Source organism: Pseudomonas wayambapalatensis (genome assembly GCF_049942315.1).
GTDB classification, from domain to species: Bacteria; Pseudomonadota; Gammaproteobacteria; order Pseudomonadales; family Pseudomonadaceae; genus Aquipseudomonas; species Aquipseudomonas wayambapalatensis.
The window spans coordinates 1-53,748 of sequence record NZ_JBNFMU010000235.1 but is presented as its reverse complement, the minus strand read 5'-3'; the positions used below and the strand labels follow the sequence as shown (position 1 = coordinate 53,748).

Annotated in this window: 65 protein-coding genes, 1 tRNA gene and 1 pseudogene (1 of these 67 only partly in view); 13 read left to right on the top strand and 54 right to left on the bottom strand. The window is 62.0% G+C overall.

Annotated elements, in window-relative coordinates; translation table 11 throughout:
* The 5 genes from ACPZMI_RS24430 to ACPZMI_RS24410 all read left to right on the top strand — a co-directional run.
* A protein-coding gene (locus ACPZMI_RS24430) for a DUF2796 domain-containing protein (protein WP_426353218.1) crosses the window boundary here: on the top strand, positions 1-185 show its final stretch. It extends 415 nt beyond the left edge of the window; 185 of the gene's 600 nt are visible here — the last part of the coding sequence; its start codon lies beyond the left edge, outside the window; the stop codon is at positions 183-185.
* Positions 186-896 (top strand): ATP-binding cassette domain-containing protein, encoded by a 711-nt coding sequence (locus ACPZMI_RS24425; RefSeq protein ID WP_054893590.1) that lies wholly within the window; start codon positions 186-188, stop codon positions 894-896.
* The gene (locus ACPZMI_RS24420) at positions 896-2,161 is read left to right on the top strand and encodes an ABC transporter permease (RefSeq protein ID WP_186669169.1); all 1,266 of its coding nucleotides are present in this window, start codon (positions 896-898) and stop codon (positions 2,159-2,161) included. Before ACPZMI_RS24425 ends, ACPZMI_RS24420 begins: the two co-directional genes overlap by 1 nt.
* A gap of 9 nt (positions 2,162-2,170) precedes the next feature.
* Positions 2,171-2,737 (top strand): DUF3299 domain-containing protein, encoded by a 567-nt coding sequence (locus ACPZMI_RS24415; RefSeq protein ID WP_186720293.1) that lies wholly within the window; start codon positions 2,171-2,173, stop codon positions 2,735-2,737.
* A 110-nt stretch (positions 2,738-2,847) separates the two neighbouring features.
* On the top strand, positions 2,848-3,531 hold the full coding sequence (locus ACPZMI_RS24410; protein ID WP_186669167.1) for an OmpW/AlkL family protein: 684 nt from the start codon (positions 2,848-2,850) through the stop codon (positions 3,529-3,531).
* 183 nt (positions 3,532-3,714) lie between these two features.
* Here ACPZMI_RS24410 and ACPZMI_RS24405 read toward each other — a convergent pair whose 3' ends face one another.
* A complete protein-coding gene (locus ACPZMI_RS24405; protein ID WP_426353217.1) occupies positions 3,715-4,890 on the bottom strand; it encodes an MFS transporter in 1,176 nt (391 codons plus the stop codon).
* 100 nt (positions 4,891-4,990) lie between these two features.
* Here ACPZMI_RS24405 and ACPZMI_RS24400 point away from each other — a divergent pair, with 100 nt between their 5' ends.
* Positions 4,991-5,419, top strand: a complete 429-nt coding sequence (locus tag ACPZMI_RS24400) for a winged helix-turn-helix transcriptional regulator (RefSeq protein WP_186670296.1) — start codon at positions 4,991-4,993, stop codon at positions 5,417-5,419.
* A gap of 84 nt (positions 5,420-5,503) precedes the next feature.
* On the opposite strand, the gene ACPZMI_RS24395 is transcribed toward ACPZMI_RS24400, so the two are convergent.
* A complete protein-coding gene (locus tag ACPZMI_RS24395) occupies positions 5,504-6,436 on the bottom strand; it encodes an NAD-dependent epimerase/dehydratase family protein (RefSeq protein ID WP_063542505.1) in 933 nt (310 codons plus the stop codon).
* A complete protein-coding gene (locus ACPZMI_RS24390) occupies positions 6,429-7,313 on the bottom strand; it encodes a sugar nucleotide-binding protein (RefSeq protein WP_186670295.1) in 885 nt (294 codons plus the stop codon). Before ACPZMI_RS24390 ends, ACPZMI_RS24395 begins: the two co-directional genes overlap by 8 nt.
* A gap of 437 nt (positions 7,314-7,750) precedes the next feature.
* Here ACPZMI_RS24390 and ACPZMI_RS24385 point away from each other — a divergent pair, with 437 nt between their 5' ends.
* The 3 genes from ACPZMI_RS24385 to ACPZMI_RS24375 are packed head-to-tail and all read left to right on the top strand — an operon-like array spanning position 7,751 to position 10,462.
* A complete protein-coding gene (locus ACPZMI_RS24385; protein WP_186670294.1) occupies positions 7,751-8,794 on the top strand; it encodes a Fe(II)-2OG oxygenase family protein in 1,044 nt (347 codons plus the stop codon).
* Positions 8,795-8,813: 19 nt separating this feature from the next.
* Positions 8,814-9,608, top strand: a complete 795-nt coding sequence (locus ACPZMI_RS24380) for a TSUP family transporter (protein WP_186670293.1) — start codon at positions 8,814-8,816, stop codon at positions 9,606-9,608.
* A gap of 8 nt (positions 9,609-9,616) precedes the next feature.
* Positions 9,617-10,462: an alpha/beta hydrolase gene (locus ACPZMI_RS24375; protein ID WP_186670292.1), complete on the top strand. Its 846-nt coding sequence runs from the start codon at positions 9,617-9,619 to the stop codon at positions 10,460-10,462.
* 49 nt (positions 10,463-10,511) lie between these two features.
* Here ACPZMI_RS24375 and ACPZMI_RS24370 read toward each other — a convergent pair whose 3' ends face one another.
* Complete coding sequence (locus ACPZMI_RS24370) at positions 10,512-11,321, bottom strand: helix-turn-helix domain-containing protein (protein ID WP_426353216.1); 810 nt, start codon at positions 11,319-11,321, stop codon at positions 10,512-10,514.
* 178 nt (positions 11,322-11,499) lie between these two features.
* Here ACPZMI_RS24370 and ACPZMI_RS24365 point away from each other — a divergent pair, with 178 nt between their 5' ends.
* Both ACPZMI_RS24365 and ACPZMI_RS24360 read left to right on the top strand, forming a co-directional pair.
* Complete coding sequence (locus ACPZMI_RS24365; protein WP_186670288.1) at positions 11,500-12,942, top strand: alanine/glycine:cation symporter family protein; 1,443 nt, start codon at positions 11,500-11,502, stop codon at positions 12,940-12,942.
* A gap of 72 nt (positions 12,943-13,014) precedes the next feature.
* Positions 13,015-14,004 (top strand): asparaginase, encoded by a 990-nt coding sequence (locus ACPZMI_RS24360; RefSeq protein ID WP_426353215.1) that lies wholly within the window; start codon positions 13,015-13,017, stop codon positions 14,002-14,004.
* 119 nt (positions 14,005-14,123) lie between these two features.
* Here the strand turns inward: ACPZMI_RS24360 and ACPZMI_RS24355 are convergent.
* From ACPZMI_RS24355 to fdnG, 7 genes are all read right to left on the bottom strand, one after another.
* A tRNA-Sec gene (locus ACPZMI_RS24355) sits at positions 14,124-14,219 on the bottom strand.
* A 6-nt stretch (positions 14,220-14,225) separates the two neighbouring features.
* Positions 14,226-16,148, bottom strand: coding sequence for a selenocysteine-specific translation elongation factor (selB, locus tag ACPZMI_RS24350; RefSeq protein WP_426353226.1), 1,923 nt, complete (start codon positions 16,146-16,148; stop codon positions 14,226-14,228).
* Complete coding sequence (gene selA / locus ACPZMI_RS24345; RefSeq protein WP_426353214.1) at positions 16,145-17,572, bottom strand: L-seryl-tRNA(Sec) selenium transferase; 1,428 nt, start codon at positions 17,570-17,572, stop codon at positions 16,145-16,147. The genes selB and selA overlap by 4 nt, the downstream gene beginning before the upstream one ends.
* Positions 17,573-17,740: 168 nt before the next feature.
* Complete coding sequence (gene fdhE, locus ACPZMI_RS24340) at positions 17,741-18,667, bottom strand: formate dehydrogenase accessory protein FdhE (RefSeq protein WP_186720287.1); 927 nt, start codon at positions 18,665-18,667, stop codon at positions 17,741-17,743.
* 4 nt (positions 18,668-18,671) lie between these two features.
* Positions 18,672-19,328, bottom strand: coding sequence for a formate dehydrogenase subunit gamma (locus tag ACPZMI_RS24335; RefSeq protein ID WP_186670281.1), 657 nt, complete (start codon positions 19,326-19,328; stop codon positions 18,672-18,674).
* A complete protein-coding gene (gene fdxH / locus ACPZMI_RS24330; protein WP_054893573.1) occupies positions 19,325-20,275 on the bottom strand; it encodes a formate dehydrogenase subunit beta in 951 nt (316 codons plus the stop codon). The genes ACPZMI_RS24335 and fdxH overlap by 4 nt, the downstream gene beginning before the upstream one ends.
* Positions 20,275-23,343 (bottom strand): formate dehydrogenase-N subunit alpha, encoded by a 3,069-nt coding sequence (gene fdnG / locus ACPZMI_RS24325; RefSeq protein ID WP_426353213.1) that lies wholly within the window; start codon positions 23,341-23,343, stop codon positions 20,275-20,277. Before fdnG ends, fdxH begins: the two co-directional genes overlap by 1 nt.
* Positions 23,344-23,653: 310 nt before the next feature.
* Between fdnG and ACPZMI_RS24320 the strand changes: the two genes are divergently transcribed.
* A complete protein-coding gene (locus ACPZMI_RS24320; protein ID WP_426353212.1) occupies positions 23,654-24,151 on the top strand; it encodes a GlcG/HbpS family heme-binding protein in 498 nt (165 codons plus the stop codon).
* 68 nt (positions 24,152-24,219) lie between these two features.
* On the opposite strand, the gene ACPZMI_RS24315 is transcribed toward ACPZMI_RS24320, so the two are convergent.
* The 12 genes and pseudogenes from ACPZMI_RS24315 to ACPZMI_RS24260 form a co-directional block, all read right to left on the bottom strand.
* Positions 24,220-25,017 (bottom strand): EndoS/ChiA family endoglycosidase, encoded by a 798-nt coding sequence (locus ACPZMI_RS24315; protein ID WP_426353225.1) that lies wholly within the window; start codon positions 25,015-25,017, stop codon positions 24,220-24,222.
* 212 nt (positions 25,018-25,229) lie between these two features.
* Positions 25,230-25,379: pseudogene (locus ACPZMI_RS24310) on the bottom strand (D-aminoacylase); the annotation flags it as partial.
* Between the two features lie 255 nt (positions 25,380-25,634).
* A complete protein-coding gene (gene kdgK / locus ACPZMI_RS24305) occupies positions 25,635-26,570 on the bottom strand; it encodes a 2-dehydro-3-deoxygluconokinase (RefSeq protein WP_186709497.1) in 936 nt (311 codons plus the stop codon).
* Positions 26,571-26,632: 62 nt separating this feature from the next.
* Positions 26,633-27,850, bottom strand: coding sequence for an amino acid deaminase (locus ACPZMI_RS24300; protein WP_426353211.1), 1,218 nt, complete (start codon positions 27,848-27,850; stop codon positions 26,633-26,635).
* Between the two features lie 37 nt (positions 27,851-27,887).
* Complete coding sequence (locus tag ACPZMI_RS24295; protein ID WP_186709495.1) at positions 27,888-28,652, bottom strand: IclR family transcriptional regulator; 765 nt, start codon at positions 28,650-28,652, stop codon at positions 27,888-27,890.
* Between the two features lie 104 nt (positions 28,653-28,756).
* The gene (locus tag ACPZMI_RS24290) at positions 28,757-29,146 is read right to left on the bottom strand and encodes a RidA family protein (protein ID WP_426353210.1); all 390 of its coding nucleotides are present in this window, start codon (positions 29,144-29,146) and stop codon (positions 28,757-28,759) included.
* A 29-nt stretch (positions 29,147-29,175) separates the two neighbouring features.
* Positions 29,176-29,973, bottom strand: a complete 798-nt coding sequence (locus ACPZMI_RS24285) for an amino acid ABC transporter ATP-binding protein (RefSeq protein WP_186670268.1) — start codon at positions 29,971-29,973, stop codon at positions 29,176-29,178.
* Positions 29,970-30,632: an amino acid ABC transporter permease gene (locus tag ACPZMI_RS24280; protein WP_186670266.1), complete on the bottom strand. Its 663-nt coding sequence runs from the start codon at positions 30,630-30,632 to the stop codon at positions 29,970-29,972. Before ACPZMI_RS24280 ends, ACPZMI_RS24285 begins: the two co-directional genes overlap by 4 nt.
* Positions 30,633-30,642: 10 nt before the next feature.
* Positions 30,643-31,305 carry an amino acid ABC transporter permease gene (locus ACPZMI_RS24275; RefSeq protein WP_288377824.1) on the bottom strand — a complete coding sequence of 221 codons (663 nt, stop codon included), beginning with the start codon at positions 31,303-31,305 and terminating at the stop codon, positions 30,643-30,645.
* 52 nt (positions 31,306-31,357) lie between these two features.
* Complete coding sequence (locus tag ACPZMI_RS24270) at positions 31,358-32,206, bottom strand: transporter substrate-binding protein (RefSeq protein ID WP_186670262.1); 849 nt, start codon at positions 32,204-32,206, stop codon at positions 31,358-31,360.
* A 336-nt stretch (positions 32,207-32,542) separates the two neighbouring features.
* The gene (locus tag ACPZMI_RS24265) at positions 32,543-33,085 is read right to left on the bottom strand and encodes a single-stranded DNA-binding protein (RefSeq protein ID WP_186670260.1); all 543 of its coding nucleotides are present in this window, start codon (positions 33,083-33,085) and stop codon (positions 32,543-32,545) included.
* A gap of 9 nt (positions 33,086-33,094) precedes the next feature.
* Positions 33,095-34,489 carry an MFS transporter gene (locus tag ACPZMI_RS24260; protein ID WP_186709491.1) on the bottom strand — a complete coding sequence of 465 codons (1,395 nt, stop codon included), beginning with the start codon at positions 34,487-34,489 and terminating at the stop codon, positions 33,095-33,097.
* 129 nt (positions 34,490-34,618) lie between these two features.
* Between ACPZMI_RS24260 and uvrA the strand changes: the two genes are divergently transcribed.
* Complete coding sequence (gene uvrA / locus ACPZMI_RS24255; RefSeq protein WP_426353209.1) at positions 34,619-37,453, top strand: excinuclease ABC subunit UvrA; 2,835 nt, start codon at positions 34,619-34,621, stop codon at positions 37,451-37,453.
* A gap of 66 nt (positions 37,454-37,519) precedes the next feature.
* Here uvrA and bfr read toward each other — a convergent pair whose 3' ends face one another.
* The 31 genes from bfr to ACPZMI_RS24100 form a co-directional block, all read right to left on the bottom strand.
* A complete protein-coding gene (gene bfr, locus ACPZMI_RS24250) occupies positions 37,520-37,984 on the bottom strand; it encodes a bacterioferritin (protein ID WP_063542481.1) in 465 nt (154 codons plus the stop codon).
* A 165-nt stretch (positions 37,985-38,149) separates the two neighbouring features.
* Positions 38,150-39,589: a catalase gene (locus tag ACPZMI_RS24245; RefSeq protein WP_426353208.1), complete on the bottom strand. Its 1,440-nt coding sequence runs from the start codon at positions 39,587-39,589 to the stop codon at positions 38,150-38,152.
* 172 nt (positions 39,590-39,761) lie between these two features.
* Positions 39,762-40,148, bottom strand: a complete 387-nt coding sequence (gene rplQ / locus ACPZMI_RS24240; RefSeq protein ID WP_003255451.1) for a 50S ribosomal protein L17 — start codon at positions 40,146-40,148, stop codon at positions 39,762-39,764.
* Positions 40,149-40,190: 42 nt separating this feature from the next.
* Positions 40,191-41,192 (bottom strand): DNA-directed RNA polymerase subunit alpha, encoded by a 1,002-nt coding sequence (locus tag ACPZMI_RS24235; protein WP_003255452.1) that lies wholly within the window; start codon positions 41,190-41,192, stop codon positions 40,191-40,193.
* Between the two features lie 22 nt (positions 41,193-41,214).
* A complete protein-coding gene (rpsD, locus tag ACPZMI_RS24230; RefSeq protein ID WP_054893564.1) occupies positions 41,215-41,835 on the bottom strand; it encodes a 30S ribosomal protein S4 in 621 nt (206 codons plus the stop codon).
* A 15-nt stretch (positions 41,836-41,850) separates the two neighbouring features.
* A complete protein-coding gene (rpsK, locus tag ACPZMI_RS24225) occupies positions 41,851-42,240 on the bottom strand; it encodes a 30S ribosomal protein S11 (protein ID WP_003255454.1) in 390 nt (129 codons plus the stop codon).
* Positions 42,241-42,258: 18 nt separating this feature from the next.
* A complete protein-coding gene (gene rpsM, locus ACPZMI_RS24220) occupies positions 42,259-42,615 on the bottom strand; it encodes a 30S ribosomal protein S13 (protein ID WP_003255457.1) in 357 nt (118 codons plus the stop codon).
* Between the two features lie 131 nt (positions 42,616-42,746).
* The gene (rpmJ, locus tag ACPZMI_RS24215) at positions 42,747-42,863 is read right to left on the bottom strand and encodes a 50S ribosomal protein L36 (protein WP_011531897.1); all 117 of its coding nucleotides are present in this window, start codon (positions 42,861-42,863) and stop codon (positions 42,747-42,749) included.
* Positions 42,864-42,891: 28 nt separating this feature from the next.
* Positions 42,892-44,223 (bottom strand): preprotein translocase subunit SecY, encoded by a 1,332-nt coding sequence (gene secY / locus ACPZMI_RS24210; protein ID WP_003255459.1) that lies wholly within the window; start codon positions 44,221-44,223, stop codon positions 42,892-42,894.
* Positions 44,224-44,658, bottom strand: a complete 435-nt coding sequence (gene rplO / locus ACPZMI_RS24205) for a 50S ribosomal protein L15 (protein WP_054893563.1) — start codon at positions 44,656-44,658, stop codon at positions 44,224-44,226.
* Between the two features lie 3 nt (positions 44,659-44,661).
* Entirely contained in the window at positions 44,662-44,838 is a 177-nt protein-coding gene (gene rpmD, locus ACPZMI_RS24200) for a 50S ribosomal protein L30 (RefSeq protein WP_029614570.1), read from the bottom strand.
* Between the two features lie 2 nt (positions 44,839-44,840).
* Positions 44,841-45,341 (bottom strand): 30S ribosomal protein S5, encoded by a 501-nt coding sequence (rpsE, locus tag ACPZMI_RS24195; protein WP_003255465.1) that lies wholly within the window; start codon positions 45,339-45,341, stop codon positions 44,841-44,843.
* 3 nt (positions 45,342-45,344) lie between these two features.
* Positions 45,345-45,695: a 50S ribosomal protein L18 gene (rplR, locus tag ACPZMI_RS24190; protein ID WP_023629183.1), complete on the bottom strand. Its 351-nt coding sequence runs from the start codon at positions 45,693-45,695 to the stop codon at positions 45,345-45,347.
* A 10-nt stretch (positions 45,696-45,705) separates the two neighbouring features.
* Positions 45,706-46,239, bottom strand: coding sequence for a 50S ribosomal protein L6 (gene rplF, locus ACPZMI_RS24185; protein WP_027594874.1), 534 nt, complete (start codon positions 46,237-46,239; stop codon positions 45,706-45,708).
* A gap of 12 nt (positions 46,240-46,251) precedes the next feature.
* Entirely contained in the window at positions 46,252-46,644 is a 393-nt protein-coding gene (rpsH, locus tag ACPZMI_RS24180; protein WP_186670252.1) for a 30S ribosomal protein S8, read from the bottom strand.
* A gap of 210 nt (positions 46,645-46,854) precedes the next feature.
* Complete coding sequence (rpsN, locus tag ACPZMI_RS24175; protein ID WP_013970638.1) at positions 46,855-47,160, bottom strand: 30S ribosomal protein S14; 306 nt, start codon at positions 47,158-47,160, stop codon at positions 46,855-46,857.
* Positions 47,161-47,173: 13 nt separating this feature from the next.
* Positions 47,174-47,713 (bottom strand): 50S ribosomal protein L5, encoded by a 540-nt coding sequence (gene rplE / locus ACPZMI_RS24170; RefSeq protein WP_186670250.1) that lies wholly within the window; start codon positions 47,711-47,713, stop codon positions 47,174-47,176.
* A gap of 20 nt (positions 47,714-47,733) precedes the next feature.
* A complete protein-coding gene (gene rplX / locus ACPZMI_RS24165; RefSeq protein ID WP_003255476.1) occupies positions 47,734-48,048 on the bottom strand; it encodes a 50S ribosomal protein L24 in 315 nt (104 codons plus the stop codon).
* A gap of 11 nt (positions 48,049-48,059) precedes the next feature.
* Positions 48,060-48,428 carry a 50S ribosomal protein L14 gene (rplN, locus tag ACPZMI_RS24160; RefSeq protein ID WP_011063774.1) on the bottom strand — a complete coding sequence of 123 codons (369 nt, stop codon included), beginning with the start codon at positions 48,426-48,428 and terminating at the stop codon, positions 48,060-48,062.
* Between the two features lie 23 nt (positions 48,429-48,451).
* On the bottom strand, positions 48,452-48,718 hold the full coding sequence (gene rpsQ / locus ACPZMI_RS24155) for a 30S ribosomal protein S17 (RefSeq protein ID WP_023534981.1): 267 nt from the start codon (positions 48,716-48,718) through the stop codon (positions 48,452-48,454).
* A 2-nt stretch (positions 48,719-48,720) separates the two neighbouring features.
* The gene (rpmC, locus tag ACPZMI_RS24150) at positions 48,721-48,912 is read right to left on the bottom strand and encodes a 50S ribosomal protein L29 (protein WP_002555481.1); all 192 of its coding nucleotides are present in this window, start codon (positions 48,910-48,912) and stop codon (positions 48,721-48,723) included.
* Entirely contained in the window at positions 48,912-49,325 is a 414-nt protein-coding gene (gene rplP / locus ACPZMI_RS24145) for a 50S ribosomal protein L16 (RefSeq protein WP_009397508.1), read from the bottom strand. The genes rpmC and rplP overlap by 1 nt, the downstream gene beginning before the upstream one ends.
* A 12-nt stretch (positions 49,326-49,337) precedes the next feature.
* A complete protein-coding gene (gene rpsC / locus ACPZMI_RS24140) occupies positions 49,338-50,024 on the bottom strand; it encodes a 30S ribosomal protein S3 (RefSeq protein ID WP_003255481.1) in 687 nt (228 codons plus the stop codon).
* A 13-nt stretch (positions 50,025-50,037) separates the two neighbouring features.
* A complete protein-coding gene (gene rplV / locus ACPZMI_RS24135; RefSeq protein WP_003103908.1) occupies positions 50,038-50,370 on the bottom strand; it encodes a 50S ribosomal protein L22 in 333 nt (110 codons plus the stop codon).
* Positions 50,371-50,381: 11 nt separating this feature from the next.
* A complete protein-coding gene (gene rpsS / locus ACPZMI_RS24130) occupies positions 50,382-50,657 on the bottom strand; it encodes a 30S ribosomal protein S19 (protein WP_003255482.1) in 276 nt (91 codons plus the stop codon).
* Between the two features lie 16 nt (positions 50,658-50,673).
* Positions 50,674-51,498 carry a 50S ribosomal protein L2 gene (gene rplB, locus ACPZMI_RS24125; RefSeq protein WP_186670248.1) on the bottom strand — a complete coding sequence of 275 codons (825 nt, stop codon included), beginning with the start codon at positions 51,496-51,498 and terminating at the stop codon, positions 50,674-50,676.
* Between the two features lie 14 nt (positions 51,499-51,512).
* Positions 51,513-51,812: a 50S ribosomal protein L23 gene (gene rplW / locus ACPZMI_RS24120; RefSeq protein WP_003255484.1), complete on the bottom strand. Its 300-nt coding sequence runs from the start codon at positions 51,810-51,812 to the stop codon at positions 51,513-51,515.
* A complete protein-coding gene (gene rplD, locus ACPZMI_RS24115) occupies positions 51,809-52,411 on the bottom strand; it encodes a 50S ribosomal protein L4 (protein ID WP_008089819.1) in 603 nt (200 codons plus the stop codon). The genes rplW and rplD overlap by 4 nt, the downstream gene beginning before the upstream one ends.
* A 12-nt stretch (positions 52,412-52,423) precedes the next feature.
* Positions 52,424-53,059, bottom strand: coding sequence for a 50S ribosomal protein L3 (gene rplC / locus ACPZMI_RS24110; RefSeq protein ID WP_054893562.1), 636 nt, complete (start codon positions 53,057-53,059; stop codon positions 52,424-52,426).
* A gap of 81 nt (positions 53,060-53,140) precedes the next feature.
* A complete protein-coding gene (rpsJ, locus tag ACPZMI_RS24105) occupies positions 53,141-53,452 on the bottom strand; it encodes a 30S ribosomal protein S10 (protein ID WP_003186070.1) in 312 nt (103 codons plus the stop codon).
* A 141-nt stretch (positions 53,453-53,593) separates the two neighbouring features.
* Positions 53,594-53,748, bottom strand: a 155-nt coding sequence (locus ACPZMI_RS24100) for an EF-Tu C-terminal domain-related protein (protein ID WP_445648534.1), incomplete at its 5' end; no start/stop codon positions are given.

Sequence of the window (53,748 nt, the reverse complement as noted above, 5' to 3'; positions counted from 1 at the left end):
AGCACAGCGAGATCCACGCGCACTACCAACTGACCTGCGCAGCTCCGACCAAGCTGACCCAGATCGACCTGTCGCCGCTGTACAAGGCTTACCCGCAAACCCAGAAGATCAATGTGCAGTTGGTCGGCCCGAACGGCCAGAAGGGCTTCGAAAGCACCCCGGCCAAGGCCGTGGTTGCGTTCTGAATGAGCCAGCCGCTGATCGAACTGCATGACCTGGTCTTCGCCTGGCCAGGTCAGCAGCCGTTGCTGAACATCCCCCAGTTCCGCCTGGAGGCCGGTGAGGCACTGTTCCTCAAAGGTCCCAGCGGCAGCGGCAAGACAACCCTGCTCGGCCTGCTGGGCGGGGTCAACCTGCCCGACCAGGGCGAAGTGCGGCTGCTCGGGCAGAACCTGGCCGAGCTGGGCCAGGGCGCTCGTGACCGTTTCCGCGTCGACCATACCGGGTACATCTTCCAGCAGTTCAACCTGCTGCCGTTTCTCTCGGTGCAGGAAAACGTCGAATTGCCCTGCCGATTTTCGCGCAGCCGCGCCGAACGCGCGGCGCAGCGCCATGGCAGCATCCACCAGGCGGCGGCGCAATTGCTTGCCCACCTGGGCCTGGGCGACCCCGACCTGCTCGCCCGACGCGCCGACACCCTGTCGATCGGCCAGCAGCAACGCGTCGCCGCTGCGCGCGCGCTGATCGGCCAGCCGGAACTGGTGATCGCCGACGAGCCGACCTCAGCGCTCGACGCCGACACCCGCGAGGTGTTCATCCGCCTGCTGTTCGACGAATGCCGCGCTGCAGGTTCCAGCCTGCTGTTCGTCAGCCATGACCAGAGCCTGGCGCCCCTGTTCGACCGCGACCTGTCGCTGGCCGAGCTCAACCGCGCCGCCAAGCCTCGGGAGGCCTGATGTACCTGCTCCGTCTAGCCCTGGCCAGCCTGGCCAACCGCCGTTTCACCGCGTTTCTCACCGCCTTCGCCATCGCCCTGTCGGTGTGCCTGCTGCTGGCCGTGGAGCGCGTGCGTACCGAAGCCCGCGCCAGCTTCGCCAACACCATCAGTGGCACCGACCTGATCGTCGGGGCGCGCTCGGGGTCGGTCAACCTGCTGCTGTACTCGGTGTTCCGTATCGGCAACGCCACCAACAACATCCGCTGGGACAGCTTCGAGCACTACGCCAAGGACCCGCGGGTCAAGTGGGCGATCCCGATCTCCCTGGGCGACTCGCACCGTGGCTACCGGGTGATGGGCACCAACAGCGATTACTTCACCCACTACCAGTACGGGCGCCAGCAGCACCTGCAACTGAGCCAGGGCCGCCAGTTCGCCAACGACCCATTCGAAGTGGTACTGGGCGCCGAAGTGGCCGAAGCCCTGCACTACAAGCTCGGCGACACCCTGGTGCTGGCCCACGGCATCGCCACCATCAGCCTGGTCAAGCACGACGACAAACCCTTCACCGTGGTCGGCATCCTGCAGCGCACCGGCACGCCCGTGGACCGCACCCTGCACATCAGCCTGGCGGGGATGGAGGCCATCCACGTCGACTGGCAGAACGGCGTACCGGCTCGCGGCGCCGCACGCATCAGCGCCGACCAGGCGCGCACCATGGACCTGCGCCCCACGGCCATCACGGCCTTCATGCTGGGCCTGAACAGCAAGATCGCCACCTTCAGCGTGCAGCGCGAAATCAACGATTTTCGCAGTGAGCCGCTGCTGGCGATCCTGCCGGGCGTGGCACTGCAGGAGCTGTGGGGCATGATGGGCATCGCCGAGCAGGCGTTGTTCGTGGTGTCGCTGTTCGTGGTGCTGACCGGCTTGATCGGCATGCTCACGGCGATTCTCACCAGCCTCAACGAACGGCGACGCGAGATGGCCATCCTGCGTTCGGTGGGTGCGCGCCCCTGGCATATCGCCGGGCTGCTGGTGCTCGAAGCGCTGGCGTTGTCGGTCAGTGGTATCGTCGCCGGGCTGGGGTTGCTCTATGGAGGGATCGCCTTGGCCCAGGACGCGGTACAGTCCAACTACGGGCTGTTCCTGCCGCTGGCCTGGCCAAGCCCGCACGAATGGACCCTGCTGGCGATCATCCTCGGCGCGGCACTGCTGATGGGCAGTGTTCCAGCCTGGCGTGCCTACCGGCAGTCGCTGGCCGATGGCCTGTCGATCCACCTCTGAGAGTTTGTCATGTCGATCCCTGTGGGAGCGGGCTTGTCCGCGAAGAAAGCACTACAGATCCTCCTGCTGTTGCTGCTGGTGCTGATCATTCCGGCCTGGGCGGACGAGCCGCGCGAGCTGGACTGGCCGGCACTGATCCCCGAGGGCGCGCCCGTCATCCCCCCACAGCTCACCCCGCTGCATGACCTCTCGCAGATGGGCAACTCGCTGGGTGACGCCCTGGCCGCCGAGTCTGCTCCGGCAGCCCGCCAGCAGGCGCCCGACGCCCCGGTGGTGAAAGCGCTGGATGGCCAGCAGATCAAACTGCCCGGCTACATCGTGCCGCTGGAAGTGAGCGAAGAAGGCCGCACCACCGAGTTTCTCCTGGTGCCCTACTACGGCGCCTGCATCCACGTGCCGCCGCCGCCGTCCAACCAGATCGTGCACATCTTCAGCGAGATGGGCGTGCGCGTCGAAGACCTGTACCAGCCCTACTGGATCGAGGGACGCATGCAGGTCAAGAACACCAGTAGCGAGCTGGCCGACGCCGGATACCAGATGGAAGCCGAGAAAATCTACGCATATGAGCTGAAATGAGAACTGTGTCGCCCGTGTGAAGCCCGCTTCGTTGAGCTGAGTCAAACAATGTGTTTGGACGGCTCCTTACCATTGGACTACTCGATTACTCACGTCCTCTGGGAGCTTCCATGAACAAGACATTGCTCGGTGCCTCGCTCGTCGCGCTGGCGCTCGCAGCCCCCGTTGCCCACGCCCACCAGGCGGGCGACTTCATCCTCCGAGCTGGCGCCATCACCACCGCGCCGAACGAAAGCAGCAGCGATCTCAAGCTCGACGGCGCCAAGGTCTCCGGCACCAAGGCCACCCTCGACAGCGACACCCAACTGGGCCTGGCCTTCGCCTACATGCTCACCGACCACATCGGTATCGAGCTGCTGGCCGCCACGCCGTTCAAGCACACCGTGGGCGTCAAGGGCCTGGGTGGTGGACTCGACGGCAAGCTGGCCGACATCAAGCAACTGCCACCGACCCTGTCGCTGCAGTACTACCCGATGGAAGCCTCGTCGAAGTTCCAGCCCTACGCCGGTATCGGCATCAACTACACGCTGTTCTTCGATGAAGACCTCAGCAGCGCCCGCAAACAGCAGGGCTTCAGCAACATGAAGCTGCAGGACTCCATCGGCCTGGCTGGCCAGCTGGGCATGGACTACATGCTGACCGACAACCTGTTGGTCAACGCCGCAGTCTGGTACGTCGACATCGACACCAAAGCCACCATCGACGGCCCAAGCGCCTTGGGCGTGGGCAAGACCAAGGTCAGTGTCGATGTCGATCCATGGGTCTACATGGTAGGTATCGGCTACAAGTTCTGACACGCCGCTCCTGCACACCTGCAGGAGCAACTGTCCTGTTCAGAATCTAAAGGCCAGCCCAATCTCCCTGTGGGGGCGGCGGTTCGGCGCCCCGACTTGCCCGCGAACACGGGCGTAGCCCGTGCCAGGCTGCGCGGTGGCTTTTTCGCGGGCCAGCCCGCTCCTACACGAGCGCAGCAATCCTCAGCGATGCAGCCTCCACCAATACCCCCACGCCAACGCGCTGATCCCAGCCCCCAGCCCACACACCGCGCCCCACCCCCACGCCCCGTAGACCCAGCTCGCTGCCACCGCCCCTGCCCCGCTGCCAACCGAATAGCAGCACATGTACGCGCCAACCAGGCGACTGGCCATCTGTGCACGCCCGGCCAGCAGCAGGCTCTGGTTGGTCACATGCACCGCCTGCACGGCCAGGTCCAGCATCACCACACCGGCCACCAGGGCCAGCAACGACTGCTCGACGAACAGGCTCGGCAGCCACGACAGTGTCAGCAGCCCCAGCGCCAGCCCCGTGGTGCGCTGCCCCAGACCGCGATCGGCCAGGCGCCCGGCACGCGAGGCGGCAAGGGCGCCGGCGACACCGGCCAGGCCGAACAGGCCGATCTGGGTGTGGGTCAGTTGCAGCGCACTCAACGGCAGCACCATGCTGCTCCACAGCACGCTGAACGCCGCGAAGATCAGCAGCGCGAACACACCCCGCTGGCGCAGCAGTCGATCATCGCGCAGCAACACCACCATCGAACACAACAACGTCCGGTATCGTTGGCGCTGCCCCAGCGGCCGTGCAGCGGGCATACGCCAGCCGAGCAGCGCCACCATCAGCAGCACCAGCCCGGCAGCTGCGAAATAGACGCCTCGCCAGCCGGCCAGGTCAGCCACGACACCCGCCACCAGCCGCGCCAGCAAAATGCCCAGCACAATGCCGCTGGTGACCGCGCCCACCGCCTGCCCCTGCTGCGCCGGTGTCACCAGGGTGGCTGCCTGGGCGACCATCAACTGCACCACCACGGCCATCAGCCCGACCATCCCCATGGCCGCCAACAGCGCCGGCCAATGCTGGGCCAGGCCGACCGCAACCAGCGCCAGTGCCGACAGCAGCAACTGCGCGAGGATCAAGCGCTTGCGGTCGAGCAGATCACCCAGCGGCACGATCAGCAGCAATCCCAGCGCATAACCTGCCTGGATTGCGCCGACCACCCACCCGACCTGACCACTCGGCACGCCCAGGCTCTGGGCCATGGACTCCAGCAGCGGCTGGGCGCAGTACACCGTAGCCACCGCCAGTGCGCAGGCTGCGGCCAGCAGAAGGGTCAGGCCGCGCGTGAGTTGAAACGACGACGCTTCGTGGGCAGATGACATGCAGACTCCTGGAAATCTGGTTTTAAAATAAAACCACAGGCTGGATTTCTAGCAAATCTGGTTTTAGTCTGCAACCACAGTGACAGATCCGGAATGAGCGATGCTCGACGAAAACAACAGCCGATGCCCCGTGGCCCGAGCCCTCGAAGTGCTCGGCGACCGCTGGGCACTGATGATCCTGCGCGACGCGTTCGATGGGTTGCGCCGCTTCAGCGCGTTCCAGAAGAACCTGGGGCTGGCGAAGAACATCCTCGCCACGCGACTGAAGCTGCTGGTGGAAACAGGGCTCATGGAACTGCAGCCGGCGTCGGATGGCAGTGCGTACAAGGAATATGTGCTGACAGAGAAAGGCCGCTCGGTGTTTCCGATCGTGGTGGGCCTGCGTCAGTGGGGGGAGCGCTTTCAGTTCGAGGCGGGCGAGGCGCGTTCGGTGCTGCTGGACAATGCCAAGGGCGAACCTGTGGCGAAGCTGGAAGTGCGGGCGCGGGATGGGCGGTTGCTGAGGCCAGAGGATTGTCGGCGGGCTTGAAGGTGTTCTGGCCTGTCAGGGCCTGTTCGCGGGTACTCCACTGTCCTGGAGATCAGTGAAGTACCTGCAAGGTCAGCGTGTTTGTCAGTCTTTGCCCAACAAACGCGCCAGCCCCTCGGCGATCGGGGTCGCCTGGGGAAAATCAAAACGCGCCAACAGCCGGTGGTTGTCCGCCCGCGAGTGGCGGATATCCCCCGCGCGCGCCGGGCCATGGCTGATCGTCGGCAAGCTGCCAACCACCTGCTGCAATGCCGCAAGCAAGTGATTCAGCGAAGTCGCCTGGTTCAAGCCAATGTTCACAGCGCCCTCTTCCACCTGCGGCTGCTCCAGCGCCTGCACCATCACCTGCACCAGGTCGCCGACATAGAGGAAGTCGCGGGTCTGCTCGCCATCGCCGAACACGGTGATCGGCAAGCCCTTGGTCGCACGCTCGCAGAAGATGCTGATCACCCCCGAGTACGGCGAAGAGGGATCCTGGCGCGGTCCGAAGATATTGAAGAAGCGGAACACCACCGGCTCCAGCCCATGTTGGCGGCGGTAGAAGTCCAGGTACTGCTCGCCAGCCAGCTTGTCCACGGCGTAAGGCGTCAGTGGCGCCTTGGGCGTGTCCTCGGTGATCGACTGGCCTTCGCCATTGTTGCCGTAGACCGCCGCGCTCGAGGCGAACAGCACCCGGCGCACACCGTTGATGCGCATCGCCTCGCAGACATTGAGGGTGCCGATGAAGTTGCTCTGGTGGGTCTTGACCGGGTCGTCCACCGACGCCTGCACCGACGCAACCGCAGCGAGGTGGACCACCGCTGCGCAACCGGCGGCTGCACGGGTAACCAGTGCAGTGTCGGCAACATCACCTTCGATCAGTTGCAGGCGCGGATGGTCGATCTGCAGGTTGCTGCGCTTGCCGGTGGACAGATCATCGAGAATGCGCACCGCATAGCCTTTGTCGAGCAGCGCATCGCACAGGTGGGAGCCGATGAAACCAGCTCCGCCGGTAATGAGGATGGGGGCATCAGCCATGACGATAGAAACGGTCCAGTAAGGGCGGCAAGCCGGCGCGCCAGGCACGGGGCTTGATGCCGAAGGTGTGAAGGATCTTCTTGCAGGCCAGCACCGCATGCTGCGGCTCCTCGCTGGCATCCGGACGCGCGGCGTGGGCCTGTGCGGTGGGGGCCTGCACGGCCAGCTTGTGCCACTGCGCTGCCTCGGAAAGGATAGCTTGTCCCAGCGCCAAGGGTGTGGTCGCCTCGTTGCCGGCGTAATGGTAGGTGCCCCACAGCGGCGCGTCGCAGTCCAGCTGCTTGATCACCGAGAGGATCACCCTGGCAGCGTCGTCCACCGGCGTCGGGTTGCCGCGGCGGTCATCGGCCAGCAGCAGCTCCTGCGGTTGCTCGGCGCGAGTCAGGAAACGCCCGAGTGCGCCGTCAAGGCTTTCGTCCAGCACCCAGCCGAAACGCAGCAGCACATGTTGCGGGCAGGCCGCACGCACGCTCTGCTCGATACGCCACAGCGCCTGGCCACGCAGGCCCAGCGGCACCGGCTCGTCCTTCTCGCTGTAGGAAGTGGCGCGCGAACCGTCGAACACGCGGTAGCTGGAGGGCTGGACCAGAGTGATCTCGTGGTGCTGGCACAGTTCGGCCAGACGCTCCACGGCACGCTCCTGAAGGGCCAGGCGCTGTTCGCTGACCGACTCGGCCTGGAACCAGTCGAAGTAATAGGCCAGGTTGACCAGGGTGTCGGGGCGGTGATCGTCGAGCAACTGGGTGAGGCTGGCCGGATCCCAGCCCTCGTCCGGCGGGCGCGGAGCCAGGAACGCGATGTCTTCCTCGGCCCCAAGACGAATCAGCGCTTGCCCGAGGGCATTGCCACCACCCAACAGCATCAGGCGCATACGCATAGAGTCAGCAGGTCCGCTCAGATCGATTAAGGGAAAGGGGTCATTTTGCGGTTTCCGCCTGGGGAAGTCCAACCCTTGGGATTCGCTTGTCTTTGTGTGGGAAATTTCCAATAGGCATCGAAGATTTCTCTGTCGCTCACATAAAACCGGTCTTGCACCACGGCAGACGAAAACCCTGAACTAATAGCAGAAGCCGGGGCATGGCAGCCCCGTGTGCGCACCCGACAATCAGGAGAATCACCATGGCGTGCCTGCTTCGTTCTTCACAACGCTTCACAGCCGTGAAATTTTCTCGCCCCTCTTTTGCGCCTTCGGAAACTACCCGATACTGCGCGGCAGTTGGCCACTACAGACTGTATTCACCGCAGTCAGGCCAACGCACTCCAGCTGTCGGCCGGCACGGAACGCCAACACAACAATAACAAGGAAGGTTTCCCATGCAGGATTCCGAAGTCGCGTACCTGGAATTTACCCAGGACCAAGCCGATGCGCTGTTCGTCGCCAGTCAATCCCTCGCCCGACTTGGCGGCCCGGAAGTCTTCGGGGCGGCTGGCAAGGCACGGCAATCTGCCGAAACGCTGGCAGGATCGCTCGCCCCCCAGCAACAGGCAACACTGCGGCGCTTCGCCGACGGCACGCTGTCGGCACTGATGTACCGCGGCATGACCAGCCCGGACGACGACCCCATTCCCGAATACCTGCCTGAACTGCAGGGCCTGGAGCACGACCCCCGCTGCCTCTACCTGGCCTCGCGCAACCAGATCCTGCTGGAACTGGTGCGTTACCGGGCGTTCGCCTTCGATATCGACAACGAAGGCAAGCAGGTGCGTCTGGTCGGCAACTTCAAGGGCGGCGGCAGCCAGCCGCGCCCGGAGGAAACCCGCGACACCCGCGTGGAACTCAGCTCCCACGCCGGTCTGCGCCTGGGCCCACACACCGAAGCTCCGTACAACTGCTCGGTGATCGCTCGCGATGACCATTCGCCTGCGCCCTCTGCACTGATCCTCACCGCGCGCTGGAACCCGGCGAACGAGCCTACCCACGTCATCCCCATGCGCGAGGTCATCGAAGGCCTGGGCAGCCTGCATGCGCTGGCGCTGACCTCGGCATCGTTCGACTTCACCCGCAGCGACTGCTTCGTCGCCGGCAGCGGCGAACCGGAGCAGGCCACCGCGATGCTGCAGTTCGACGCCAATGGCGGCTTCGCCCTGCGCTATAACTCGTACCGGTTCTCGCTCAACGACCAGGCCAGCGACCTCGCCGCCCAGGCCTTCGACGCCTTCCAGCAACGGGTCGCCGAGACACGGCCACGGCCCTTCGTGCTGCAACCGGACACTGCTTTGGTGATCAACAACAACCGCGCCCTGCATGGTCGCGACATCGTCCAGGACAACCGTCGCCTGCTGGTGCGGCTGTTCGGCTACTCCCCCTTCGCCCAACCTCGGGTGATCACTCCGGATCCGCTGCTGGTGCGCGGCTGAATAAAAGGAACGTGCGGTAATGATGGAAATCGATGTCTCCCTGCTGCTGACCCTGGCGTCGGTGGCGCTGATGGCCGGCTTCTTCGACGCCATCGCGGGTGGCGGCGGGCTGATCACCCTGCCGGTACTGTTCGTCGCCGGCATCGACCCGTTGGCGGCCATCGCCACCAACAAGTTCCAGGCGGCCTCGGCGACGGTGTCGGCCACCGTCGCCTTCGCCCGCAAGGGCATGATCGACTGGCAACGCGGCCTGCCCATGGCCGCCATGGCCTTCACCGGAGGCGCCCTCGGGGCGCTGTCGGTGAGCCTGGTGCCCAAGACGTTCCTGCAGGCCTGTGTGCCGGTGCTGCTGATCCTGGTGGCGGCCTACTTCGCCTTCAGCCCCAAGCCCGACGAGCACGAGCGCAAGGCGAAGATCTCCAACGCGGTGTTCTGCCTGACCGCCGCACCGCTGATCGGCTTCTATGACGGCGTGTTCGGTCCCGGGGTGGGTTCGTTCTTCATGCTCGCCTGCGTGATCCTGCTCGGCCAGCACCTGCTGCGCGCGGTGTGCAACAGCAAGCTGCTCAACGCCGCGTGCAACCTGGGCGCCCTCTCGGTATTCTCGCTGAGCGGGGCGATCATCTGGCCCCTGGCCCTGGCGATGGCCTGTGCCGCGTTCATCGGTGCGCAACTGGGCGCACGCTGCGCGGTGCATTTCGGGCCCAGGCTGATCAAGCCGTTGCTGGTCTGCGTGTGCTGCATCATGGCCCTCAAGCTGCTGCTTGGCGCAGGCAACCCGCTCGGCGAATGGCTGCAACATCAGTTCCTCTAAGGAGCGCCATGGACTTCGCGAACACCTCCGAGCAACGCAGCACCTGGCAGTACGACGAACCCGCGCCGGGCACCGAAGGCTTCATCGACGAAGCCTTCGACGGTTATCAGCAACAGGCACGCCTGCTGCTGCCCGACAGCGAGCGGGCACCGCCGCTGTTCGTGGTCGGCGGTGCACGCTCGGACTTCACCCGCCTCAACCCGCTGCTCTATCGCCTGCAACGCCAGGGCATCGGTTCGCTGACCGGCAACCTGTCCGGCCACAGCAAGGCGAGCGAGCCCGGCGCCAGCGCACCGACACTGGCGATCAACCTGCAGGAGGCCCGGCGCTTCCACCGGCATATCGCCGAGCGCTGCCGCACCCTGGTCGGCCACAGCCTGGGCGGCGCGATTGCCCTCAAGCTTGCGGCGCAACTGCCAGACATCGACAAGCTGGTGCTGATCTGCCCGGCTGTCTACCCCGATGACGCCCACGACGCGCCGTTCGGGCCGGCCTTCAGCGCGGCGATCCGCAAGCCCTACGCCTTTCTCGACTGTGACAGCTACGCCTTCCTGCGCCAGTTCCAGGGGCGGGTGCTGCTGGTGATCGGCGAGTACGACGGGCTCAACTCCCAGACCCACGGCCAGGGCCCCGGCACGTCGGCCGGCACCCGCCTGCTGCGCGGTGTGCAGCGCTACAGCCCGATCCCGGAGGAAGTCACCCATGCGCTGCTGCGCTCGGTGCCGGCGCCCCATGTGGAGTGCCTGTTGCTGACCGACTGCGACCACGGAATCGCCGCGCACCTGCGCGATGCACCGGAAATTGCCGATCAGGTGGCCGATGCGGTGGCGGCGTTCATTCTCGACCAGGGGTGACAGGTTGGGCACCGTGGCTTGCTTTTCGCGGGCAAGTAGAGCCGATGCCCTATTCGATCTCGAACAAGCCATTGCTGATCGCCCCGGCGCCGAGCCGGTCGCGAATGTCGTCGTCGATGCGCGGATCATCCGGGCGATAGAGCTTCACCTGGCGATAGGCATTGATTCGGTTGATCTCCTCACCAAGAAACTCCCACACCACGCGAGTGCAGGCAGGGTTGCGCCGGTCACCGCTGGAAACCCCGGTCTTGAGACCGTTGAGGCGGGTGATGCGGCTCTTGAAGCTGGGGATGAGCACGGTCTGGCTCATCTCGTTGAGAGTCAGCGACTCGTAGTCGATCAGGAACATCCGGTCCTGCAACTGGAACGCCGCACCCAGGTAGCGGCAACGCACTTCCGCATGCTGGCTGGCACTGCTGCGCTCCTGGCGTTCCTGGCGCTCGAACAGGAAGCTGCCGCGCTCCTCCCACAGGTGCACCAGCGACACCAGGATCGAGCCCGGTACCGACATGCAGTTGGAGTATTCGAAGTAGTAGCCGCAATAGCGCGACAGATTGCCGGCCTGGGCATGCAAGGGCTTGAACAGCTCGCTGATCGGGTCCTCCTGCGGGCCTGACGACACCGACGGGTTGCGCGCTCCGATCAGCCGGGCGAACTGCTCAGGCGGCAGATTCAGCTCGTAATCCTCGACCCCGAAGAAATCGCCGATGCGCTTGAGGTTGTAGGTCGTCGGCTGGCTCTGCCCGCTCAGGTACTTGTTGAATTGCGCGCGATTGATCGACAGCTGTCGGCAAACCTCTGAAATAGAGCGGTAGTGACTGCAGGCGAGTTTGAGATTGGCGGCTAGAAAATCGGCCATGAACGGCGTTCCAGGTGATGCGAGTGGTGCAAGTCTAGCATCAAGTCGCACCAAAACAGAGCAACCCGCGAAATTGTAACCACAGGTGTCATGACCAACCATGCGCGCCAACGATAGCGCGCGTCCTTGCCGCCGCTGGTCACTCCACACGAAGAATAAGAATCGAGGTCATTTTCCAATGCTCGAAGCACTTAACGATTTCCTTTCAGGAAAACTGCTCATCGTCCTGATCGTCGGGCTCGGTAGCTACTTCACCATTCGTTCCCGGTTCGTCCAGTTCCGCCACTTCGGCCACATGTTCGGCGTGTTCAAGGAGTCCCTGCGCGGCCAGGCTGGCCAACTGAGCTCGTTCCAGGCCCTGATGCTGAGCCTCGCCGGCCGCGTCGGTGCAGGTAACATTGCCGGTGTCGGCATCGCCGTGACCCTGGGCGGCCCAGGCGCGGTGTTCTGGATGTGGGTCACCGCACTGGTGGGCATGTCCAGCAGCTTCTTCGAATGTACCCTGGCCCAGGTGTACAAGCGCGCCGACGGTGACGGTCTGTACCGCGGCGGCCCGGCCTACTACATCCAGCACGGCCTGAAGCTCAAGAGCATGGCGATCGTGTTCTCGATCCTGCTGCTGGTCACCTACGGCTTCGCCTTCATCGGCCTGCAGTCGTACACCGTGACCCATTCGCTGCAGAACGCCTTTGCCTTCGACCCACGCCAAACCGGTATCGTCCTGGCAGTGCTGCTGGCCATCACCTTCATCGGCGGCATCAAGCGCATCGCCGCAGTCTCGGACCTGCTGGTCCCGATCAAGACCCTGGCCTACATCGGCGTGACCCTGTACGTGATCGGCACCCAGATCGAACACGTGCCAGCCATGCTGGAAACCATCTTCAAGAGCGCCTTCGGCCTCGACCCAGCCTTTGGCGGCCTGCTCGGCAGCGCCATCGTCATGGGCGTGAAGCGCGGCGTGTTCGCCAACGAAGCGGGCCTGGGCAGTGCCCCGAACGTCGCTGCAGTGGCTGCGGTGAAGCACCCAGGCGCCCAAGGCGTGGTCCAGGCCTTCAGCGTGTTCCTCGACACCTTCGTGATCTGCACCTGCACCGCGCTGCTGATCCTACTGTCGGGCTTCTACACCCCGGGCTTCGAGGGCGACGGTATCGTCCTGACCCAGAACTCGCTGGCCGCCGTGGTCGGTGACTGGGGCCGCATCTTCGTCAGCGTCGCGCTGTCGCTGTTCGTCTTTACCTGCATCCTCTACAACTACTACCTGGGCGAGAACAGCCTGCAGTTCCTGAGCCGCAACCGTGTCGTGCTGATGGTCTTCCGTGGCCTGGTGCTGGCGCTGGTGGTCTGGGGTTCGATGCAGGACCTGTCGACCGTGTTCGCCTTCGCCGACATCACCATGACCTGCCTGGCCTTCGTCAACCTGGTCGCCCTGGCCCTGCTGTTCAAGGTCGGCCTGCGCGTGATGCGCGACTACGATGTACAGCGCAAGGCTGGCATCAAGCAGCCAGTGTTCGACTCCAGCAAATTTGCCGACCTGGACCTGGACCGCGCCGCCTGGCCAGCCAATCCTCAGGCTGAAACAGCCACTGACAAAGCGGCTGGCGAACTTCAGCACCAGCGCTGATACCCTGCCCTGTCCGGCCGCCCCGCTCGTGGGCGGCCGGCTTTCCTTCGCTCCTCGCTTCGGAATCCTTCCATGGGTGCAGTCAAGAATCTCCTCGTTCTCTACACAGGTGGCACCATCGGCATGCTGCAGACCCCCGCGGGACTGGCGCCGGCGGGTGGCTTCGATGCACGCATGCGTGACCACCTGGCACAGCGCAAGAACGCGCCGACACTGCAATGGACCTTGCGCGAGCTCAACCCGCTGATCGACAGCGCCAACATGCAGCAGGCCAACTGGCTGGCGATGCGTGATGCCATCGTCGAGGCGGTCGAGCATGACGGCCATGACGGCGTGCTGGTGCTGCATGGCACCGACACCCTGGCCTACAGCGCCGCGACCTTGTCGTTCCTGCTGCTCGGCCTGCAGGTGCCGGTCCTGCTCACCGGCTCCATGCTGCCGGCCGGTGCGCCGGACAGCGACGCCTGGGACAACCTGGTCGGTGCTTTGCGTCACTTCGAGCAGGGCCTGGGCAACGGCGTGCAGTTGTATTTCCACGGCCACCTGCTCCACGGCTGCCGCGCCTCGAAACTGCGCAGCGAAGCCTTCGATGCGTTCACCGTGATGGAGCGCCATCGCGAAGGCGAGCGCGCAGCACAGATCCCGGCCAGCCTGGACTACCGCCAGGTGCGCCAACCGGTGAAGCTGGCGGTGCTGCCGGTGTTCCCGGGGCTGTGTGCAGATTACCTGCGCGGGTTATGCGAGGCCGGTGTGCAGGGCTTGCTGCTGGAGTGCTATGGCAGCGGCACCGGGCCCTCCGATGACCAGGCACTGCTCGATGCGCTGCATGACGCGCGTCGGCGTGGGGTGATGATCGTCGCGATCAGCCAGTGTCCCGAAGGAGCAGTGGTGTTCGATACTTACGCCGCTGGCAGCAAGTTGCGCGATACCGGGCTGGTCAGTGGTGGCGGGATGACTCGCGAAGCGGCGCTGGGCAAGATGTTCGCGCTGTTGGGGGCTGGGTTGGATGTGGAGGCCGCAGAGCGGTGGTTTGCATTGGACCTGTGTGGGGAGCGGGCTTAGGTTTCAGCCTGTCATGGCCTCTTCGCGGGCAAGCCCGCTCCCACAGGGTTTTCCACAGTTCTTGAGAATTGTGCTGTACCTGTGGGAGCGGGCTTGCCCGCGAATGGGCCTGGCGAAAATGGCGGAAGGCAGCGGGAGTCGAACCTGCCCGGGAACGGCTGCCGTCCCCAACCGGGTTTGAAGCCCGGCCGCGCCACCGGGCGCGATTGCCTTCCTTGAACTCAGGGCCTGGCCTGCTGCCGGGCCAGCGCGCTGTCGGCGCGGATGTGACGTTGCTCGGCAACCCTGCGGGTCAGGCCGAGCCGGTCGAAGTACTCGAGAATCTGCACACTGCGCTTACGACCGATGCCCAACATATCGCGAAACGCCGCCACCTGCACTACCGGCGTGTCCTGTGTCTGCCGCAACAGCATCTCGGCCATGCGCAGGATCGTCTCCTGCGGGTAGAACAGGTCGCGCACCACCTGGTGCAGCAATCCCAGCCGCGCCAACTTGCGCATCAGCAGGCGCACTTGGGCTTCCTCCACCTGCTCGGCTGCAGCCAAGGTCCTGACCCAGGGCGGATCGAACGCGCCTTCCAGCAAACGCGGTTGCAGACGCTCCCAAAGCGCAGTATCGGCGTCGCTCAACTGCACCTTGTGATCCGGCAGGTGCAACCACGGGCCGCTGCTGGCGACTGCGCCCTCACCGAGCAACTCGTCCAGCAGGCTGACAAAAGCGGCACGCTCCAGCGGCAAGGCACAGAAGCGGCGCAGGCGGTCGCGGTCGGGGCCAAGCTGGTCGGGCTCCTGCTCGTGGAACCGCGCCAGTTGCACGAGCACTTCACGCCTGAGCGCCTGCCATTGCTGACGATCGAACAGCAACGGCCCCTGGCGGGTGGCAATCACCTGGACGTCATCGGGCAACCGCCAACTGTCACGCAGACGGTTGAACTGGCGCTCCAATCGCTGCGGGTCGAGCCCGGCGGGCGCTGCCGCCAACAGGGCCGGCAGGGCCTGTTCCAGGTCGCGGGCATCGCGCAGCACCTGCAGTTGGCGCAAGCGCGACTCGCTGCGGCGCTGTCTGCTGGGGGCGAAAGGATCAAGCACTTGGCCACCGCCGAGGGTGCGCTGGGCGCGTTGGTCGCGCAGCACCAGGCGGTCGCCATGCACAGCCTGCAACGGTGCGTTGAGCAGCAACTGAGCGAACATGCGTTGGCCTGCCGTCAGAGCCTCGCCCTCCAGCAGCGCCACCCGCGCCGTCACGTCCTGGGTGCCGAGGTGCACATGCACCGCGCTGAAATGCTCGAAGGTGCGCGTCTCGCCCGGCAACAATGACAACTCGATATCGATACGCGAACTGGGCGCATGCAGCCACTCGGGCACCAGCCAGTCGCCACGGTGCACCTGCTCCACGGTCAGGCGCTCGGCACTGATGTTCAGCGCCACCCGCTGCCCGGCCTCGGCCACCAGCGCAGCCTGATTCTGCGCATGCAGGCCACGTACCCGTACTGGCTTGCCCGCCTTGCCCAGCAACAGCGTGTCACCCGCACGCACCTGGCCGGCCAGTGCCGTGCCGGTGACCACCACCCCCGCGCCCGAAACCGCGAAAGCGCGGTCGATCGACAGGCGAAAACCGCCCTGCGTAGCACGCCGCTGCACCTGCGCGCGGGCCTCGACCAAGGCCTGGCGCAGCGCCTCGACGCCTTCCCCGGTCACGCTGGACAGCGCAAACTGCCGAGCGCCCGCATAGGGCCCGGGCGCCAGCAGCGCATCGACCTCCCGCTGGACCTCAAGACGCCGCGACGCCTCGACCCGGTCGCATTTGCTGATCGCCACCAGCGCCTGGGGAATGCCCAGCAGCTCGATGATCGCCAGGTGCTCGCGGGTCTGCGGCATGACGCCGTCGTCAGCGGCCACCACCAGCAGCACCAGGTCGATACCCTGGGCGCCAGCGAGCATGTTGTGGATAAAACGCTCGTGACCGGGCACGTCGATGAAGCCGGTCAACGGCTCGCCTTCGGCCAGCGCCGCATAGCGATAGCCGAGGTCGATGGTCATGCCCCGGGCGCGCTCTTCCTGGCGCTGGTCGCCGGCCTGGCCGGTCAGGGCCTGGAGCAGCGCGGTCTTGCCGTGATCGATATGCCCGGCGGTGCCGACGATCACTGCACCGGCCCCAGTTGCAGCGCCGGCAACTGCGCCAGCCACTGGGTTTCGTCATCCAGCTGACGCAGGTCGAGCCACAAGGCATCGTCATCGATGCGCCCAAGCACCGGCACCGGCAATTCGCGCAGGGCGCGCTCCAGCACCCTCAGGCTGCGCCCACGCAGCTTCTTCGAGACCTGTGGCCGCAAGCACAGCGCCGCGCTGGGCAGCCGTGCCACCGGCTGGCTGCCGCTGCCGATCATGCCCAATGCGGGCTCGACCGTGACCGTCCACTGCCCGCCCAGTCGCGCAGCCAGTTCGGGCGCCAGGCGCTGCGCCTGGGCGACGATCTCGTCCTGGGGCCGGGTCAGCAGGCGCAGGCTGGGCAAGCGTTCGGCCAGGCGATCGGGGTCGCGGTACAGCGCCAGCACCGCCTCGAGCGCCGCCAGGGTGATCTTGTCCACACGCAGCGCGCGCTTGAGCGGGTTCTTCTTGATCCTGGCGATCAGCTCTTTGCGCCCGACGATGATGCCCGCCTGCGGACCACCCAGCAGCTTGTCGCCACTGAAGGTGACGATATCGGCGCCGTCGGCCAGCGCCTGGCGCACCGTCGGCTCGGCGGGCAGTCCCCAGCGGGTGAGGTCGAGCAGGCTGCCGCTGCCCAGGTCTTCGAGCAGCGGCAGCTCATGCTGGTGAGCGATGCGCGCAAGCTCCGCGGTCGGCACCTGAGTGGTGAAGCCCTGGATGCTGTAGTTGCTGCAATGCACACGCATCAACAGGCCGGTGCGCGGATTGATCGCCGCCTCGTAGTCGCGGGCATGGGTGCGGTTGGTGGTGCCGATCTCGTGCAGGCGCACGCCAGCACGGGCCATGATGTCGGGGATGCGGAAGGCGCCGCCGATCTCGATCAACTCGCCACGGGAGATGATCCCTTCCTTGCGCGCGCCCAGGCTGTTGAGCGCCAGCAGCACGGCAGCGGCGTTGTTATTGACCACGGTGACCGCCTCGGCGCCGGTCAGCTCGCGGATCAGGCCCTCGATCAGGTCATCGCGGTCGCCACGCTTGCCGGTGGCCAGGTCGAATTCGAGGTTGAGCGGATAACGGGCGGCGGTCTGCATCGCCTGTACGGCTTCTTCCGGCAACAGGGCGCGACCGAGGTTGGTGTGCAGCACCGTACCGGTGAGGTTGTAGACCCTTCGCACCTGGCTGCGCTGCTGAATCGCCAGGCGCTCGCCGGAGCGGCCAAGCAGGACTTCGGCAGCCAGTTCGACGGCGCTCAACTGGCCAAGGCGAGCGGGTTCGCGCAGGTCGTCGAGCAGTTGACGCAGGCTGGCCAGGGTGGCGTCGCGGCCATGGCGATCGAGCAAGGGCTGGCAGGCGGGATGGCGTAGCAGGGTGTCTATGGAGGGCAGGCGTGGCGCTTGATTGGCGAGGCTTGACGACATGCGGTACTACCTTGGTTGATCCGGTGTCTGTAATGGCCCTTTCGCGGGCAAGCCCGCTCCTACAGGTTGCCCGTCGTCCGCAAAGGTGGCGGGGTCATTGCAGGAGCGGCGGTTCGCCGCTGCGACTTTCCCCGCGATAGGGGCGACTCGGTGTAGCAGTGTAGACCCTCATCCTCCTCCAGGCGCCAACATCAGGTTCGGCGCCAGCCGATGAAAGCCCTCCTCGTCCAGGCGGATATCCAGCGCCAGGCTGGCCAGGTCATCGGCCAGTGCTTCGCCCATCGCGTCATTTTCCAGGTAGCAGTGCTTGAGGTAGGTGTTGCATCCTGGGCAGCACTCCGCCCGCAGCGGCGCCTTGCCCGGTGCATGGCGGTCATCTTCCAGGCTGGAGTAGCGCAAGTCCTTGCTCGACTCGCAATACACGCACTTGACCCGCACCACATGCCACTCGCAGGCGCACAGCGAACAGGCCAGGTAACGCAGCCCGTTGTGCTTGCCCCGGTTGCGTACCAGGCCCGCCATCGCCGGCGCGCCGCAGCAGGGGCACTGCGCGAGGCTGCCGCCGGGCTTGAGTTCATCGCTGGGCAAGGCCCGGCGCCAACTGGCCCAGGCAGCCTGCAGTGCGGCGCCGATGAAAGGCACCAGTGCGGCGGGCACGGCATCGTACTGCCCGCTCAGCAAAGCGATGCCCCAGCCTTTGCGCTGGGCCTCGTCGCTGTTGCGCAGGGCCTCCAACGCATCAGCCAAGGCGCCTTGCCCCGGTGCCTCGAAGCGATCGAGCAACGCCTGCAACCAGACCAGCCACGGCCCTTCTCGCACCAGGCTGTCGGCGGCCAGCGGCGGCAGGCCGTGGCTGATGCACAGTCGCTGACGCGCCTCGGCCACCGGCACCCCGCCCGGTGGGTTGTCGAGCAGGTGCTGCTGCACCCGGCACAGGCGCGCGACCCACCTCAGGTAGTCGCCAAGGGCATGGCCCTGGGCAAGCTGCTCCAGTCGCGCCGCGCGCAGTTCGAACAGGTTGTCGGCGGGCTGGTGAAGAAATGGCGGCATTACCGCCGATGCTTCGATCTGCCCGGGTTCGAGAATCGTGCTCAAGCGCTCATCCTTCTTTCCGTCCGGGGTTGTGTGGCGTCTTGTCGCCGGTCACTTCCCGGTACCACAGCTCATGATGTTTGCGTGCCCAGGCACGGCTGACCCAGCCATGCAGCATGGCGCCGACCGAGCCCTTGATCCAGATCCCGGCATAGATGTGCACGATGATGCTCAGCACCAGCACGAACGCCGCCAGGGCATGGAGCAAGGTGGCCAGGCGGATCGCGCCGATGTCGAAGTACTGGCTGAACCAGGCGCGCCAGATCACCACGCCACTGACCAGCAGGATCAGCATGCACACGAGCAAGGTCCAGAACAGCAGCTTCTGCCCGGCGTTGTACTTGCCGATCGGCGGCACGCCCTCTTCCTCGTTGCGCATCACCCGATCTACACGGCGCAGCCACAGGCGGTCGTTGGCGGTGATGAAGTTGGCCCGCCAGAAGCGGATCACCAGCCCCAGGAAGAACACGAACATCGCCACCCCGAGGAAGGGGTGCAGGATGCGCGTCCAGGGGCCGCCACCGAACAGGTTGCTGAGCCAGAACAGTGCCGGATGGAACAGCGCCAGGCCCGACAGCCCGGCCATGAAGAACAGGATCGCGACGATCCAGTGGTTGGTCCGCTCGTTGGCGTTGTAGCGCAGGATAGGCTTGTTGTCGTTCATGGCCGCTGCTCCCCTTGCCCGCCGGGCTTGCCCGGGTCATAGACGTGCACTGCCGGATCCACCTGGTGCACGCTGGTATCGGTCGGAGCGGGATGCTCGTCCTCCTCGACCCGCTGCGGCCCGACCCGCACATAGTGGAAGAACCCGGCCAGGACCGCCGCGCCCATGGCCAGCAGCGCCAGCGGTTTGCTGATGCCTTTCCACAACCCTACCAGTGGGCTGATCACCGGCTGGTCCGGCAGGCCTGCATACAGCCTGGGTGTATCGGCGTGGTGCAGCACGTACATCACGTGGGTGCCACCGACACCGTCCGGGTCGTACAGGCCGGCGTTCTCGTAGCCGCGCGACTTGAGGTCGACGATGCGCTCGTCGGCATGCACCTTCATCTCGTCCTTGCTGCCGAAGACGATCGCCCCGGTCGGGCAGGTCTTCACGCAGGCCGGCTCCAGGCCCACGGCCACGCGGTCGGAACACAGGCTGCACTTGTAGGCCTTGTGGTCCTTCTGCGAGATCCGCGGGATGTTGAACGGGCAGCCGGTGATGCAGTAGCCGCAACCGATGCAGTGGTCCTGGTTGAAGTCGACGATGCCGTTGGCGTGCTTGATGATCGCGCCGGGGCTCGGGCAGGCCTTGAGGCAGCCAGGGTCGGCGCAATGCATGCAGCCATCCTTGCGGATCAGCCACTCCAGGTTCCCGTCGTCGCGCTCGTGCTCGGTGAAGCGCATCAGGGTCCAGGTGTCGGCGGTGAGGTCCTGCGGGTTGTCGTAGGTGCCATGGTTGTGGCCGACCTCGTCACGCAGCTCGTTCCACTCCGAGCACGCCACCTGGCAGGCCTTGCAGCCGATGCACTTGGTGGTGTCGATCAGCTTGGCGACCTGCTCCTGCTGGCGTACCGAAGGCGGTACGGTCGTGGTGGCCGAGCGGGCGATGATATCTTGCTGGGCCATCAGATCTTCTCCACGTTGACGAGGAACGACTTGGACTCCGGCGTCTGGGTGTTGCCATCACCGAGGAACGGCACCAGGGTGTTGGTCAGGTAGCCATGCCGGGTCGAACCGGTGAAACCCCAGTGCAGCGGGATGCCGATCTGGTGCACGGTCTGGTTGTTGACCTGCAGCGGACGGATCCGCTTGGTCACCACCGCCACCGCCTCGATATGCCCGCGCTTGCTCGACACCCGTACCCGATCCCCCGCCTTGATGCCCTTCTCGCCGGCCAGCACTTCGCCGATCTCGACGAACTGCTCGGGTTGAATGATCGCGTTCAGGCGGCAGTGCTTGCTCCAGAAGTGGAAGTGCTCGGTCAGCCGGTAGGTGGTCGCTGCGTAGGGGAACTCCTCGTGCTTGCCGAGGGTGTCCCACACCGAATCGAAGATCCGGCCTGCCGGGTTGCTGGTGGCCTTCTTGTTGTTAGGGTGCAGCGGGTTGATCCCGATCGGCGTCTCGAACGGCTCGTAGTGCTCTGGGAACGGCCCTTCGGCCATCTTGTCGATGGCGAAGAAGCGCGCCACGCCCTCGGGGTTCATGATGAACGGGTTCATCCCCGCTTCAGGCGGTGAATCGACCTTGAAGTCCGGCACGTCGGTGCCGCCCCAGGCCTTGCCGTTCCACCACACCAGGCGCTTCTTGTGCGGATCCCAGGGCTTGCCCTGCGGGTCGCTGGAGGCGCGGTTGTAGAGGATGCGGCGGTTGGCCGGCCAGGCCCAGGCCCAGTTCTGCACCTGATGCATGCCGTAGGGGTCGCTGTTGTCGCGCCGGGCCATCTGGTTGCCCTGCTCGGTCCAGCAACCGGCGAAGATCCAGCAGCCGGATGCTGTGCTGCCGTCATCTTTCAACTGACCGAAGCCCGACAACTGCTGGCCGCCCTTGATGGCCAGCCCACTGGCGTCGGTCATGTCGCTCACCGCCCAGCCGTTCATCTCCTTGGCGAGCTCTTCGGGGGAAGGCTCGTCGGGGATCTTGTACGGCCAGCTGATGTTGAGCATCGGGTCGGGGTAAGCGCCGCCTTCCGACTTGTAGCGCTCACGCAGACGCAGGAACAGCTCGCTCATGATCTGTACGTCGGTGCGCGTCTCGCCGGGGCCGTCAGCGCCCTTCCAGTGCCACTGCAGCCAGCGGCTGCTGTTGACCAGCGAGCCGTCCTCCTCGGCAAAGCAGGTGGTGGGCAGGCGAATCACCTCGGTCTGGATATTGGCCGTGTCGACATCGTTGTAAGGCCCGGCGTTGCGCCAGAACTCCGATGTCTCGGTGGCCAGCGGGTCCATGACCACCAGCCACTTGAGCTTGCCCAGCGCCGCGGTGACGCGGTTCTTGTCCGGCAGCGCGGCGATCGGGTTGAAACCCTGGCACATGTAGCCATTGACCTTGCCCTGGCTCATCATCTCGAACATGCGCAGCACGTCGTAGGCCGCCACATCGAGCTTGGGCAGCCAGTCGTAGCCCCAGTTGTTCTCGGCGGTGGCGTTGGCGCCATACCAGGCCTTCATCAGGCTGACATGGAACTTGCCATAGTTCTGCCAATACGAGAGCTGGCCCGGACGCAGCGGCTTGGAGGCGCGCTTGTCGATGAACGCGGCGTAGTCCTGCTCGGCGTCGCCGGCCAGCGTCAGGTAGCCTGGCAGCGAGTTCGACAGCAGCCCCAGGTCGGTCAGGCCCTGGATGTTGGAATGCCCGCGCAGGGCGTTGACCCCACCGCCGGGCATGCCGACGTTGCCCAGCAGCAGCTGGACCATCGCCGCACTGCGGATGATCTGCGCACCGATCGAATGCTGGGTCCAGCCCAGGGCGTAGAGGATCGTCATGGTCTTGCCCGGCACGGCGCAGGTGGCGATCTCTTTCCAGACCTTCATCATCTGGTCCTGGGGCATGCCGCAGGTCATGCTGGCGATTTCCGGCGTGTAGCGGCTGTAGTGCTGCTTCATCAACTGGAACACGCAGCGCGGGTGCTGCAGCGTCGGGTCGACCTTGGCGAAACCGTCCTCGCCCAGCTCGTAGCCCCAGCCGGACTTGTCGGCATAGATCCGCTTGGCCGCGTCATAGCCACTGAACAGGCCGTCTTCGAAGCCATAGTTCTCTTTGACGATGAACGACACGTCGGTGTAGTTGCGCACGTATTCGTGCTGGATCTGGTCGGTCGTCAGCAGGTAGTTGATCAGGCCGCCCATGAAGGCGATGTCGCTGCCGGTGCGAATCGGCGCGTAGTAGTCCGCCACCGAAGCGGTCCGGGTGAAACGCGGATCGACCACGATCAGGCGCGCCTTGTTGTGCGCCTTGGCCTCGGTCACCCATTTGAACCCGCAGGGGTGAGCCTCGGCTGCGTTGCCGCCCATGACCAGCACCAGGTTTGCGTTGGCGATGTCAGACCAGTGATTGGTCATCGCGCCACGGCCGTACGTCGGGGCAAGACTTGCCACCGTCGGGCCGTGTCAGACACGCGCCTGGTTGTCGAACCCCAGCATGCCGAGTGAACGGATGACTTTATGAGTCAGGTAGCCTGCTTCGCTGGACGCTGCCGACGCCGCGAGGAAGCCCGTGGTCAGCCAGCGGTTGACCGTCTGGCCCTGGGCGTTCTTCTCGATGAAGTTGGCATCGCGGTCCTGCTTCATCAGCGTGGCGACGCGGTCGAGCGCCTCGTCCCAGCTGACCCGCACCCACTCCTGGCTGCCCGGCTTGCGCATCTCGGGGTATTGCAGGCGGCTGGGGCTGTGGATGAAGTCGAGCAGCCCGGCGCCTTTGGGGCACAGGGTGCCGCGGTTGACCGGATGATCAGCGTCGCCTTCGATGTGGATGATGTTCTGTTTGACGTTCTTGCCCGCATCGCCCTGGCTGTACAGGATCAGACCGCAGCCGACCGAGCAGTAGGGACAGGTGTTGCGGGTTTCCTTGGTGTGCGCCAGCTTGAAGTGGCGCACCTGCTCGGCGAACGCGGCTGTCGGGGCCATGCCCAACGCCGCGAGACTCGAGCCTCCAAGGCCGACGGCGGCGACCTTGAAGAACTGCCGACGGTTCAGGTCCATCGTGCACTCCTGATCAGGTTTGGACGCACGGGACGTTGCCGGCGTCTCTCGGATATCACGGGCGGCGGTTTGTTGGCCGCCAACATGTAAGACTAGCCAAGAAACGAAAAGGTGCGATGACACATGTCAAACTTGCCCCAGGTTTTGGCCGCTGGCGCTACGAGCGGCACTCCGCACGCTCGCGCTTTGCGGTCACGGCAAGGTCCCCTCGTAGCCCCGCTGTCCGTCCAGCGCTTTCGGAAATGGGCTACACCAAAGCCACTGAAAAGCCGCTAACTTGCCGGGTTTTCCGAAAAACGGATCACTCGCAATGGGTATCAAAAATCTGCTTCTCGCCATGCTCATCGCCAGCTCAGGCGCTGCTCTCCCAAGCTTCGCGGCGGCCTCGGAGGCGACACCTGGCCAAGACGCGCCCCTGCCTCTCACTTCACAACAGGCACGAGAAATAACGGCGGCCGCTGAACGTGCAGCCATCGCCCGAGGCTACGCGATCGTGATCAGCATCATCGACAACCACGGTAACCTGAAGCACTTCCACCGCATGGACGGCACCAGCAGCGGCAGCATCCAGGTGGCACAACTCAAAGCGGCGACATCTGCCCGCTTTCCCTTGTCGACACGCTCGCTGAGCGAGCGCAGCAGCGCACACCCGGCCAACCCCTATGCATCCTTGCCGGGCTTCACCTTGCTGGAGGGCGGGCTGCCGATCCTGGACAGGAACGGCAAGCATATCGGCGGTATCGGCATCAGCGGTGCAACCCCAGAACTGGATGCGTACTTTGCCCAGGCTGCGCTCGACGGGCTGTAGCGATAAAGCGCCGGTGTAGTGCAGCGCAGGAAGATGCCCGCGCCACCTGCGCGGGCATCGGCGATGCATCAGCGGCTGAGCTGCTTGAGCCGCCGGGTCCAGCTGTAATCGGTAGGTTGCAGGTTATCGTCGCCCTCCGTGACGCCATCACGGTCGACGGCGTAGGAGAAAATCCCTGCCTTGTTACCTTGGGTCGGAACCCACTCCGCGTACTGGCGCGCCCTGCTGCCGTCGAAATCAGCAGCGGTATCGCCCCAGCGGGTTCCACGCTCCTCGTAGAACGAGAAGCCGACCATGAATTTCTCCGGTGCGAGGAAGCCGCAGAACAGTCTGTCGAAGTGTGCTTGCACTCGCTCCGGGCTCTGTCCGTAAGCCTGGAAAAGCAGGTAGTCCAGCGACGGCGCCAAGGCGCTCAGCAGCTCCATGTCACCCAATTCACTGGTGTCGTAGATGAACAGTTTGCCGCTCTGCTTCAAGCGCTCGGCCAGCAGCAGCGAGACGGCCTGCGCCTTGGCACGCTGGGTGGGCGTCAGTTTTTTTTCAAGGTCGATGTCCAGTCCGTCCAGTCCGGGGACGCAGAGGAAACGTTGCTGCAGATGGTTCGCGAGGTCCTGGTAACCTTGCGGCGAATCCGCAAAGTCCGGGTTGATCAGTTCATCGATGAACAACGTGCGCACGACCTTGATCTGCTTGGCGTGCAGGGCGGGAATCAAGTCGCTCTCCAGCTTTTCCCAGAACAGCGGCGACTCTTCGCCATTGGGAAACACGAAGGCGATATCCACCTCCTCGGGTAGATCCGCCATGGAACAGCAGTTGCCCTCCACCCCATTTACAGTGTCGCGCCAGGATCGGAAGTAGCAGCCCATCAAAGGTTGGTGATTTTGCGTCATGACCAGCTCCGTTCAGTACGGGTAAAGAGCCGCCATTCAAACGACCCCGCACGCGCCTGACAAAACTGAAGGGTTTCCACATTCATCCATGCCCCTTTACAGGAGCACCCCGCGACAAAAGATGGATCACGTATGAATGAGTGCCTCCAGGCACCTGGCAACCTCAACGCATTGCGCTGGTCTGCGCGTTACCTGAAGCCCTCGCGCAAATCGCCCTCGCGCGCGAGGAAGCGCCCTTCCCTTCTGCCGTTGGCCTGGCCGTCGCGGTAACTCAACACACCGTTGACCCGCACCCCGTCGATCCCTTCCGCCGCGCGCTGCGGGATCGCCACGTCGGCCGGGTAGCCGGGGGACAGGGTCATGCGGTACTCCTCGAAAGGGTCACGTCGAATGTTTTGTGAAAGTCATAAAACATTTCCGTTAAGCCTTTTCAAATGACGTGAAACTAATTTTCGTCATGAGGTAAGGGTTGTCGCACAGAGACATGGCGGGTCGTTATTTTTGAAATTAGCCCTGGCGGATTTTCATCCTCGACGCGTTGCGCGCGGCCATGGCAGGTTCAAACCGGGCCAGTCATCTGGCCCGGAGGCCATTCAGCCTCGGGGAATCAGCGCCCCCGGTTGTTGAATCACCCGGCTCGCCAGGCGGTGCCCCGCTTCTGCCGCTTGTTCCGGGCTGGCGCCACGCAGCCGACTGGCCAGATACGCCGCGCTGAACGAATCCCCGGCCGCCGTGGTGTCCACGACGCGCTCGACGCGCTGCGCCGGGACCTCGAACGAGGCACCGTCACAGCGAATCAGGCACGGCTCAGCGCCGCGCTTGAGGACCACTTCAGGCGTGCCGATTTGCGCATAGGCCGCGAACACCGCTGCGCAATCGGCAAACCCGAACAGGGCCTGCTCATCGTCCACCGTCAACAGTGCCAAATCGACATAGGGCAGCACCTCGCGGTACGCCGCCTGGGCCTGCTCCACCGTGCTCCACAAGCGCGGCCGGTAGTTGTTGTCGAAGACCACCCGCGCGCCCCGTTGTCGCGCCGCGATCAGCGTTTCAATGAGTTTGGTGCGCCCTGCCTCACCCAGCACCGCCAGGGTGATGCCGCTGAAATACAGCACGTCGTAAGCCACCAGCTCCGCCAGAATCGGGGCCGCCGCTGGCGTGGTGAAGCAATCGCGCACGGCGGCTTCGTTGCGCCAATAGAGAAAACGACGCTCTCCCGATGCATCGGTCTGGATGCAGTACAAACCGGGCAAGCGACCCGGTAAGCGCTGGACCATGCCCAGGCCGATGCCTTCGTCGGACCAGCGCTGGCACATGGCATCGCTGAAACTGTCATCGCCCAGCGCGGTGACGTAATCCACACTGGCGCCATCACCCATTTCACGTGACAGATAGACGGCCGTGTTCAGGGTATCGCCGCCAAAGCCCTGTTGCAGGCTGCCGTCAGCGCGCTGCTGCAACTCGATCATGCACTCGCCGATCAACGCGATACGCGCGATACCGGGGCCGAGCCTGCTGATGCTGTTCATGGTTGTGGATTCTCGATGGTTCTGCTGTTTCACAGGTGACGGAAGGGCTGCGGCCTCAGACCTCAGAAGCAGGTTTCCAGGCTTTCGATGACGTTCAACTGCTCATCCACCAGGCACCCGGTGCGCCACTTGTCGAAGGTCAGGCACGGGTGGGAGGTGCCGAACGAGATGATATCGCCGACCCGCAATTGCACCCCGGGCGCTACCGTCATGAATGCGTGCTGATCCATCACGGCCGTTACCGTGCAGGCACTGACATCGTCGCCAACCGCCGGCACCACACCGGACCGGTAGCGCAGCAATGGCATCGGCAGCCCGGCGTCATACGCCACGTCGCGCTTGCCCAGGGCGATCACCGCGAAGCCCGGCTCCGGCAAGGACTGCACATGGGCCCAGACCTCCAGCGCCGGACGCAGGCCCTCGTGCAGGTCGCTGCGGCGATCGAGCACACAGCATTGCGCTTGCTTGTAGATACCATGGTCATGCGCCACGTAGCTGCCGGGGCGCAGCACACTGAGGAAGCGCCCCGTGGCGTTCTGCGCTTCGAAGGACTCGGCGATCAGGTCATACCAGGCCGACCCCGACGCCGTGATGATCGGCTGGTCAAGGGCGAACGCCGCGCTGTCCTGCAGTTGCACGGCCAACTCCACCAGCGACGCGGCGAACGCACGAATGCCGCTGACCGCGTGGTCGCCGTGAATCACCCCTTCGTAGCCTTCGATGCCGGTCAAGGCCAGTCCCGGCTGCGCCTTGATCGCCTCGGCCAGCGCCAGCACTTCGGCTTCGCTGCGGCAACCGCAACGGCCACCGACCACGCCGTACTCGATCATGACGTTCAAGCGCAGACCGCGTGCAGCGAAGAACGCCCCAAGGTCGGCGACGTTGTCAGGGTGATCGACCATGCAGTGGAAGTCGAATGCAGGGTCGGCCAGCAACTCGGCGATCAGCGCCATATTCGGCGCCCCCACCAATTGGTTGGCCATCAGCACCCGGCGCACGCCATGGGCGTAGGCGGCGCGAGTCTGTACCGCGGTGGCCAGGGTGATGCCCCAGGCACCGGCGTCCAGTTGGCGACGGAACAACGCTGGCGTCATGCTGGTTTTGCCATGCGGCGCCAGCTCTGCGCCGCTGTCGCTGACGAACGACTGCATCCAACGGATATTGTGCTCCAGCGCTTCGCGGTGCAGCACCAGCGCCGGCAGGCTTACGTCGCGCACCAGGCTGGCGCCGGGTTGGCCTGCACCCTTTTCCACGGCGGCGATGTTCAAGGCAGAAGACATGCTCTCACTCCTCACGCGCAGCCGCTAACGGCCACGGTCATTCATTGATGCGACGGGCCAGGCTGTTGGCGCTTTCGATCAACACCCGGCGATAGTCGTTGTAGTTGTTCTTGGCATCGGCCCGCGGGGCGACGATGCACAGGGTCGCGATGGCCACGCCGTCACGGTCTTTGACCGGCGCGGCAAAGCAATGGGTAAAGGTGTCGGCAACACTGTCGAAGGAAAAGAAGCCGTCGATGCCAGCCTGGCGGATCTCCTTGAGGAATTGCTCCAGCGGCAGGCGCTCGCCATCGGGCAGGATGAAGTCGTCGTGGTCGATCAGGTCGACGATCGCCTGGTCGCTCAGGTGCGCCAGCAACAGCCGCCCGGAGGCGGTCCAGGGGATGGGGGCGTCTTCACCGATGTCCGAGGAAATGCGGAAGTGCCGCTCCCCTTCGCGCATCAGCGCAACGGTGTACTTGCGCCCGTTGAGCAGGCACATCTGTGCGGTTTCACGGGTTTGGCTGACGATTTCCTGCAACGCGTGATCGGCCTCGCGCGTCAGGTCGAAATGCCGCAGGTGGGCCTGCCCGAGAAAATACAGCTGACGACCGAGGTAGACATGGCCGTCCTTGCCCACTTGCTCCAGGATCCGGCGCTCGAGCAACGAGGCGACCAGTTCGTAGACCGTGGACTTCGGGCTGCCGATACCATTGGCGATGTCATTCGGCCGCAGGGGCTGGCCGACTTCCTTGAGGTAATCGAGGATATCGAACGCCCGGTCCAAGCCACGAGCCCGGCGTTTGATAGTGTCTTCGGTCATTTCAGTGTTCCCATGCTAGTTCGTAGGCGCTGGCGCAGGCTGCGCGTGCTTGCGATCGGCAAAAGATTGCAGCCTTCGACGGCGCCTACAAGCGCCGCCGCGCGTCAGCCCTTTTTCTTGTAGGCGATGCAATCGATCTCGACCTTGCAGTCGACCATCATGCTTGCCTGCACACAGGCCCGGGCCGGTGCATGCTCGGGCTTGAAGTACTCGGAAAAGACTTTGTTGAAGCTCCAGAAGTCCCGCGGATCTTCCAGCCATACGCCGGCGCGCACCACATCTTCGAGGCCATAGCCGGCTTCTTCGAGGATGGCGATCAAGTTGCGCATGGTCTGGTGGGTCTGCTCGACGATGCCGCCGACGATGATTTCGCCATCCACCGCAGGCACCTGGCCTGACACGTGCAGCCAGCCATCGGCCTCGACCGCGCGGGCGAAAGGACGGGGCTGGCCGCCACCGGCGATGCTACCCGTGCCATAACGAGTAATGCTCATGGGTGTTTCTCCTGGTTGCAAATTGACTGTTAAAAGCGGGTGCTTTTGAGAAATTCCGCCAAGCGCGGAGACTGCGGGCGCTCGAAAAGATCTTTGGGAGGCCCCTGCTCTTCGATACGCCCCTGGTTCATGAAAACGATGGTGTCCGAGACTTCAAAGGCAAAGCGCATCTCGTGGGTCACCAGCAACATGGTCATGCCGTCCTCGGCCAGCCCTTTGATGACGCTCAACACTTCGCCCACCAGCTCCGGGTCGAGGGCCGAGGTGACTTCGTCGAACAGCATCAGGCTCGGCTTCATCGCAATCGCCCGGGCGATCGCCACGCGCTGTTGCTGCCCGCCAGAGAGCTGGCCGGGAAAATGATCGCGGCGCGCCAGCAGGCCTACGCGCTCCAGCCATTTTTCCGCCAGCACCACGGCCTCGTCCTTGTGCAGCTTTTTCACCTTGAGCAGCCCCAGGGTGACGTTCTGCAAAGCGGTCAGGTGCGGAAACAGGTTGAACTGCTGGAACGCCATGCCGGTCATGGCCCGATGCCGGGCGATGACGTTTTCCGAGTGGCGCACGCGCTTGCCGTTGACCTCGTGGTATCCGATGGACTCACCCTCGAGCAGGATCCGCCCGCCCTGGAACTCTTCGAGCATGTTCACGCAGCGCAACAGCGTGGTCTTGCCCGAGCCGCTGGAGCCAATCAGCGTGACCACGTTGCCGCGCTGCATCGTCAGGTCGACGCCCTTGAGCACTTCGAGCTGACCGTACTGTTTGTGCAGGCCGCGAATCTCGAGCAGGGCCTGGCTGGTGTTCTGGGTAGAAGCTGCAACGTGAGTCATGGCAAGGCCACCCGCTTTTCAATATGCCGGCCGAGTAATTCGATGGCGTAGTTGATGATGAAAAAGAGAAAACCGGCGAACAGGTAGAACTCCAGGGTCATGAAGGTCCGGGCGATGATCTGCTGGGTACTCAGCAGCAACTCGGCCACACCGATCACCGAGAGCAAGGTCGAGGCCTTGACTATTTCGGTCGATGAGTTGACCCAGGTCGGCAACATCTGCCGCATGGCCTGAGGCAACAACACGTAGCCCAGCGCCTGATAGAACGTCAGACCGATGGCCTTGCTCGCTTCCATCTGCCCACGTGGCAGCGCTTGCAACGCACCGCGCACGATCTCGGCGACGTGAGAGCCGCAGAACAGCGTCAGCCCCAGCACCCCGGCCTGGAACGCGTTGATCTGCCAACCCAGCGCCGGCGCCATGTAGAAACAGGCCAGCACCAGCACGAACACCGGCGTGCCGCGAATCAGGTCGACGTAGAAACGAAACGGTGCGCGCGCCCAGAACCTGCCGTAGGTCAGCACCAGCCCGGCAACGACACCGATCAGGGTGCCGAGCAAAATCGCCAGGATGGAACACTGCACACTGGTCAGAAAGCCTGACCACAGGGCTTCGCGGGCGCTCCACAATTCATGCAACCAGCTTGGGGACTCGTACATGAGGGCCCTCCTATCGACGAATCGCCAGACGCTGCTCGAGGTAACGCAGCAGCAGGGCGATGAGGTAGCAGGCCGCGACATAGAGCGCTGTGGTCACCAGCCAGGTTTCAATCACCCGGTAGCTCTCGACATTGATCTTGCGCGCGTAATAGGTCAGCTCAGGCACGGCGATCGCCGCCGCCAGCGAGGTGTCCTTGAACAGCGAAATGAAGTTGTTCGACAAGGCAGGCAGCACGTTGCGCAACATCACTGGCACCGTGATGTACGCCTTGATCTGCCACTCGCCGAGGCCAATGGCCAGCCCCGCCTCGCGCAGGCCCTTGGGAATGCTCAGCAGACCGCCACGAAACACTTCGGTCAGGTACGCCCCGGCATACAGCGACAGGGTGATGATGAACGAGGGAATCTTGTCCAGGCGGATCCCCAACCCTGGCAGCGCAAAGTAGATCAACAGGATCAGCACGAGAATCGGCGTGTTGCGGATCACCGTCACGTACACCGATGCCAACACCCGCAATGCGCGGTGCTTCGAGAGCAAGGCAAACGCCATCAACAGGCCGATCACGCAGCCGATGGCGATCGACACCAGCGCCAGCTCGAGCCCCAGACCGAGCCCCGCCAGCAAGGTGTCGAAATCGCGCCACACGGCAGCAAAGTTCAACTGATAGTTCATGGTCAGCAGTACCTGGAGCGGGGTGCGACAGAGGCGCCCCGCTCTTGCGGAGTCATTTGAATTCGACGGGGAAACCAATGGCCGGGCTAGGCAGCTCGACACCAAACCACTGCTTGAACGACGCTGCGTAGGTCGGGAATTCGACACCGGTCATGGCTTCGTGCAGGACGGTATTGACGAAATTCAGCCAGTCCTGGTCGCCGCGCTTGACTGCACAGGCGTAGGTCTGCGGGCTCCAGGCATAGGCCGGGCTGCGATAGCGACCGGGGTTCTGCACCATCAGGTACTTGACCGACGACTGGTCGGTGGCAGCGGTGTCGGCCCGACCGGAGTTCACGGCCTGGTACATCAGGTCAACGCTGTCGTATTGGTCGACCTTGGCCTTGGGCAGCGCCTGGTGCACCAGCTCCTCGGCGTAGACGTTCTGCAGCACCGCCACGGTGACGCTGTCACCCGCCGCCTTCAGATCTTCGATCTCCTTGTACTTGCTGTTGGCCGGCAGCAGCAGGCCGACGCCTTCGCGGTAATACGGCAGAGTGAATGCCACTTGCTGCGCGCGGCTGGCGGTGACGGTGATGAACTGGCAGCTCATGTCGACCTTGTCGGTCAACAGATTGGGAATCCGGGCGTCAGACGACTGCACCACGAACTCGACCTTCTCCGGGTCATTGAACAGCCCCTTGGCGACCATCCGCCCGATGTCGATATCGAAACCCTGCAACTTGCCATCCGCGCCCTGGAAGTGCCATGGCGCGTTGGTGCTGCCTGTGCCCACGATGAGGTGGCCACGCTTCAACACGCTGTCGAGCTTGCTGTCCGCCGCCTGGGCAATGCCCGCGAGCGAAGCTGAAGCCGCAAAGAGAAAAGCACACGCTGTAAACAAGGAAAGTCGACGCTGCATGACGGGCACTCCCAGATATTGTTTATTCCGCTATACCGGAACGTTGTTTGCAACAACGGAATAGACGGCAGAAAGTGTGCCACAGCCGAGAAGGGAAATCCCACAGCCATTCGAATATGAGTTGAATCAACAGGATGCGTGCTGGCGCGAGCGCAGCATCAAGACGAGCACAGCGAGGGCAGTGCTACCAATGACCACATTGGGTGCGTAACGCCCCACATGAGGGCGGCAGAAGAGTGGGCAAAGGAAACCAGGCGCATGCCGCGCGAAAATGAAAAACCCCCGCAAGGCGGGGGTTTCAGGTGACAGCTTTACACGTAAAGGCTCAGTTACGACTCAGAACGGAATATCGTCATCGAAGCTGTCGAAATCAGCGGCAGGCTGCGGAGCTGGCTGCTGCGGCGCTGGACGCTGTTGCGCCTGCTGCGGACGCGGCGCCTGCTGGCGTGGTGCCTGGTTGTACTGTTGCTGCTGGCCACCACCCTGGTTGTAGTTGCCGCCACCCTGGTTGTACTGATCACCGCCCTGCCCCTGCGGACGACCGCCGAGCAGCTGCATGGTGCCCTGCATGTCGACGATGATCTCGGTGGTGTAGCGCTTGATGCCGTCCTTTTCCCACTCGCGGGTCTGCAGCTTGCCCTCGATGTAGCACTGCGAACCCTTGCGCAGGTACTCGCCAGCGATCTCGGCAACCTTGCCGAACAGCGAGACACGGTGCCATTCGGTGCGCTCGACCTTCTGCCCCGACTGCTTGTCGGTCCACTGCTCGCTGGTGGCCAGGCTCAGGTTGGTCACGGCGTTACCGTTGGGCAGGTAGCGGACTTCGGGATCCTGGCCGCAAGTACCAACCAGAATGACTTTGTTAACCCCACGGGCCATAACGTTCTCCTAGGCTTCGCACGCCGTCGGGGCTGGGTTCACCAGACGCTCGAGGGTCGCACGGTCCAAAATTTTCGTATCCAGTTTGATATAGATGGCGGCTTCTTCTGCCACCACCACGGCGTCGGTCACACCCGGCACAGCCATCAGGCGCTCGGTCAATCCGGCTTCCCGAACCGCCTCCGGTGTCAGCGGCATGCGCAGGCTGGTGACGTACGGCGGTTCGTTCATGCCCAGGGCAGATACCAGCCAGATACCACACAGTACAGCACATCCCAGGAACACCATGCCCAGGCCACCGTGCTGGTACAACCAGCCACCGATGATTCCTCCCAGCGCGGCACCCAGGAACTGGCTCGTGGAGTAGACCCCCATGGCCGTTCCCTTGCCGCCGGCGGGCGACACCTTGCTGACCAGCGAAGGCAAGGATGCCTCCAGCAGGTTGAAGGCGGTAAAGAATATCACGGTGCCGGTCACCAGTCCGCGCAAGTTGTCAGCCCATTGCCAGAAGAACACCTCGATCAGCAGCAGCACAATGACCGCACCAACCAACACGCGTTTCATCTTGCGCTTCTTTTCGCCGTAGATGATGAACGGCACCATTGCAAAAAATGAGATGAGCAACGCGGTCAGGTATACCCACCAGTGCTCTTCCTTGGGCAGGCCGCCACGCTCGACGAACGCCAGCGGCAATGCCACGAAGCTCGCCATGAGGATCGCATGGAGGATGAAAATGCTCAGGTCCAGGCGCAGAAGGTCCGGATTACGCAGGGTCGGGCCGAGCGCCTGGCGTGCGACACCAGACTCGCGGTGCTGCAGCGCACTGTGCGCACTGGGCACGACGAAGGCGATCAGGGCGATGCCGACCACGGCAAGTCCTGCAGTGGCGAGGAACAATCCCGACAACCCGAAGGCGCTTGTCAGCAGCGGCCCTATCACCATCGCCACCGCGAACGACAGGCCGATGCTCATGCCGATCATGGCCATGGCCTTGGTGCGATGCTGCTCACGGGTGAGGTCGGAGAGCAAGGCCATGACCGCTGCGGAAATCGCCCCCGCGCCCTGCAGGATGCGTCCGGCGATCACGCCCCAGATCGAATCGGCCTGGGCCGCCAGCAAGCTGCCAAGGGCGAAGATCACCAGGCCCAGGTAGATCACCGGACGGCGACCGATGCGGTCGGAAATCACCCCGAACGGAATCTGCAGCACGGCTTGCGTCAGGCCGTAGGCGCCAATGGCCAGGCCGATCAGCGCGGGCGTGGCACCGGCGAGGTCCATGCCATAGGTGGCCAGCACAGGCAGGACCATGAACATGCCCAGCATACGAAAGGCAAAGACCAGGGCAAGGCCGCCTGCGGCGCGGGTTTCGCTGCCACTCATGCGCTCGTTGTGGGTGTCGTGCATGGATAAACCTCGTGTGAACCGGCGGCGATTCTATCAGTCCGACGGCTAGACGGCATCTACGCGACGCTTTGCCGCGTAGTGGCAGCGCGCCGTATACTTCCTTGTTTATGCCCGCCAAGCGAGGCCGTAGTGGACAAGATCCTGATCCGTGGGGCACGTACCCACAACCTGAAGAACATCGACCTGACCCTGCCCCGGGACAAACTGATCGTGATCACCGGTCTGTCCGGTTCCGGCAAGTCGTCCCTGGCCTTCGACACACTCTACGCCGAAGGCCAACGCCGCTATGTGGAGTCGCTGTCGGCCTATGCCCGGCAATTTTTGTCGATGATGGAAAAGCCCGATGTCGACACCATCGAAGGCCTGTCACCGGCGATCTCCATCGAGCAGAAGTCGACCTCGCACAACCCGCGTTCGACCGTTGGCACCATCACCGAAATCTACGATTACCTGCGCCTGCTCTATGCCCGCGTCGGTACGCCACGCTGCCCGGACCACGACATTCCGCTGGAAGCGCAAACGATCAGCCAGATGGTCGACCTGGTGCTCGAGCAACCCGAAGGCAGCAAGCTGATGCTGCTGGCACCCGTGGTGCGCGAGCGCAAGGGTGAGCACCTGGCGGTGTTCGATGAGCTGCGCGCCCAGGGCTTCGTTCGTGCGCGGGTCAACGGCAAGTTGTACGAACTCGACGAGTTGCCCAAGCTCGACAAGCAGAGGAAGCACAGCATCGATGTGGTGGTCGATCGCTTCAAGGTGCGCAACGACCTTCAGCAGCGCCTGGCCGAATCCTTCGAGACCGCCCTCAAGCTGGCCGACGGTATCGCCCTGGTGGCGCAGATGGATGACGAAAGCGCCGAGGACATGATCTTCTCCGCGCGCTTCGCCTGCCCAGTCTGCGGCCATGCGATCAGCGAGCTCGAACCCAAGCTGTTCTCCTTCAACAACCCGGCTGGCGCCTGCCCGACCTGCGACGGCCTGGGCGTGAAGCAATACTTCGACACCAAGCGCCTGGTCAACAACGAGCTGACCCTGGCCGAAGGCGCGATCCGTGGCTGGGACCGACGCAACGTCTACTACTTCCAGATGCTCGGCTCGCTGGCGGCGCATTACGGCTTCAGCCTCGACGAGCCGTTCGGCCAGCTCTCGACCGATCACCAGAAGGTGATCCTGCAGGGCAGCGGCAAGCAAAGCGTCGACTTCAAGTACCTCAACGACCGCGGCGACATCGTCAAGCGCTCGCACCCCTTCGAAGGCATCGTGCCGAACCTGGAGCGGCGCTACCGCGAGACGGAGTCGGCGACTGTGCGCGAGGAGCTGGCCAAGTTCCTTGGCACCCAACCGTGCCCGGACTGCCGCGGCACCCGTCTGCGCCGCGAAGCACGCCATGTATGGGTGGGCGAAAAAACCCTGCCGGCCGTGACCAACCTGCCGATCGGCGATGCCAGCGAGTACTTCGCCACCCTGACGCTGAGCGGTCGGCGCGGAGAGATTGCAGCGAAGATCCTCAAGGAAATCTGCGAGCGCCTGCAGTTCCTGGTCAACGTCGGCCTGGACTACCTCACCCTCGACCGCAGCGCCGAAACCCTTTCGGGCGGCGAGGCCCAGCGGATCCGTCTGGCCAGCCAGATTGGCGCCGGCCTGGTGGGGGTGATGTACATCCTCGACGAGCCGTCGATCGGCCTGCACCAACGTGACAACGACCGCTTGCTGGCCACCCTCAACCACCTGCGCGACCTGGGCAACACGGTGATCGTGGTAGAGCACGACGAGGACGCCATTCGCCTGGCCGACTATGTCGTCGACATCGGCCCGGGCGCCGGGGTGCATGGTGGACAGATCGTCGCCGAAGGCTCGCCGCAGGAAGTCATGGCGCACCCCGACTCGGTGACCGGCATGTACCTGTCAGGCCGCAAGAAGATCGCCGTGCCGGCCAAACGCACGCCTCGCAACAAGAAGCTGTCGCTCAAGCTCAAGGGCGCGCGCGGCAACAACCTGCAGAACGTCGACCTTGAAGTGCCGATCGGCCTGCTGACCTGCGTCACCGGTGTGTCCGGCTCGGGCAAATCGACACTGATCAACAACACCCTGTTCCCCTTGGCCGCCACCGCGCTCAATGGTGCCAGCAGCCTGGAAGCAGCAGCGCACACCAGCATGGACGGCCTGCAACACCTGGACAAGGTAGTCGACATCGACCAGAGCCCGATCGGCCGCACACCGCGCTCGAACCCGGCCACCTACACCGGGATCTTCACTCCGATCCGCGAACTGTTCGCTGGCGTGCCCGAGTCGCGCTCGCGAGGTTATGGCCCGGGGCGCTTCTCGTTCAACGTCAAGGGCGGGCGCTGCGAAGCGTGCCAGGGCGATGGCCTGATCAAGGTGGAAATGCACTTCCTGCCGGATATCTACGTGCCGTGTGATGTGTGCAAGAGCAAGCGCTACAACCGCGAAACCCTGGAGATCAAGTACAAGGGCAAGAACATCCACGAGGTCCTGGAAATGACCATCGAGGACGCCCGCGAGTTCTTCGACGCGGTCCCGGCGTTGGCGCGCAAGCTGCAGACGCTGATGGACGTGGGCCTTTCGTACATCAAGCTGGGGCAATCGGCGACGACGCTTTCGGGCGGCGAGGCGCAGCGGGTGAAGCTGTCGCGCGAGCTGTCCAAGCGCGATACCGGCAAGACCCTCTACATCCTGGATGAGCCAACCACCGGCCTGCACTTCGCCGACATCCAGCAACTGCTGGACGTGCTGCATCGCCTGCGCGACCACGGCAACACGGTGGTGGTGATCGAGCACAACCTGGACGTGATCAAGACCGCCGACTGGCTGGTGGACCTGGGGCCGGAAGGTGGCTCGAAGGGAGGCCAGATCATTGCCAGCGGCACGCCCGAGGAACTGGCCAAGATGAAGCAGTCGTATACCGGGCATTACCTCAAGCCCTTGCTGGAACGCGATCGGGCCTGACGAAAAAAGCCCCTGACATGCAAATGCCAGGGGCTTTTCTCTATATGCGTGCCCTCTGCAGGGACGTTACATCTGCGATTGCAGGTAGTTCTGCAGCCCGATGGATTTGATCAGGCCCTGCTGCTTCTCCAGCCAGTAGGTGTGATCTTCCTCGGTGTCGGCCAGTTGCGCGCGCAGGATATCGCGGCTGATGTAGTCCTTGTGCAGCTCGCACAACTCGATGCCTTTGCACAATGCGGCGCGGACCTTGTACTCAAGGCGCAGGTCGGCAGCAATCATGTCCGGCACGGTGGTGCCCACGTCGAGGTCATCCGGGCGCATGCGCGGGGTGCCTTCGAGCATGAGAATGCGGCGAATCAGGGCATCGGCGTGCTGCGCCTCTTCTTCCATCTCGTGGTTGATACGTTCGTAGAGCTTGGCCAGGCCCCAGTCTTCGTACATGCGCGAGTGGATGAAGTATTGGTCACGTGCCGCCAGTTCGCCCGTCAGCAACGTGTTGAGGTAATCGATTACGTCCGGGTGACCTTGCATCGCCCTGATTCTCCCTGAGTGAAAGCTTGATAGGGAGATAGTGTGAACCATGATTTCTTCAAGGTCACTGAAAAATGCGCAATTTGTGTGAAAAAAGCGGGCAAACCGTAGTGATTTTCATTGAAAAACCGCCCAAATGAGGGCGGTTCTCCTTATCACTTCGACTTAGGCGAGCTTGATGCCCAAGGCCTTGGCAATCCCCTCGCCGTAAGCGGGATCTGCCTTGAAGAAGTGCTGCAACTGACGCTGCACCACATCGTCGCTGACGCCTTTCAGGGTGCCGGCAATGTTGTCGATCAACAGCGCTTGCTGCTCGGCGTTCATCAGGCGGAACAGCGCACCAGCGTGGCTGTAGTAGTCATTGTCTTCGCGGTGGTCGTAACGATCCGCCGCCCCCTTGAGGGCCAGCGCAGGCTCGGCGTGACGGGGCGACTGCTTGGGCGCATCGGCGTAGCTGTTCGGCTCGTAGTTCGGAGCGCTGCCGTAGCTGCCCATGGTCATCGCACCATCGCGTTGGTAGCTGTGCACCGGGCTACGTGGCGCGTTCACCGGCAAATGCTGGTGGTTGGTGCCAATGCGGTAGCGGTGAGCATCGGCGTAGGCAAATACGCGCCCCTGCAGCATGCGGTCTGGAGACAGGCCAACACCTGGCACCATATTGCTCGGCCCGAACGCGGCCTGCTCGACTTCGGCGAAGTAGTTGAGCGGGTTGCGATTGAGTTCAAGCACACCCACCTCGATCAGCGGGTAGTCCTTCTGCGACCAGGTCTTGGTGACGTCGAAGGGATTTTCGGCGCGGTTGGCTGCCTCTTCTTCACTCATCACCTGGATGCAGACGGTCCAGCGTGGGTAGTCGCCGCGATCGATCGCTTCGAACAGGTCACGTTGTGCGTAATCCGGATCGGTACCGGCGATACGTGCCGCATCGGCCGGGGCCAGATTCTTGATGCCTTGCTGGGTCTTGAAGTGCCACTTGACCCAGGTACGCTGGCCATCCGCACTCAGCAGACTGTAGGTATGGCTGCCGAAACCGTGCATGTGGCGGTAGCCGTCCGGAATACCACGGTCAGAGAACAGGATGGTGACCTGGTGCAGCGCCTCGGGCGAATGCGACCAGAAGTCCCACATCATTCGGGCGTTCTTCAGGTTGGTCTGCGGGTGACGCTTCTGGGTGTGGATAAAGTCCGGGAACTTCAGCGGGTCGCGAATGAAGAACACGGGCGTGTTGTTGCCGACGATGTCCCAGTTACCTTCCTCGGTGTAAAACTTGACGGCAAAACCGCGCGGGTCACGCTCGGTGTCGGCCGAACCACGCTCGCCGCCGACCGTGGAGAAGCGCAGGAAGGTTTCGGTCTGCTTGCCAATGCTCTCGAACAGGCGGGCGCTGGTGTATTGGGTGATGTCTCGAGTAACGGTGAAGGTGCCGTAAGCGCCCGAGCCCTTGGCGTGCACGCGGCGCTCAGGGATGTTCTCGCGGTTGAAGTGGGCCAGCTTCTCGATCAGATGGAAGTCGTCGAGCAGCAACGGGCCGCGCGGGCCTGCCGAACGGGAATTCTGGTTATCGGCTACAGGTGCACCGCTGGCGGTAGTAAGAATCTTGCTCATGGGCTCTCCTTATCGGTCTCGAAACGCCGGCTAATCGGCTTGAGAGCAAGTATGGATGGGCAACATGACAAGATCTAATTTATAGATACGCTTATATCGATAGTTTTTTACAATTCATGTAAACACAAAAAACCGGGCACTAGGCCCGGTTTCTTGTAGCAGACGGAACGTCTTACTCGGCAGCTTCTACAGCACCACCGACCGGACGATCAACCAGCTCGACGTACGCCATAGGCGCGTTGTCGCCAGCGCGGAAACCGCACTTCAGGATGCGCAGGTAGCCGCCCTGACGGGTGGCGTAACGCTTGCCCAGGTCGTTGAACAGCTTGCCAACAGCGGATTTCGAACGGGTACGGTCGAAAGCCAGACGACGGTTGGCGACGCTATCTTCCTTGGCCAGGGTGATCAGCGGCTCGGCAACGCGGCGCAGTTCCTTGGCTTTCGGCAGGGTGGTTTTGATCAGCTCGTGCTCGATCAACGACACTGCCATGTTCTGGAACATAGCCTTGCGGTGAGAGCTGGTACGGCTCAGGTGACGTCCACTTTTACGATGACGCATGATTCATTCCTTACCAAACACTACGTTCGGTGATTACGACGATCAGGCAGTCGCCTTGTCGTCTTTCTTAAGACTTGCAGGCGGCCAGTTGTCGAGGCGCATGCCGAGAGACAGACCACGGGAGGCCAGGACGTCCTTGATTTCAGTCAGGGACTTCTTGCCCAGGTTAGGAGTCTTCAACAGCTCTACTTCGGTACGCTGAATCAGGTCGCCGATGTAGTAGATGTTCTCCGCCTTGAGGCAGTTGGCCGAACGTACAGTCAGTTCCAGGTCGTCAACCGGGCGCAGCAGGATCGGATCGATCTCGTCTTCCTGCTCGACCACGACCGGCTCGCTGTCACCTTTGAGGTCGACGAACGCGGCCAGCTGCTGTTGCAGGATGGTCGCGGCACGACGAATGGCCTCTTCAGGGTCCAGGGTGCCGTTGGTTTCCAGATCGATGACCAGCTTGTCCAGGTTGGTACGCTGTTCAACACGGGCGTTCTCGACCACGTAGGCGATACGACGCACCGGGCTGAACGAAGCGTCCAGCTGAAGACGGCCAATGCTGCGGCTTTCATCTTCGTCAGTCTGACGGGAATCGGCCGGCTCGTAACCGCGACCACGAGCTACGGTGAGCTTCATGTTCAGGGCGCCGTTGGACGCCAGGTTCGCGATTACGTGATCGGGATTGACGATCTCGACATCGTGATCCAGCTGAATATCGGCAGCGGTAACCACCCCCGAACCCTTTTTCGACAAGGTCAGCGTAACTTCGTCACGACCGTGCAGCTTGATCGCCAGGCCTTTGAGGTTCAACAGGATTTCAATGACGTCTTCCTGTACACCTTCGATCGCGGAGTACTCATGGAGTACGCCATCGATCTCGGCCTCGACTACTGCACAGCCAGGCATGGAGGACAACAGGATGCGACGCAGCGCGTTGCCCAGGGTATGGCCGAAACCACGCTCGAGAGGCTCGAGCGTGATCTTGGCGCGGGTTGGACTGACTACCTGTACGTCGATGTGACGGGGAGTCAGGAACTCATTTACCGAAATCTGCATGGATGCACCTATTTTCTAGCCCTTACTTGGAGTAGAGCTCGACAATCAGGTTTTCGTTGATGTCGGCGGACAGATCGCTGCGAGCAGGAACGTTCTTGAAAACGCCCGACTTTTTAGCGGAATCAACGTCTACCCACTCAACGCGGCCACGCTGGGCGCACAGTTCAAGGGCTTGAACAATGCGCAGCTGGTTCAGCGACTTCTCACGAACCGCGACCACGTCACCCGGACGAACTTGGTAGGATGGAATGTTTACGGTCTTGCCGTTGACGCTGATCGCTTTGTGCGAAACCAGCTGACGGGATTCGGAACGAGTCGAACCGAAGCCCATACGGTAAACGACGTTGTCCAGGCGGCATTCCAGCAGTTGCAGCAGGTTCTCACCAGTAGCGCCTTTTTTCGAGGCTGCGACTTGGTAGTAACCGCGGAACTGGCGCTCCAGGACACCGTAGATACGGCGGACTTTTTGTTTCTCGCGCAGCTGGGTACCGTAGTCGGACTGACGGCCACGGCGCTGGCCGTGGATACCTGGGGCTGCTTCGATGTTGCACTTCGATTCCAGAGCGCGAACGCCGCTCTTCAGGAACAGGTCAGTGCCTTCACGGCGAGACAGTTTGCATTTTGGACCAATGTAACGTGCCATTTATCTGTCTCCTGATTACACGCGACGCTTCTTCGGCGGACGGCACCCGTTATGCGGGATTGGCGTCACGTCGGTGATGCTGGCGATCTTGTAGCCGCAGCTGTTCAGTGCACGAACGGCGGACTCACGACCTGGACCTGGACCCTTGACGTTGACGTCGAGGTTCTTCAGACCGTATTCCAGCGCAGCTTGACCAGCACGCTCAGCAGCGATCTGGGCTGCGAACGGGGTGGATTTGCGCGAACCACGGAAACCCGAACCACCGGAGGTCGCCCAGGACAAAGCATTGCCCTGACGGTCGGTGATGGTCACGATGGTGTTGTTGAAAGACGCATGGATGTGGGCGATGCCATCAACCACTGTCTTTTTGACTTTTTTACGAGGACGAGCAGCAGGTTTTGCCATGTCTATATTCCTGGGCGATTACTTGCGGATCGGCTTACGCGGGCCCTTACGGGTGCGTGCGTTGGTCTTGGTGCGCTGACCGCGAACCGGCAGACCTTTACGATGACGCAGGCCGCGGTAGCAACCCAGGTCCATCAAGCGCTTGATCTTCATGTTGATGTCACGACGCAGGTCACCTTCGGTGGTGAACTTCGCAACTTCGCCACGCAGGGTTTCGATTTGCTCGTCGCTCAGATCCTTGATCTTAGCGGCTGGATTTACACCAGCGTCTGCACAGATTTTCTGTGCAGTTGTGCGACCGACACCATAGATGTAGGTCAGCGAGATAACAGTATGCTTGTTATCTGGAATGTTGACGCCTGCAATACGGGCCATTCAGTGGGACTCCAATTGACAGCTACCTACGCCCCGGAAGCCAAGAAATAGGGCGCGAGATAATATCGCTGTAGAAACGAATAATCAACCCAGCAGCACACTAGCTGCTGGGTTTGAAGCGCAGATCACACTCAGCCTTGGCGCTGCTTGTGACGCGGTTCCGCGCTGCAGATCACGCGCACGATACCTTCGCGACGAATGATCTTGCAGTTGCGGCACAGCTTTTTCACCGATGCACGAACTTTCATTACCGACTCCTCGAACCTTAGGGGTCTATCAGCGCAGCAGGCCGCTGCCACCGTAGCCTTTCAGGTTGGCTTTCTTCATCAGGGATTCGTACTGGTGCGAAACGAGGTGCGATTGTACTTGGGACATGAAGTCCATCACAACCACTACCACAATCAGCAACGAGGTCCCGCCAAGGTAGAACGGCACGTTTGCTGCCACCACCAGGAACTGGGGCAGAAGGCAGACGGCCATCATGTAAAGAGCACCGAACATGGTCAGACGAGTCAGAACGCCATCAATGTAGCGCGCCGACTGCTCACCAGGACGGATACCCGGAATAAAGGCACCGGACTTCTTCAGGTTTTCCGCTACGTCTTTCGGGTTGAACATCAACGCTGTGTAGAAGAAGCAGAAGAAGATGATCCCTGCACTAAACAGCAGAATGTTCAACGGCTGACCAGGAGCGATCGACTGCGAGATGTCCTGCAGCCAGCCCATACCTTCGGACTGACCGAACCAGGCACCCAGCGAAGCCGGGAACAGCAAGATGCTGCTCGCGAAAATGGCAGGAATGACGCCCGCCATGTTCACTTTCAGCGGCAAGTGGCTGGTCTGCGCAGCGAAGACCTTGCGGCCCTGCTGACGCTTGGCGTAGTGAACGGCGATACGACGCTGACCACGCTCAATGAACACCACGAAACCGATAATCGCTACTGCAAGCAAACCGATAGCGACCAGGGCGAAGATGTTGATATCGCCTGTGCGCGCAGACTCGAAAGACTGCCCGATTGCTCTCGGAAGACCGGCAACGATACCTGCGAAGATCAACATCGAGATACCGTTGCCCACACCGCGCTCGGTGATCTGCTCGCCGAGCCACATCATGAACATTGCGCCAGCCACGAAAGTGGAGACGGCAACGACATGGAAGCCCAGGCCTGCAGAAAACGCCACGCCCTGGTTGGCCAGGCCAATGGACATGCCAATGGCTTGAACCAGCGCCAGGATAACGGTGCCGTAGCGGGTGTACTGGCTGATCTTGCGACGGCCAGCTTCACCTTCCTTCTTCAACTGCTCCAGTTGAGGGCTGACTGCGGTCATGAGCTGCATGATGATCGATGCCGAGATGTACGGCATGATCCCCAGTGCAAAGATGCTCATGCGCTCCAGCGCACCACCGGAAAACATGTTGAACAAGCTAAGAATGGTCCCCTCATTCTGTCGAAACAGATCCGCCAGACGGTCTGGATTGATGCCAGGCACCGGGATATGTGCGCCGATCCGATAGACGATGATCGCCATGAACAGAAAGCGCAGACGAGCCCAGAGTTCCGACATCCCGCCCTTACCGAGCGAAGAGAGAGCACCTTGCTTAGCCATTTATTCCTCGAACTTGCCGCCAGCTGCTTCGATAGCCGCACGCGCACCTTTGGTGACGGCGATGCCCTTGATAGTGACTGCGCGAGTGACTTCGCCGGACAGCATGATTTTCACACGCTGTACATGCTGGCCAATCACGTTGGCGTCTTTCAGGGACTGTACGGAGATCACGTCGCCTTCCACCTTGGCCAGCTCGGACAGACGCACTTCAGCGCGGTCCATGGCTTTCAGGGAAACGAAGCCGAACTTCGGCAGACGACGGTGCAGCGGCTGTTGACCGCCTTCGAAGCCCGGAGCGATGGTGCCACCGGAACGGGAGGTCTGACCTTTGTGACCGCGGCCACCAGTCTTGCCCAAACCGCTACCGATACCACGACCCGGACGATGCTTCTCGCGACGGGAACCCGGCGCTGGACTCAGATCATTGAGTTTCATCGATTAACCCTCGACGCGCAGCATGTAGTAAGCCTTGTTGATCATCCCGCGATTCTCGGGAGTATCCTGGACTTCTACAGTGTGACCGATGCGACGCAGACCCAGGCCTTTAACGCACAGGATGTGGTTAGGCAGACGGCCGGCGGTGCTCTTGATCAGCGTTACTTTTACGGTTGCCATGATCAGAAGATCTCCTCAACACTCTTGCCGCGCTTGGCAGCAATGGACTCAGGAGATTGCATGGCTTTCAGACCCTTGAAGGTGGCGTAAACCACGTTCACTGGGTTGGTCGAACCGTAGCACTTGGCCAGAACGTTCTGGACACCAGCAACTTCCAGGACAGCACGCATTGCGCCGCCGGCGATGATACCGGTACCTTCCGAAGCAGGCTGCATGTAAACCTTCGAGGCGCCGTGGGCAGCCTTGGTGGCGTACTGCAGGGTGGTGCCCTTCAGGTCAACCTGGATCATGTTGCGACGGGCAGCTTCCATGGCTTTCTGGATCGCGGCAGGTACTTCGCGCGATTTGCCACGGCCGAAGCCGACGCGACCTTTGCCATCACCTACCACGGTCAGCGCGGTGAAGGTGAAGATACGGCCGCCTTTAACGGTTTTAGCAACGCGGTTAACTTGAACCAGCTTCTCGATGTAGCCTTCGTCGCGCTTTTGATCGTTATTTGCCATAACTTAGAACTCCAGTCCGCCTTCACGAGCAGCATCGGCCAGCGCCTTGACGCGACCATGGTACTTGAAGCCGGAACGGTCAAAGGCAACTTGAGATACACCGGCGGCTTTCGCACGCTCAGCTACCAGCTTGCCAACCTTAGTGGCCGCGTCGATGTTGCCGGTGGCGCCATCACGCAGTTCTTTGTCCAAGGTCGAGGCGCTTGCCAGAACCTTGCTGCCGTCGGCCGAAATGACCTGGGCATAGATGTGCTGCGAGGAGCGGAACACGCACAGACGCACGGCTTCGAGCTCGTGCATTTTCAGGCGTGCTTTGCGAGCGCGACGCAGTCGAATAACTTTTTTGTCGGTCATTTGCTAGGCCCTACTTCTTCTTGGCTTCTTTACGACGGACTACTTCGTCCGCGTAACGCACACCCTTGCCTTTGTAAGGCTCTGGCGGACGGAAATCGCGGATTTCAGCGGCCACCTGACCCACCAGCTGCTTGTCGATACCCTTGATCAGGATGTCGGTCTGGCTTGGGGTTTCAGCGGTGATACCGGCTGGCAGTTCGTAGTCCACTGGATGCGAGAAGCCCAGAGCCAGGTTCAGGATGGTGCCCTTGGCCTGTGCCTTGTAACCAACACCGACCAGCTGGAGCTTGCGCTCGAAGCCTTGGCTTACGCCCTGGACCATGTTGTTCACCAGAGCACGGGTGGTACCGGCCATGGCGCGAGCTTGCTGGTCACCGTTGCGAGCGACGAAGCGCAGCTCGCCAGACTCTTCGGTAACTTCAACAGACGAGTGAACGTTCAGTTCGAGAGTGCCCTTGGCACCCTTCACCGAAAGCTGCTGGCCGGCGAATTTGACTTCGACACCGGATGGCAGCTTAACGGGGTTCTTAGCGACGCGAGACATGCCTATCTCCCCTTAGAACACTGTGCACAGAACTTCGCCACCGACACCGGCAGCGCGCGCAGCGCGATCAGTCATCACACCTTTGTTGGTGGAGACGATAGACACGCCGAGACCGCCACGTACTTTCGGCAGGTCAGAGACGGACTTGTACTGGCGCAGGCCTGGACGGCTGGAGCGCTTCAGTTCCTCGATGACCGGACGGCCTTCGAAGTACTTCAGTTCGATCGACAGGGAAGGCTTGACTTCGCCACTGACCTGGTAGCCAGCGATGTAACCTTCGTCCTTCAGAACTTTGGCAACCGCGACCTTCAGAGTGGAGGAAGGCATGCTTACGACGGACTTTTCAGCCATCTGGGCATTACGGATGCGAGTTAGCATGTCCGCTAACGGGTCCTGCATACTCATGGGCTAGATGCTCCTGATACAAGAATTATTAGCCTTGCGGCTATCACAACCACCTGACCGCCCCGGGCAAAAAACCCAGGCTCAGGTGAGCCGGTCATTCTAGACACAAGACAGAAACGAAACAAGCCCCACGAGGGGGCTTGTTTGTTGGCGATGTCACCGGCGGTCGGAAGATTGCTCCCCCCTACGCCGGGATCACACCTGCAGCTATTACCAGGAGGCCTTGACCAGACCTGGTACGTCACCGCGCATTGCAGCTTGACGCAGCATGTTACGGCCCAGGCCGAACTTACGGTAAACACCGTGAGGACGACCGGTCAGGCGGCAACGGTTGCGCAGGCGCGAGGCGCTGGCATCACGAGGCTGCTTCTGCAGAGCGACAACGGCAGCGAAACGCTCTTCTGGAGAGGCGTTCAGGTTGACGATGGTCGCTTTCAGCTCGGCACGCTTTTTGGCGTACTTGGCTACCGTGAGCTGACGCTTCAGCTCGCGGTTTTTCATGCTCTTCTTGGCCATTTTCCTACTCCAATCAGTTGCGGAACGGGAACTTGAATGCACGCAGCAGAGCGCGGCCTTCGTCGTCCGAACGAGCAGTGGTGGTCAGGGTGATGTCCAAACCGCGCAGAGCATCGATCTTGTCGTAGTCGATTTCCGGGAAGATGATCTGCTCTTTCACGCCCATGCTGTAGTTGCCACGGCCATCGAAGGACTTGGCATTCAGGCCGCGGAAGTCGCGAACCCGAGGCAGGGAGATCGCCAGCAGGCGGTCCAGGAATTCGTACATCTTGTCGCTACGCAGGGTCACCTTGACGCCGATCGGCCAGCCTTCACGGACTTTGAAGCCCGCGATGGATTTACGAGCGAAAGTCACGACCGGCTTTTGACCGGTGATCTTTTCCAGGTCGGCAACTGCGTGCTCGATGACTTTCTTGTCGCCGATCGCTTCGCCCAGACCCATGTTCAGGGTGATCTTGGTAACGCGCGGAACTTCCATCACGTTCGACAGCTTAAGTTCTTCCTTAAGCTTGGGAGCGATTTCGTTCCGGTACATCTCTTTCAGTCGTGCCATGGTCTTCTACCTAGCAGTGTTCAAGCATCAACCGCTTTTTGGGTCGACTTGAAGACACGAATTTTCTTACCGTCTTCTACTTTGAAACCAACGCGGTCAGCCTTGTTGGTTTCGCCATTGAAGATGGCAACGTTGGAAGCGTGCAGAGGCGCTTCTTTCTCGACGATACCGCCCTGAACGCCTGCCATCGGGTTCGGCTTGGTATGACGCTTGACCAGGTTGACACCACCGATGACCAGACGGTCATCAGCGAGAACCTTCAGCACCTTACCGCGCTTACCCTTGTCTTTGCCGGCGATCACGATGATCTCGTCGTCACGACGAATCTTTTGCATGTCGGATCTCCTTACAGCACTTCAGGGGCGAGCGAGACGATCTTCATGAACTTCTCGTTACGAAGTTCACGGGTCACTGGCCCGAAGATGCGGGTACCGATCGGCTCTTGCTTGTTGTTCAGCAGAACAGCAGCGTTGCCGTCGAAACGAATGATGGAACCGTCAGCGCGACGTACACCGTGACGGGTACGGACGACAACAGCGGTCATCACCTGGCCTTTCTTGACCTTACCGCGAGGAATCGCTTCCTTGACGGTAACTTTGATGATGTCACCGATGCCAGCGTAACGGCGGTGCGAACCGCCGAGCACCTTGATGCACATGACGCGACGAGCGCCGCTGTTATCGGCCACATCGAGCATGGATTGAGTCTGAATCATAAAATTTCTCCGACCCCTAGCCCTTAGACTTCAACAGCGCGTTCGAGGACTTCAACCAGTGCCCAGGACTTGGTCTTGGCCAGCGGACGAGTTTCGGTGATCGAAACCTTGTCGCCGATCTTGCACTGATTGGTTTCGTCGTGCGCGTGCAGCTTAGTCGAACGCTTAACGTATTTACCGTAGATCGGGTGCTTTACGCGACGCTCGATCAGAACGGTGATGGTCTTGTCCATTTTGTCGCTGACGACACGGCCAGTCAGCGTACGGACGGTTTTTTCAGCTTCAGCCATGATCACTTACCTGCCTGCTGGTTGAGCACAGTTTTCACGCGAGCGATGTCACGCTTAACTTGCGAGAGCAGGTGCGACTGCCCCAACTGGCCAGTTGCTTTCTGCATACGCAGATTGAACTGGTCGCGCAGCAAGCCGAGCAGTTGCTCATTCAGTTGCTGTGCCGATTTTTCACGAAGTTCATTCGCTTTCATCACATCACCGTCCGCTTAACAAAGGAGGTGGCGAGAGGCAGCTTTGCAGCAGCCAGGGCGAAAGCTTCGCGCGCCAGCTCTTCAGAAACACCCTCGATCTCGTACAGGACTTTGCCTGGCTGGATCTGGGCAACCCAGTACTCCACGGAACCCTTACCTTTACCCATACGAACCTCGAGAGGCTTCTTGGTAACCGGCTTGTCCGGGAATACACGGATCCAGATCTTGCCGCCACGTTTTACGTGACGGGTCAGGGCACGACGTGCCGACTCGATCTGGCGAGCGGTGAGGCGACCGCGAGCGACAGCTTTCAGAGCGAACTCGCCGAAGCTGACCTTGCTACCGCGCAGTGCCAGACCACGGTTGTGGCCGGTCATCTGCTTGCGGAATTTTGTACGCTTTGGTTGCAACATTTGGCGTACCCCTTACTTAGCAGCTTTTTTACGAGGCGCTGGTGCTTGCGGCTTCAGCTCTTCCTGGCGACCACCAATCACTTCGCCTTTGAAGATCCAAACCTTGACACCGATCACACCGTAGGTGGTGTGAGCTTCGTAGGTGTTGTAGTCGATATCGGCACGCAGGGTGTGCAGAGGCACACGACCTTCGCGATACCACTCGGTACGGGCGATCTCGGCACCGCCAAGACGACCGCTCACCTGGATCTTGATGCCCTTGGCACCAATACGCATGGCGTTCTGTACGGCGCGCTTCATGGCGCGACGGAACATAACGCGGCGCTCCAGCTGCTGGGCAACGCTTTGCGCAACCAGCATGGCGTCGAGTTCCGGCTTGCGGATCTCTTCGATGTTGATGTGCACAGGCACACCCATCTGCTTGGTCAGGTCCTGACGCAGCTTCTCGACATCCTCACCCTTCTTGCCGATAACGATACCGGGACGAGCGGTGTGGATGGTGATGCGTGCAGTTTGAGCCGGACGATGAATATCGATACGGCTTACGGACGCGCTTTTTAGTTTGTCTTGGAGGTACTCACGCGTTTTCAGATCCTTCAACAGGTAATCTGCGTAAGTAGCACCGTCTGCGTACCAGACGGAGGTGTGCTCCTTGACGATTCCCAGGCGAATGCCAGTGGGATGTACTTTCTGACCCATCTGATCGACTCCGTTACTTGTCCGCAACCTTGACAGTGATATGGCAAGACCGCTTGACGATGCGATCAGCGCGGCCTTTGGCACGCGGCATGATGCGCTTCAGCGAACGCCCTTCGTTGACGAAAACGGTGCTGACCTTCAGGTCATCAACGTCTGCGCCTTCGTTGTGTTCGGCGTTGGCAACGGCCGACTCGAGGACTTTCTTCATGATTTCAGCGGCTTTTTTGCTGCTGAAGGCCAACAGGTTGAGCGCTTCGCCCACCTTCTTCCCGCGGATCTGGTCGGCGACCAAGCGGGCTTTCTGGGCGGAGATTCGAGCGCCCGACAACTTAGCGGCTACTTCCATTTCCTTACCCCTTAACGCTTGGCTTTCTTGTCAGCCACGTGCCCGCGATAGGTGCGGGTACCGGCGAACTCGCCCAGTTTGTGGCCGACCATGTCTTCGTTCACGAGAACTGGGACGTGTTGGCGACCGTTGTGTACCGCGATGGTCAGACCGACCATTTGTGGCAGGATCATCGAACGGCGCGACCAGGTTTTCACTGGCTTGCGATCATTCTTCTCCACCGCCACTTCGACCTTCTTCAGCAGGTGAAGATCGATAAAAGGACCTTTTTTCAGAGAACGTGGCACTGTCGTATCCCTCTAGTTACTTGCGACGACGGACGATCATGTTGTCGGTACGCTTATTACCACGGGTCTTCGCACCCTTGGTTGGGAAGCCCCATGGCGATACCGGATGACGACCACCGGAGGTACGACCTTCACCACCACCATGTGGGTGGTCAACCGGGTTCATGGCAACACCACGAACGGTCGGGCGAACGCCGCGCCAGCGTTTAGCACCTGCTTTACCCAGCGAACGCAGGCTGTGCTCGGAGTTCGAGACTTCGCCCAGGGTCGCACGGCACTCAGCCAGTACTTTACGCATCTCACCAGAGCGCAGACGCAGAGTCACGTATGCACCTTCACGCGCGATCAGCTGAGCCGAAGCACCAGCGGAACGAGCAATTTGCGCACCTTTACCCGGCTTCAGTTCGATGCCGTGAACGGTGCTACCTACTGGGATGTTGCGCAGTTGCAGGGAGTTACCGGCCTTGATTGGGGCCAGGGCACCTGCGATCAGCTGGTCGCCAGCACTCACGCCTTTAGGGGCGATGATGTAGCGACGCTCACCGTCTGCGTAGCACAGCAGGGCGATGTGAGCAGTACGGTTCGGGTCGTATTCGACGCGCTCGACAGTGGCTGGAATGCCATCTTTGTCGTTGCGACGGAAGTCGACCAGACGGTAATGCTGCTTGTGACCACCACCAACGTGACGAGTGGTAATGCGGCCATTGTTGTTACGACCACCAGACTTCGATTTCTTCTCGAGCAGCGGTGCGTGAGGAGCGCCTTTGTGCAGCTCCTTGTTGACCACCTTGACCACGAAACGGCGGCCAGGGGAAGTCGGTTTGCATTTAACGATTGCCATGATGCACCCCTTCCTTACTCAGCACTGCTGCTGAAATCGAGATCTTGGCCTGGCTGAAGGGAGACGATCGCCTTCTTCCAGTCATTACGCTTGCCCAGACCACGTGCGGTACGCTTGGTTTTACCCAGAACGTTGACAGTCGACACGTTTTCAACTTTTACGTTGAACAGGCCTTCGACAGCTTTCTTGATTTCCAGCTTGGTTGCATCGGTAGCAACCTTGAATACGAACTGGCCTTTCTTCTCAGCCAGAACGGTAGCCTTCTCGGAAACGTGCGGGCCAAGGAGGACTTTGAATACGCGTTCCTGGTTCATCCCAGCAGCTCCTCGAATTTCTTCACGGCCGAGACAGTGATCAACACTTTCTCGTAGGCGATCAGGCTGACCGGGTCGGAACCTTGAACGTCACGTACGTCGACGTGCGGCAGGTTACGAGCAGCCAGGTACAGATTCTGATCAACTGCGTCCGAAACGATCAGTACGTCGTTCAGGCCCATGCCGTTCAGCTTGTTCAGCAGGTCTTTGGTTTTCGGCGCTTCAACAGCGAAGTCCTGAACCACAACCAGACGATCGCTACGCACCAGCTCGGCGAGGATGGAGCGCAGGGCTGCGCGATACATCTTCTTGTTGAGCTTCTGCGAGTGATCCTGAGGGCGAGCTGCGAAGGTTACACCACCGCCACGCCAGATCGGACCACGAGTGGTACCGGCACGAGCACGGCCAGTACCCTTCTGACGCCATGGGCGCTTACCGCCACCGGCTACGTCAGAGCGGGTCTTCTGCTGCTTGGTGCCCTGACGGCCGCCGGCCATGTAGGCCACGACTGCTTGGTGTACCAGCGTCTCGTTGAATTCGCCACCGAAAGTCAGTTCGGAAACTTCGATCGCCTGAGCGTCATTTACATTGAGTTGCATGTCAGTTTCCCCTTAACCGCGAGCCTTGACAGCCGGACGCACAACCACGTCGCCGCCAGTAGCGCCTGGAACGGCACCCTTGATCAGCAGCAGGTTGCGTTCAGCGTCTACGCGTACTACTTCCAGGGACTGTACAGTCACGCGCTCAGCGCCCATGTGACCGGACATCTTCTTGCCCTTGAATACACGACCAGGAGTCTGGCACTGGCCGATGGAGCCAGGGACACGGTGCGATACGGAGTTACCGTGGGTGTTATCCTGACCACGGAAGTTCCAACGCTTGATGGTACCGGCGAAGCCTTTACCTTTGGACTGACCGGTTACGTCTACCAGCTGGCCTGCAGTGAAGAGTTCAGCTTTGATCAGATCGCCAGCCTGGAAATCGCCTTCTTCAAGACGGAACTCCCAAACACCGCGACCAGCGGCAACGTTAGCCTTGGCGAAGTGACCTGCCTGAGCGGCAGTCACACGCGAAGCACGACGCTCGCCGACAGTGACTTGCACTGCACGGTAGCCATCGGTTTCTTCAGTTTTGAACTGGGTGACGCGATTCGGCTCGATCTCAATGACCGTGACCGGAATGGAGACACCTTCTTCGGTGAAAATGCGGGTCATACCGCACTTGCGACCGACTACACCAATAGTCATGTTGTAAACCTCATGAGTGTACGGGGCTTTCACCCGCTATGGCCGCCCATTTCAGAGCGTTACACGACTCAGACCGAAGTCTTAGCCGAGGCTGATCTGCACTTCCACACCTGCCGCGAGATCAAGCTTCATCAGCGCATCAACGGTTTTATCCGTTGGCTGGACGATGTCCAGAACGCGCTTATGAGTGCGAATCTCGTACTGGTCACGCGCGTCTTTGTTGACGTGCGGGGAGACCAGAACGGTGAAACGCTCTTTGCGGGTAGGCAGTGGAATTGGACCACGCACTTGTGCACCAGTACGTTTCGCGGTTTCCACGATTTCCTGGGTGGATTGGTCGATCAGGCGATGGTCGAAAGCCTTCAACCTGATACGGATTTGCTGATTTTGCATTGGATTTCAGACTCCAGGCTGTTCCCAACGGACGCACTACGCCCGCTAAAAGGAGGCGTGATTCTATAGACGCCCCTATTTAGTGTCAACCCAATAAAAAAAACCCCCGCTAAGCGGGGGTTTTTTCAATCGGTCGAGTGATTACTCGATGATTTTGGCTACGACGCCGGCGCCGACGGTACGACCGCCTTCACGGATGGCGAAGCGCAGACCGTCTTCCATTGCGATGGTCTTGATCAGGGTGACAGTCATCTGAATGTTGTCACCTGGCATTACCATCTCAACGCCTTCCGGCA

Coding starts and splice junctions, on each gene's coding strand:
- ACPZMI_RS24425 (WP_054893590.1), top strand. CDS start 186: ATGAGCCAGCCGCTGATCGAACTGCATGACCTGGTCTTCGCCTGGCCA.
- ACPZMI_RS24420 (WP_186669169.1), top strand. CDS start 896: ATGTACCTGCTCCGTCTAGCCCTGGCCAGCCTGGCCAACCGCCGTTTC.
- ACPZMI_RS24415 (WP_186720293.1), top strand. CDS start 2,171: ATGTCGATCCCTGTGGGAGCGGGCTTGTCCGCGAAGAAAGCACTACAG.
- ACPZMI_RS24410 (WP_186669167.1), top strand. CDS start 2,848: ATGAACAAGACATTGCTCGGTGCCTCGCTCGTCGCGCTGGCGCTCGCA.
- ACPZMI_RS24405 (WP_426353217.1), bottom strand. CDS start 4,890: ATGTCATCTGCCCACGAAGCGTCGTCGTTTCAACTCACGCGCGGCCTG.
- ACPZMI_RS24400 (WP_186670296.1), top strand. CDS start 4,991: ATGCTCGACGAAAACAACAGCCGATGCCCCGTGGCCCGAGCCCTCGAA.
- ACPZMI_RS24395 (WP_063542505.1), bottom strand. CDS start 6,436: ATGGCTGATGCCCCCATCCTCATTACCGGCGGAGCTGGTTTCATCGGC.
- ACPZMI_RS24390 (WP_186670295.1), bottom strand. CDS start 7,313: ATGCGTATGCGCCTGATGCTGTTGGGTGGTGGCAATGCCCTCGGGCAA.
- ACPZMI_RS24385 (WP_186670294.1), top strand. CDS start 7,751: ATGCAGGATTCCGAAGTCGCGTACCTGGAATTTACCCAGGACCAAGCC.
- ACPZMI_RS24380 (WP_186670293.1), top strand. CDS start 8,814: ATGATGGAAATCGATGTCTCCCTGCTGCTGACCCTGGCGTCGGTGGCG.
- ACPZMI_RS24375 (WP_186670292.1), top strand. CDS start 9,617: ATGGACTTCGCGAACACCTCCGAGCAACGCAGCACCTGGCAGTACGAC.
- ACPZMI_RS24370 (WP_426353216.1), bottom strand. CDS start 11,321: ATGGCCGATTTTCTAGCCGCCAATCTCAAACTCGCCTGCAGTCACTAC.
- ACPZMI_RS24365 (WP_186670288.1), top strand. CDS start 11,500: ATGCTCGAAGCACTTAACGATTTCCTTTCAGGAAAACTGCTCATCGTC.
- ACPZMI_RS24360 (WP_426353215.1), top strand. CDS start 13,015: ATGGGTGCAGTCAAGAATCTCCTCGTTCTCTACACAGGTGGCACCATC.
- selA (WP_426353214.1), bottom strand. CDS start 17,572: ATGTCGTCAAGCCTCGCCAATCAAGCGCCACGCCTGCCCTCCATAGAC.
- ACPZMI_RS24335 (WP_186670281.1), bottom strand. CDS start 19,328: ATGAACGACAACAAGCCTATCCTGCGCTACAACGCCAACGAGCGGACC.
- fdxH (WP_054893573.1), bottom strand. CDS start 20,275: ATGGCCCAGCAAGATATCATCGCCCGCTCGGCCACCACGACCGTACCG.
- ACPZMI_RS24320 (WP_426353212.1), top strand. CDS start 23,654: ATGGGTATCAAAAATCTGCTTCTCGCCATGCTCATCGCCAGCTCAGGC.
- ACPZMI_RS24315 (WP_426353225.1), bottom strand. CDS start 25,017: ATGGGCTGCTACTTCCGATCCTGGCGCGACACTGTAAATGGGGTGGAG.
- kdgK (WP_186709497.1), bottom strand. CDS start 26,570: ATGAACAGCATCAGCAGGCTCGGCCCCGGTATCGCGCGTATCGCGTTG.
- ACPZMI_RS24300 (WP_426353211.1), bottom strand. CDS start 27,850: ATGTCTTCTGCCTTGAACATCGCCGCCGTGGAAAAGGGTGCAGGCCAA.
- ACPZMI_RS24295 (WP_186709495.1), bottom strand. CDS start 28,652: ATGACCGAAGACACTATCAAACGCCGGGCTCGTGGCTTGGACCGGGCG.
- ACPZMI_RS24290 (WP_426353210.1), bottom strand. CDS start 29,146: ATGAGCATTACTCGTTATGGCACGGGTAGCATCGCCGGTGGCGGCCAG.
- ACPZMI_RS24285 (WP_186670268.1), bottom strand. CDS start 29,973: ATGACTCACGTTGCAGCTTCTACCCAGAACACCAGCCAGGCCCTGCTC.
- ACPZMI_RS24280 (WP_186670266.1), bottom strand. CDS start 30,632: ATGTACGAGTCCCCAAGCTGGTTGCATGAATTGTGGAGCGCCCGCGAA.
- ACPZMI_RS24275 (WP_288377824.1), bottom strand. CDS start 31,305: ATGAACTATCAGTTGAACTTTGCTGCCGTGTGGCGCGATTTCGACACC.
- ACPZMI_RS24270 (WP_186670262.1), bottom strand. CDS start 32,206: ATGCAGCGTCGACTTTCCTTGTTTACAGCGTGTGCTTTTCTCTTTGCG.
- ACPZMI_RS24265 (WP_186670260.1), bottom strand. CDS start 33,085: ATGGCCCGTGGGGTTAACAAAGTCATTCTGGTTGGTACTTGCGGCCAG.
- ACPZMI_RS24260 (WP_186709491.1), bottom strand. CDS start 34,489: ATGCACGACACCCACAACGAGCGCATGAGTGGCAGCGAAACCCGCGCC.
- bfr (WP_063542481.1), bottom strand. CDS start 37,984: ATGCAAGGTCACCCGGACGTAATCGATTACCTCAACACGTTGCTGACG.
- ACPZMI_RS24245 (WP_426353208.1), bottom strand. CDS start 39,589: ATGAGCAAGATTCTTACTACCGCCAGCGGTGCACCTGTAGCCGATAAC.
- rplQ (WP_003255451.1), bottom strand. CDS start 40,148: ATGCGTCATCGTAAAAGTGGACGTCACCTGAGCCGTACCAGCTCTCAC.
- ACPZMI_RS24235 (WP_003255452.1), bottom strand. CDS start 41,192: ATGCAGATTTCGGTAAATGAGTTCCTGACTCCCCGTCACATCGACGTA.
- rpsD (WP_054893564.1), bottom strand. CDS start 41,835: ATGGCACGTTACATTGGTCCAAAATGCAAACTGTCTCGCCGTGAAGGC.
- rpsK (WP_003255454.1), bottom strand. CDS start 42,240: ATGGCAAAACCTGCTGCTCGTCCTCGTAAAAAAGTCAAAAAGACAGTG.
- rpsM (WP_003255457.1), bottom strand. CDS start 42,615: ATGGCCCGTATTGCAGGCGTCAACATTCCAGATAACAAGCATACTGTT.
- rpmJ (WP_011531897.1), bottom strand. CDS start 42,863: ATGAAAGTTCGTGCATCGGTGAAAAAGCTGTGCCGCAACTGCAAGATC.
- secY (WP_003255459.1), bottom strand. CDS start 44,223: ATGGCTAAGCAAGGTGCTCTCTCTTCGCTCGGTAAGGGCGGGATGTCG.
- rplO (WP_054893563.1), bottom strand. CDS start 44,658: ATGAAACTCAATGATCTGAGTCCAGCGCCGGGTTCCCGTCGCGAGAAG.
- rpmD (WP_029614570.1), bottom strand. CDS start 44,838: ATGGCAACCGTAAAAGTAACGCTGATCAAGAGCACCGCCGGCCGTCTG.
- rpsE (WP_003255465.1), bottom strand. CDS start 45,341: ATGGCAAATAACGATCAAAAGCGCGACGAAGGCTACATCGAGAAGCTG.
- rplR (WP_023629183.1), bottom strand. CDS start 45,695: ATGACCGACAAAAAAGTTATTCGACTGCGTCGCGCTCGCAAAGCACGC.
- rplF (WP_027594874.1), bottom strand. CDS start 46,239: ATGTCTCGCGTCGCTAAGAACCCCGTTAAGCTGCCATCCGGTGTCGAA.
- rpsH (WP_186670252.1), bottom strand. CDS start 46,644: ATGAGTATGCAGGACCCGTTAGCGGACATGCTAACTCGCATCCGTAAT.
- rpsN (WP_013970638.1), bottom strand. CDS start 47,160: ATGGCCAAGAAGAGCATGAAAAACCGCGAGCTGAAGCGTCAGCTCACG.
- rplE (WP_186670250.1), bottom strand. CDS start 47,713: ATGGCACGACTGAAAGAGATGTACCGGAACGAAATCGCTCCCAAGCTT.
- rplX (WP_003255476.1), bottom strand. CDS start 48,048: ATGCAAAAGATTCGTCGTGACGACGAGATCATCGTGATCGCCGGCAAA.
- rplN (WP_011063774.1), bottom strand. CDS start 48,428: ATGATTCAGACTCAATCCATGCTCGATGTGGCCGATAACAGCGGCGCT.
- rpsQ (WP_023534981.1), bottom strand. CDS start 48,718: ATGGCTGAAGCTGAAAAAACCGTCCGTACGCTGACTGGCCGTGTCGTC.
- rpmC (WP_002555481.1), bottom strand. CDS start 48,912: ATGAAAGCGAATGAACTTCGTGAAAAATCGGCACAGCAACTGAATGAG.
- rplP (WP_009397508.1), bottom strand. CDS start 49,325: ATGTTGCAACCAAAGCGTACAAAATTCCGCAAGCAGATGACCGGCCAC.
- rpsC (WP_003255481.1), bottom strand. CDS start 50,024: ATGGGTCAGAAAGTACATCCCACTGGCATTCGCCTGGGAATCGTCAAG.
- rplV (WP_003103908.1), bottom strand. CDS start 50,370: ATGGAAGTAGCCGCTAAGTTGTCGGGCGCTCGAATCTCCGCCCAGAAA.
- rplB (WP_186670248.1), bottom strand. CDS start 51,498: ATGGCAATCGTTAAATGCAAACCGACTTCCCCTGGCCGCCGTTTCGTG.
- rplW (WP_003255484.1), bottom strand. CDS start 51,812: ATGAACCAGGAACGCGTATTCAAAGTCCTCCTTGGCCCGCACGTTTCC.
- rplD (WP_008089819.1), bottom strand. CDS start 52,411: ATGCAACTCAATGTAAATGACGCTCAGGCGATCGAAGTTTCCGAACTG.
- rplC (WP_054893562.1), bottom strand. CDS start 53,059: ATGACTATTGGTGTAGTCGGTCGCAAGTGCGGTATGACCCGCATTTTC.
- rpsJ (WP_003186070.1), bottom strand. CDS start 53,452: ATGCAAAATCAGCAAATCCGTATCAGGTTGAAGGCTTTCGACCATCGC.